Annotated in this window: 53 protein-coding genes (2 of these 53 only partly in view); 36 read left to right on the top strand and 17 right to left on the bottom strand. The window is 32.8% G+C overall.

Annotation, left to right across the window (positions count from 1 at the left end; genetic code table 11):
* The 8 genes from secA to GB234_RS11635 all read right to left on the bottom strand — a co-directional run.
* Nucleotides 1-1,326: the 5' end (the start) of a preprotein translocase subunit SecA gene (secA, locus tag GB234_RS11665; protein WP_151894742.1), read on the bottom strand. Its footprint begins 2,037 nt before the window's first position; only the first 1,326 of its 3,363 coding nucleotides appear in the window; the start codon lies at nucleotides 1,324-1,326; the stop codon falls past the left edge of the window.
* 140 nt (nucleotides 1,327-1,466) lie between these two features.
* Nucleotides 1,467-1,835 (bottom strand): hypothetical protein, encoded by a 369-nt coding sequence (locus GB234_RS11660; protein WP_151894741.1) that lies wholly within the window; start codon nucleotides 1,833-1,835, stop codon nucleotides 1,467-1,469.
* 250 nt (nucleotides 1,836-2,085) lie between these two features.
* Nucleotides 2,086-2,307 carry a DUF2795 domain-containing protein gene (locus GB234_RS11655; RefSeq protein WP_013070580.1) on the bottom strand — a complete coding sequence of 74 codons (222 nt, stop codon included), beginning with the start codon at nucleotides 2,305-2,307 and terminating at the stop codon, nucleotides 2,086-2,088.
* A gap of 229 nt (nucleotides 2,308-2,536) precedes the next feature.
* On the bottom strand, nucleotides 2,537-3,109 hold the full coding sequence (locus tag GB234_RS11650) for a cob(I)yrinic acid a,c-diamide adenosyltransferase (RefSeq protein ID WP_151894740.1): 573 nt from the start codon (nucleotides 3,107-3,109) through the stop codon (nucleotides 2,537-2,539).
* A 100-nt stretch (nucleotides 3,110-3,209) separates the two neighbouring features.
* The gene (locus GB234_RS15085) at nucleotides 3,210-3,380 is read right to left on the bottom strand and encodes a hypothetical protein (RefSeq protein WP_172966881.1); all 171 of its coding nucleotides are present in this window, start codon (nucleotides 3,378-3,380) and stop codon (nucleotides 3,210-3,212) included.
* 163 nt (nucleotides 3,381-3,543) lie between these two features.
* On the bottom strand, nucleotides 3,544-4,230 hold the full coding sequence (locus GB234_RS11645) for an ABC transporter ATP-binding protein (RefSeq protein ID WP_151894739.1): 687 nt from the start codon (nucleotides 4,228-4,230) through the stop codon (nucleotides 3,544-3,546).
* Nucleotides 4,231-4,288: 58 nt separating this feature from the next.
* A complete protein-coding gene (locus GB234_RS11640) occupies nucleotides 4,289-4,993 on the bottom strand; it encodes an O-methyltransferase (protein ID WP_308645067.1) in 705 nt (234 codons plus the stop codon).
* 140 nt (nucleotides 4,994-5,133) lie between these two features.
* Nucleotides 5,134-7,005, bottom strand: coding sequence for an ABC-F family ATP-binding cassette domain-containing protein (locus tag GB234_RS11635; RefSeq protein WP_151894797.1), 1,872 nt, complete (start codon nucleotides 7,003-7,005; stop codon nucleotides 5,134-5,136).
* Nucleotides 7,006-7,110: 105 nt separating this feature from the next.
* Between GB234_RS11635 and GB234_RS11630 the strand changes: the two genes are divergently transcribed.
* From GB234_RS11630 to GB234_RS11500, 27 genes are all read left to right on the top strand, one after another.
* Complete coding sequence (locus GB234_RS11630) at nucleotides 7,111-7,905, top strand: polysaccharide biosynthesis/export family protein (protein WP_151894737.1); 795 nt, start codon at nucleotides 7,111-7,113, stop codon at nucleotides 7,903-7,905.
* Nucleotides 7,905-10,352, top strand: a complete 2,448-nt coding sequence (locus GB234_RS11625) for a GumC family protein (RefSeq protein WP_151894736.1) — start codon at nucleotides 7,905-7,907, stop codon at nucleotides 10,350-10,352. The genes GB234_RS11630 and GB234_RS11625 overlap by 1 nt, the downstream gene beginning before the upstream one ends.
* A 139-nt stretch (nucleotides 10,353-10,491) precedes the next feature.
* A complete protein-coding gene (locus GB234_RS11620; protein WP_151894735.1) occupies nucleotides 10,492-11,778 on the top strand; it encodes a nucleotide sugar dehydrogenase in 1,287 nt (428 codons plus the stop codon).
* Nucleotides 11,778-12,755 carry an SDR family oxidoreductase gene (locus GB234_RS11615; protein WP_151894734.1) on the top strand — a complete coding sequence of 326 codons (978 nt, stop codon included), beginning with the start codon at nucleotides 11,778-11,780 and terminating at the stop codon, nucleotides 12,753-12,755. Before GB234_RS11620 ends, GB234_RS11615 begins: the two co-directional genes overlap by 1 nt.
* Complete coding sequence (locus tag GB234_RS11610) at nucleotides 12,756-13,619, top strand: ABC transporter permease (RefSeq protein WP_151894733.1); 864 nt, start codon at nucleotides 12,756-12,758, stop codon at nucleotides 13,617-13,619. It begins immediately after the preceding gene.
* A 29-nt stretch (nucleotides 13,620-13,648) separates the two neighbouring features.
* A complete protein-coding gene (locus GB234_RS11605) occupies nucleotides 13,649-14,938 on the top strand; it encodes an ABC transporter ATP-binding protein (RefSeq protein WP_151894732.1) in 1,290 nt (429 codons plus the stop codon).
* A gap of 44 nt (nucleotides 14,939-14,982) precedes the next feature.
* On the top strand, nucleotides 14,983-15,717 hold the full coding sequence (locus tag GB234_RS11600) for a sulfotransferase family protein (protein WP_151894731.1): 735 nt from the start codon (nucleotides 14,983-14,985) through the stop codon (nucleotides 15,715-15,717).
* A gap of 74 nt (nucleotides 15,718-15,791) precedes the next feature.
* Nucleotides 15,792-16,787, top strand: coding sequence for a glycosyltransferase (locus GB234_RS11595; protein WP_151894730.1), 996 nt, complete (start codon nucleotides 15,792-15,794; stop codon nucleotides 16,785-16,787).
* Nucleotides 16,788-16,842: 55 nt separating this feature from the next.
* Nucleotides 16,843-17,790 carry a glycosyltransferase family 2 protein gene (locus tag GB234_RS11590; RefSeq protein ID WP_151894729.1) on the top strand — a complete coding sequence of 316 codons (948 nt, stop codon included), beginning with the start codon at nucleotides 16,843-16,845 and terminating at the stop codon, nucleotides 17,788-17,790.
* On the top strand, nucleotides 17,787-19,034 hold the full coding sequence (locus GB234_RS11585; RefSeq protein ID WP_151894728.1) for a glycosyltransferase: 1,248 nt from the start codon (nucleotides 17,787-17,789) through the stop codon (nucleotides 19,032-19,034). The genes GB234_RS11590 and GB234_RS11585 overlap by 4 nt, the downstream gene beginning before the upstream one ends.
* Before the next feature lie 8 nt (nucleotides 19,035-19,042).
* A complete protein-coding gene (locus GB234_RS11580; RefSeq protein ID WP_172966880.1) occupies nucleotides 19,043-19,717 on the top strand; it encodes a methyltransferase domain-containing protein in 675 nt (224 codons plus the stop codon).
* A 19-nt stretch (nucleotides 19,718-19,736) separates the two neighbouring features.
* Complete coding sequence (locus tag GB234_RS11575) at nucleotides 19,737-20,660, top strand: glycosyltransferase family 2 protein (RefSeq protein ID WP_151894726.1); 924 nt, start codon at nucleotides 19,737-19,739, stop codon at nucleotides 20,658-20,660.
* A gap of 9 nt (nucleotides 20,661-20,669) precedes the next feature.
* Nucleotides 20,670-21,806, top strand: coding sequence for a glycosyltransferase (locus tag GB234_RS11570; protein ID WP_151894725.1), 1,137 nt, complete (start codon nucleotides 20,670-20,672; stop codon nucleotides 21,804-21,806).
* Between the two features lie 7 nt (nucleotides 21,807-21,813).
* Nucleotides 21,814-22,818, top strand: coding sequence for a glycosyltransferase family 2 protein (locus GB234_RS11565; protein WP_151894724.1), 1,005 nt, complete (start codon nucleotides 21,814-21,816; stop codon nucleotides 22,816-22,818).
* Nucleotides 22,819-22,848: 30 nt separating this feature from the next.
* Nucleotides 22,849-23,871 carry a glycosyltransferase family A protein gene (locus GB234_RS11560; RefSeq protein ID WP_151894723.1) on the top strand — a complete coding sequence of 341 codons (1,023 nt, stop codon included), beginning with the start codon at nucleotides 22,849-22,851 and terminating at the stop codon, nucleotides 23,869-23,871.
* Between the two features lies 1 nt (nucleotide 23,872).
* The gene (locus GB234_RS11555; protein ID WP_151894722.1) at nucleotides 23,873-25,000 is read left to right on the top strand and encodes a glycosyltransferase family 4 protein; all 1,128 of its coding nucleotides are present in this window, start codon (nucleotides 23,873-23,875) and stop codon (nucleotides 24,998-25,000) included.
* Nucleotides 25,000-25,995: an N-acetylneuraminate synthase family protein gene (locus GB234_RS11550; RefSeq protein ID WP_151894721.1), complete on the top strand. Its 996-nt coding sequence runs from the start codon at nucleotides 25,000-25,002 to the stop codon at nucleotides 25,993-25,995. The genes GB234_RS11555 and GB234_RS11550 overlap by 1 nt, the downstream gene beginning before the upstream one ends.
* Nucleotides 25,996-25,997: 2 nt before the next feature.
* Nucleotides 25,998-27,158: a UDP-N-acetylglucosamine 2-epimerase gene (neuC, locus tag GB234_RS11545; RefSeq protein WP_151894720.1), complete on the top strand. Its 1,161-nt coding sequence runs from the start codon at nucleotides 25,998-26,000 to the stop codon at nucleotides 27,156-27,158.
* Nucleotides 27,158-27,853: an acylneuraminate cytidylyltransferase family protein gene (locus tag GB234_RS11540; RefSeq protein ID WP_151894719.1), complete on the top strand. Its 696-nt coding sequence runs from the start codon at nucleotides 27,158-27,160 to the stop codon at nucleotides 27,851-27,853. The genes neuC and GB234_RS11540 overlap by 1 nt, the downstream gene beginning before the upstream one ends.
* Before the next feature lie 85 nt (nucleotides 27,854-27,938).
* Nucleotides 27,939-29,297: a UDP-glycosyltransferase gene (locus GB234_RS11535; protein WP_151894718.1), complete on the top strand. Its 1,359-nt coding sequence runs from the start codon at nucleotides 27,939-27,941 to the stop codon at nucleotides 29,295-29,297.
* Nucleotides 29,297-30,421 carry a glycosyltransferase family 4 protein gene (locus tag GB234_RS11530; protein WP_151894717.1) on the top strand — a complete coding sequence of 375 codons (1,125 nt, stop codon included), beginning with the start codon at nucleotides 29,297-29,299 and terminating at the stop codon, nucleotides 30,419-30,421. Before GB234_RS11535 ends, GB234_RS11530 begins: the two co-directional genes overlap by 1 nt.
* A complete protein-coding gene (locus tag GB234_RS11525) occupies nucleotides 30,418-30,966 on the top strand; it encodes a serine O-acetyltransferase (RefSeq protein ID WP_151894716.1) in 549 nt (182 codons plus the stop codon). The genes GB234_RS11530 and GB234_RS11525 overlap by 4 nt, the downstream gene beginning before the upstream one ends.
* A complete protein-coding gene (locus GB234_RS11520; protein ID WP_151894715.1) occupies nucleotides 30,966-32,078 on the top strand; it encodes a glycosyltransferase family 4 protein in 1,113 nt (370 codons plus the stop codon). Before GB234_RS11525 ends, GB234_RS11520 begins: the two co-directional genes overlap by 1 nt.
* Complete coding sequence (locus tag GB234_RS11515) at nucleotides 32,075-33,130, top strand: glycosyltransferase (RefSeq protein WP_151894714.1); 1,056 nt, start codon at nucleotides 32,075-32,077, stop codon at nucleotides 33,128-33,130. Before GB234_RS11520 ends, GB234_RS11515 begins: the two co-directional genes overlap by 4 nt.
* A 95-nt stretch (nucleotides 33,131-33,225) precedes the next feature.
* Nucleotides 33,226-34,473, top strand: coding sequence for an O-antigen ligase family protein (locus GB234_RS11510; RefSeq protein ID WP_235906128.1), 1,248 nt, complete (start codon nucleotides 33,226-33,228; stop codon nucleotides 34,471-34,473).
* A complete protein-coding gene (locus tag GB234_RS11505) occupies nucleotides 34,445-35,461 on the top strand; it encodes a glycosyltransferase family 4 protein (RefSeq protein ID WP_151894712.1) in 1,017 nt (338 codons plus the stop codon). The genes GB234_RS11510 and GB234_RS11505 overlap by 29 nt, the downstream gene beginning before the upstream one ends.
* A gap of 30 nt (nucleotides 35,462-35,491) precedes the next feature.
* On the top strand, nucleotides 35,492-36,886 hold the full coding sequence (locus GB234_RS11500) for a sugar transferase (protein ID WP_151894711.1): 1,395 nt from the start codon (nucleotides 35,492-35,494) through the stop codon (nucleotides 36,884-36,886).
* 110 nt (nucleotides 36,887-36,996) lie between these two features.
* On the opposite strand, the gene GB234_RS11495 is transcribed toward GB234_RS11500, so the two are convergent.
* Nucleotides 36,997-38,187 carry a lipoprotein N-acyltransferase Lnb domain-containing protein gene (locus tag GB234_RS11495; protein WP_151894710.1) on the bottom strand — a complete coding sequence of 397 codons (1,191 nt, stop codon included), beginning with the start codon at nucleotides 38,185-38,187 and terminating at the stop codon, nucleotides 36,997-36,999.
* A gap of 25 nt (nucleotides 38,188-38,212) precedes the next feature.
* Nucleotides 38,213-39,286 (bottom strand): putative type IX sorting system protein PorV2, encoded by a 1,074-nt coding sequence (locus GB234_RS11490; RefSeq protein WP_235906127.1) that lies wholly within the window; start codon nucleotides 39,284-39,286, stop codon nucleotides 38,213-38,215.
* A 181-nt stretch (nucleotides 39,287-39,467) separates the two neighbouring features.
* On the opposite strand from GB234_RS11490, the gene GB234_RS11485 reads away from it, so the two are divergent.
* The 5 genes from GB234_RS11485 to GB234_RS11465 all read left to right on the top strand — a co-directional run bounded on the left by GB234_RS11485 (nucleotide 39,468) and on the right by GB234_RS11465 (nucleotide 47,553).
* A complete protein-coding gene (locus GB234_RS11485; protein WP_151894708.1) occupies nucleotides 39,468-40,211 on the top strand; it encodes a CDP-alcohol phosphatidyltransferase family protein in 744 nt (247 codons plus the stop codon).
* A 284-nt stretch (nucleotides 40,212-40,495) separates the two neighbouring features.
* Nucleotides 40,496-43,264, top strand: a complete 2,769-nt coding sequence (locus tag GB234_RS11480) for a TonB-dependent receptor domain-containing protein (RefSeq protein ID WP_151894707.1) — start codon at nucleotides 40,496-40,498, stop codon at nucleotides 43,262-43,264.
* A 2-nt stretch (nucleotides 43,265-43,266) separates the two neighbouring features.
* Nucleotides 43,267-44,538 (top strand): DUF4249 domain-containing protein, encoded by a 1,272-nt coding sequence (locus GB234_RS11475; RefSeq protein WP_151894706.1) that lies wholly within the window; start codon nucleotides 43,267-43,269, stop codon nucleotides 44,536-44,538.
* Nucleotides 44,539-44,556: 18 nt separating this feature from the next.
* Nucleotides 44,557-46,311, top strand: a complete 1,755-nt coding sequence (locus tag GB234_RS11470; RefSeq protein WP_151894705.1) for a hypothetical protein — start codon at nucleotides 44,557-44,559, stop codon at nucleotides 46,309-46,311.
* Nucleotides 46,312-46,500: 189 nt separating this feature from the next.
* Nucleotides 46,501-47,553: an NAD(P)-dependent alcohol dehydrogenase gene (locus tag GB234_RS11465; protein WP_151894704.1), complete on the top strand. Its 1,053-nt coding sequence runs from the start codon at nucleotides 46,501-46,503 to the stop codon at nucleotides 47,551-47,553.
* A 105-nt stretch (nucleotides 47,554-47,658) separates the two neighbouring features.
* Here the strand turns inward: GB234_RS11465 and lptB are convergent, their stop codons facing one another.
* The 4 genes from lptB to GB234_RS11445 all read right to left on the bottom strand — a co-directional run bounded on the left by lptB (nucleotide 47,659) and on the right by GB234_RS11445 (nucleotide 50,817).
* Nucleotides 47,659-48,408 carry an LPS export ABC transporter ATP-binding protein gene (gene lptB / locus GB234_RS11460; protein ID WP_151894796.1) on the bottom strand — a complete coding sequence of 250 codons (750 nt, stop codon included), beginning with the start codon at nucleotides 48,406-48,408 and terminating at the stop codon, nucleotides 47,659-47,661.
* Nucleotides 48,409-48,531: 123 nt separating this feature from the next.
* A complete protein-coding gene (locus GB234_RS11455) occupies nucleotides 48,532-48,882 on the bottom strand; it encodes a carboxymuconolactone decarboxylase family protein (RefSeq protein ID WP_151894703.1) in 351 nt (116 codons plus the stop codon).
* 50 nt (nucleotides 48,883-48,932) lie between these two features.
* Entirely contained in the window at nucleotides 48,933-49,784 is an 852-nt protein-coding gene (gene tatC / locus GB234_RS11450; RefSeq protein ID WP_235906126.1) for a twin-arginine translocase subunit TatC, read from the bottom strand.
* A gap of 67 nt (nucleotides 49,785-49,851) precedes the next feature.
* Complete coding sequence (locus GB234_RS11445) at nucleotides 49,852-50,817, bottom strand: KpsF/GutQ family sugar-phosphate isomerase (protein WP_151894702.1); 966 nt, start codon at nucleotides 50,815-50,817, stop codon at nucleotides 49,852-49,854.
* A 210-nt stretch (nucleotides 50,818-51,027) separates the two neighbouring features.
* On the opposite strand from GB234_RS11445, the gene recQ reads away from it, so the two are divergent.
* Nucleotides 51,028-53,223 (top strand): DNA helicase RecQ, encoded by a 2,196-nt coding sequence (recQ, locus tag GB234_RS11440; RefSeq protein ID WP_151894701.1) that lies wholly within the window; start codon nucleotides 51,028-51,030, stop codon nucleotides 53,221-53,223.
* A gap of 39 nt (nucleotides 53,224-53,262) precedes the next feature.
* Here recQ and lysA read toward each other — a convergent pair whose 3' ends face one another.
* Complete coding sequence (gene lysA / locus GB234_RS11435; RefSeq protein ID WP_151894700.1) at nucleotides 53,263-54,468, bottom strand: diaminopimelate decarboxylase; 1,206 nt, start codon at nucleotides 54,466-54,468, stop codon at nucleotides 53,263-53,265.
* Nucleotides 54,469-54,679: 211 nt separating this feature from the next.
* Between lysA and GB234_RS11430 the strand changes: the two genes are divergently transcribed.
* Nucleotides 54,680-55,612, top strand: a complete 933-nt coding sequence (locus GB234_RS11430; protein WP_151894699.1) for a peptidylprolyl isomerase — start codon at nucleotides 54,680-54,682, stop codon at nucleotides 55,610-55,612.
* 128 nt (nucleotides 55,613-55,740) lie between these two features.
* Here the strand turns inward: GB234_RS11430 and GB234_RS11425 are convergent, their stop codons facing one another.
* The gene (locus tag GB234_RS11425) at nucleotides 55,741-56,295 is read right to left on the bottom strand and encodes a thioredoxin family protein (protein ID WP_151894698.1); all 555 of its coding nucleotides are present in this window, start codon (nucleotides 56,293-56,295) and stop codon (nucleotides 55,741-55,743) included.
* A gap of 130 nt (nucleotides 56,296-56,425) precedes the next feature.
* Here GB234_RS11425 and GB234_RS11420 point away from each other — a divergent pair, with 130 nt between their 5' ends.
* Together GB234_RS11420 and GB234_RS11415 are read left to right on the top strand one after the other, a co-directional pair.
* The gene (locus GB234_RS11420; protein ID WP_151894697.1) at nucleotides 56,426-56,737 is read left to right on the top strand and encodes a phosphoribosylpyrophosphate synthetase; all 312 of its coding nucleotides are present in this window, start codon (nucleotides 56,426-56,428) and stop codon (nucleotides 56,735-56,737) included.
* A complete protein-coding gene (locus GB234_RS11415; protein ID WP_151894696.1) occupies nucleotides 56,727-57,068 on the top strand; it encodes a tRNA-binding protein in 342 nt (113 codons plus the stop codon). The genes GB234_RS11420 and GB234_RS11415 overlap by 11 nt, the downstream gene beginning before the upstream one ends.
* 5 nt (nucleotides 57,069-57,073) lie before the next feature.
* Here GB234_RS11415 and GB234_RS11410 read toward each other — a convergent pair whose 3' ends face one another.
* Nucleotides 57,074-57,671, bottom strand: partial view of an MFS transporter gene (locus tag GB234_RS11410; RefSeq protein ID WP_235906125.1) — the 3' portion only. 569 nt of this gene lie beyond the right edge of the window; only the last 598 of its 1,167 coding nucleotides appear in the window; the start codon falls outside the window, past its right edge; its stop codon occupies nucleotides 57,074-57,076.

Here is a 57,671-nt window from a genome sequence, read left to right as displayed (position 1 = left end):
GTCTTCTCCAGAAAGGTAATCAACACCTTTATCAGATAATTCAATCTGATTGTTTTTTTCTTCAATTACATAATACAGCTCCGCATCTACCTTTGGCATTTCGCGGTTGTTGTCTGCCATGTATGTATTTTCGGTTTTCTGTAGAATTTGCTTTACGCCTTCTTCAGATAAAAATTTAATCAAGGCTTTATTTTTAGGCATACCTCTGTATACTCTAAGCAATTGAAAACCTCCTTCTTTGGTATCTCCTTCTTTGATCAATTTCTTAGCTTCGGCTAAAACACCTGTTAAATATTTTTGCTGAACAGCAACGATATCTGCAATTTTAGGCTTTAATTCATTAAATTCATGACGGTCTCCATTAGGTACTTGTCCAGATATAATCAATGGTGTACGTGCATCATCAATTAATACACTATCTACCTCATCGACAATAGCGTAATGATGTGGACGCTGCACTAAATCTTCTGGTTTATGTGCCATATTATCACGTAAGTAGTCGAATCCAAATTCATTATTTGTTCCGTAAGTTATATCTGCGTTATATGCTTTTCTACGCGCAGGACTGTTAGGTTGATGGTAATCAATACAGTCAACGCTCATACCATGAAACTGGAAAATAGGAGCCATCCATGCACTATCACGTTTTGCTAAATAATCGTTTACAGTTACTAGGTGTACTCCATTACCAGCAAGTGCATTTAAGTATACTGGTAATGTAGCTACTAGTGTTTTACCTTCACCTGTTTGCATCTCTGCTACTTTACCTTCATGTAGTGCAACACCACCTATAAGTTGTACATCATAATGTACCATATCCCAGGTAATTTCTTTTCCTGCAGCATCCCATGAGTTTTTCCAAGTTGCTTCATCACCGTCTAGTGTAACATAATCTTTCTCTCCAGAAAGTTCACGGTCATAAGCAGATGCTGTAACTACTAGATTTTCATTATCCTTAAATCGCTTTGCTGTTTCTTTTACAACGGCAAAAGCTTCAGGAAGAATTTTAAGTAGAGTTTCTTTTTCTACTTCATAACGCTCATCTTTTAACTTATCTATTTGATTATAGATATCCTCTTTCTTATCGATATCCTCTTCAACATCTGCATCTTTTTGTAAACTATCAATTTTATCTTGAATTACTTTTTGATCTTCTTTAATCAAAGCTCTAAAAGCATCACTTTTAGCACGTAATTCATCAAGTGATAATTTTTCAAGTGACGCTTCGTGTTTTTTTACTTCGTTTACTAATGGCTGGATATCGCCAATATCTTTTTTGGACTTGTCTCCTACAAATACCTTTAATACATTATCTAAAAATCCCATTTTTTTTTTTGATTGCGCTCTTGAACAGTGCGATATTATTATATACAGTGCTAAAATTGTTTAGTATTAAAGCACTAATTTATTTGTTTTCTTTTACCACGTTAAGAAGTGTGGTAGGTGTAGTAATGATTAAAGAATAATCATTTTACTTTTTTTTTAGGGCTGATTTCGGTAAGCGATACGTGTTTGTGGTATGACTTTATGGTCTCATCATCAGCAGTACCAGTTACTTTCAAATTATATCCAAGAGCAATTAATTTTTCTTGGTATTGCTTCATTTTTTTAAACTCTTGCTCATATTTTAAAAGTTCAGGTTTTGTAATTTTATTTTCTGATAGTCTGGAACTATCAAAATCAATTTTTTTCCATTCACCTTTTTCATCATCAACTACGTATGTTTGGTGGTATTTGTTGTTTTTTGAATCTGAAAGTAATTCATAGTTTTTTGCCTCCATTGTAGAAATGAAGGTTAATAAAAAGAATAATGTGCAAGTAGATGCGTTTCTCATTATTAATAACTTACTGCTGTCTCAATTGTAAATAAACAGCAATTTTAGTGTGATTTCCCTCTAAGCGGAAAAATTTTTTAATTAGTAATGGCAAGATTTTTCAACTAAAATATAATAGTATAGATATATTTATAAGCCAAAAATTCAATCATATTTTTTTGGTAATAAACAATAAAAGTCCCTGCAAATACAGAGACTTTTATTATTTGATAACTTTATATTGTTGCGAGGTTACTATGAACATCGGTAATTAATATTCGTCTTCGTTCCACAAATAATCATCATCTGTGGGATAGTCCGGCCAGATTTCTTCGATTGAGTCATACGAATCTCCTTCGTCCTCAATTGCTTGTAGATTTTCTACTACTTCTAGCGGTGCGCCAGTTCTAATCGCGTAGTCAATCAACTCATCTTTTGTTGCCGGCCAAGGTGCATCACTTAAATAAGATGCTAATTCTAAAGTCCAGTACATATTATATATGTTTTTAATTTTCTGCAAAAATAATTTTTTAGCTGACATTGTCAAGCAATTCACTCATTATTTCTGCAATATTTACAAGAGCGTTTTTAAGCTTCTAAAAATTAACGGGTTACATCTGTTATTTTTTTGTTAACAATCACTAAATAGTTTCAAATAAACACCTTTTAACTGGGTGTTATATATTTCGGCTATGCTATTTAATTATTTGCTAAGATACTTTTTAATACTTTTCTGGCACCCACTTGACCTCTTCAGCTTGCAAATCTTTGGACAATTTTCGTGCCAATACAAAGAGATAGTCGCTTAGACGGTTGAGGTACATAATTACACGCTGGTCTATCGTTTCTAACTCATTTAAATGGGTAGCAAGACGCTCAGCACGACGACATACACAACGCGCTACGTGACAATGTGACACCGTGGGATGTCCACCAGGCAACACAAAATGGGTCATAGGGGGAAGGTGCTCATTCATTACATCCATTTCTTTTTCTAAAAGCTCAATTTCTTCTTCTGAAATTTTAGAAATATTCAACCTATCCTTTCCATTTTTAAGTGTTTCTTTCTCAGGAGGTGTTGCTAAAATAGCACCCACAGTAAAAAGTTTGTTTTGAATGTGAATTAAAATTTCTTTTGAGCGAGGATCAATCTCTTGATCCCGAATCAAGCCGATAAATGAGTTTAACTCGTCCACCGTCCCGTAACTCTCAATACGAATGTGATGCTTAGGAACTCTTGTTCCGCCAAAGAGTGCCGTTGTTCCTTTATCTCCTGTTTTTGTATATACTTTCATTTCAGTTATCTTCTTTTAAATACGTAGCAAGCTTATTTTTTAATGTTATTGTTTTGTCGAAGAACAAATAAGTTTCCAATGAGTAATGCTATAATTATACTCACCTTTTTTCATTTTCTCTCTTTCTCTCATTATAGCGCTCTTTAAAACTACGCTTTCTGCGGTCACTATTAGTTTGTGTATTTTTTTTATTCCAAAAATAGAGGCCAGCAAGCAAAGCCATACCGCCTAAAATTAAAATTGCTGGGTGAATGCCGTCAAAATATTCCATAACTCGAAGATAGTTAGGTCAGCGAAGAATTGCAAGAACTGAAAGTAGAAAATAGAGAATAGGAAACGGATTGTTGCTTTGAGTAAAGAAACGCGGTTTGCTTTGCTTATTAAAAGAAGAAAGGTAAAAGAATAAAATTATGAACTATATTTTTAACTGCTGACTACCTGTTGCGTATGTCGCTCTCTACAAGTCCATCTCTTAGTCTAATAACTCTGTGAGCATGTGCTGCGATGTCTTCTTCATGAGTTACTAGAATTACGGTGTTTCCTTGTGCGTGGATTTCGTCAAAAAGCGCCATTATTTCAACACTAGTTTTTGAGTCTAGATTTCCTGTAGGCTCATCAGCGAGTATAATAGAAGGTTTGTTTACTAACGCTCTTCCTACAGCTACACGTTGCCGCTGCCCTCCAGAAAGTTGGTTAGGGCGATGGTCCATACGATCTGCAAGTCCAACATCTGTTAATACTTCTTCTGCTCTTTTTGTACGTTCGGCTTTTGAAGCTCCTGCATATACCATAGGTAATGCAACATTGTCTAATGCGGTAGTTCTTGGGAGCAAGTTGAAAGTTTGAAATACAAAGCCTATTTCTTTGTTTCTAATTTCGGCAAGCTCATCTTGTGTCATGTTGCTTACATCTTGACCGTTAAGAAAATATGACCCTGCGGTAGGTGTGTCTAGACACCCTAGTAAATTCATCAACGTAGATTTACCAGAACCAGAAGGTCCCATTAAGGCAACGTATTCACCAGTTTCAATTTCAAGGTCAATACCTTTTAATACTTTGACAATTTCTTGTCCCAATGGAAAATCTCTGCGAATACCGTTAATATTAATTACTAAGCTCATAATTTTTAGTACAATGTTTATTTGCTAACTGTTGTTTGACTCTCCTTGTCAAAGAATGTTACAATCGTAATGTAAAATGTTCTTTATTTTGTTCTTTTCTAAAAAAAACCAACCCCCAATAAAAACTATCAATGCTAACGGTAATTTGTGGATGTGTAATAATTTGCTGCCAAGCTTGTGTCATGGATTTGCTCCAGTAAATATCGTCAAAAATTATAACGCTATCATTATGAACATGTGGAAGTAGCTTCTCAAAATAATCTAGCGTGTGTTCTTTGTTGTGATTTCCATCAACATAAACTAAGTCAAAGTTATTGTTTTTAAACGCTTCGGAAATAAAGAAATCTTCAAACCTCGCGTTGATTAAATCAATATTATTAAAGCTAAATTGTTTAAAATATTTCTCTGCAACCAAAGCTGTAGCAGGACAACCTTCGACTGTTTTGATTAGTGCATTTGGGTTGCCTTTTGATAGTGCTGCTGTTGCTAATCCTAAAGAAGTGCCTAGTTCTAAAATTTTTGAAGATTGGAAGTAGCTGGTTATTTTTAAAAGCAGGCGTTGTCTCTTTTTAGTAATTCCTGCGTTTTTTGCAATGGCATTTATGTTACGGTTATTTGTATTAAATACTCGTGAGCCAGCGCCAAAATCTTTTATCGAAATAGAGGATGTGTCTTTAAGTAACGTTAGTCTATACTTGTTTAAAATTTCCGCGGAAGCGTTATCAACTTTTTTGTAAGCACACTTAGTTAAAAAATTATACACAAACGGGGAGTGGACCCCGTGTTGATTTCTGGATTTTTTAAGGAATTTGAGATATGACTTTATTTGATAATACAAAGATTTTGAATTCAGTTAATTTTAAGTTTGTCGAAGTGCTCAACCAGGCATTAGCAATTTATTGATTAATTTTCTTGTTTCTCCATTAACTCAAAATAACGTTCGGTTTTCTCGTCGATACTATCTATAATTTCTTGAAGTTTTATAGATTGCTTGTCAATTTCGTCTCCGTCCCAATTTTCGGTAGCAAACTTATTTTGTAACTCTTCCCTTTTTTTCTCTTCTCTGGCAATATCTTTTTCAAGACGGCTCAATTCTTTTTGTTCTTGATAACTTAATTTTACTCCGGTAGTTTCTTCTTTCCAATTTTTCTTTTCCGTAGTAGCCTCAGCGGTTGCACCTCTTTGCTCTATAACTTTACTGTCTTCGTATGTTCTATAATCACTATAATTTCCTGGGAAATCTTGAATTTGTCCTGCACCTTTAAATACAAATAGGTGGTCCACGATTTTATCCATAAAATAACGGTCGTGACTTACTACGATAAGGCAACCAGGGAAGTCAAGTAAAAAGCTTTCCAGTACATTAAGGGTAACAATGTCTAGGTCGTTTGTAGGCTCATCAAGTATTAAAAAGTTAGGATTTTGAATTAAAACTGTACACAGGTATAATCGTTTACGTTCACCACCACTTAGTTTTTCAACAAAGTCATATTGTTTTTTGCGGTCAAACATAAAACGCTCCAATAGCTGTTGTGCCGAAATTTGACGCCCTTTTTTTAATGGAATGTAATCTCCAAACTCTCTAATGACTTCAATTACCTTTTGTCCTTCTTTTATTGTGATTCCTTTTTGAGTATAATACCCAAATTTTACGGTTTCACCTATTACTACTTTACCTGCGTCTGGTTGTAGTTTACCAGTCATTATATTTAGAAATGTTGATTTTCCAGTTCCGTTTTTACCAATAATCCCAACACGTTCTCCACGAATAAAATTGTATTCAAATTTGGTAAATAGTTCTTTGTCGTCGTAGGCTTTTGATATTTTATGAATCTCCACGACTTTTGTTCCCATACGCTCCATATTGAGTTCTAGTTCCATTTCGTGGTCGTTTCTACGTTTATGTGCTCTAGCTTTGATATCGCTAAAGTCATCAATGCGAGACTTGCTTTTTGTAGTACGTGCTTTTGGTTGGCGACGCATCCAGTCTAGTTCTTTTTTGTAGAGTTGTTTTGCTTTGCCAGTTTCGGTCGCTTCTGTTTCTATTCTTGCCTCTCTTTTTTCAAGATAGTAACTATAGTTTCCTTTGTAACTATACAGATTTCCTTCGTCTAATTCAACAATTTCATTACATACGCGTTCTAAAAAGTAACGGTCGTGAGTTACCATAAAAAGTGTGAAATTTTCTTTTGCAAAAAGCGCTTCCAGCCACTCAATCATTTCGAGGTCAAGGTGGTTGGTGGGTTCATCCATGACCAATAAATCTGGTTGGGTGAGTAGAGCCTTGGCTAAGGCTAATCTTTTTTTCTGTCCTCCGCTTAGATTCTTGATAAGTTGGTCAAGATTGTCAAGTTTTAGTTTTGAAAGAATTTGCTTATAGCGTGTTTCAAAATCCCATGCATTATGGGCGTCCATGCCGTCAAATGCTTTTTGGTAAGCCTCAGTATCCTCTGGGTTGAGGATTGCTTTTTCATACGTTTCGATAACTTTTAAAATAGGATTGTCGCCTATAAAAATAGTTTCTTCGATGGTACGATCTGGGTCTAGATTGGGTTCTTGTGAGAGGAAAGCTACTTTTAAATCCTTTCTGTAAACGATGCGTCCTTCGTCTGGATTATCATCGCCCGAGAGCATGTTTAAAAGTGAGGTTTTTCCGGTTCCGTTTTTAGCAACAAAACCTATTTTTTGTCCTTGATTAATTCCGAAGGAAATATCCTTAAACAGAATACGTTCTCCATAAGACTTTGCAATATTTTCTACAGATAGGAAGTTCACGGTTTTCTTTTTCTGCAAATTAAATGGTTTTTAACTACTAAAAATAAATAATGTTTTAATATTGTTGCCCCTTGCGTTATATTTGTCGCAAACAATCCCTTTTCTATGAGAGCTACTTATTTATTATTACTGTTTCTTGTAATATTAAGTGCTACTTCGTGTATTTCTACAGAACAATTAACTTACTTACAAGAAAGCGAAAAGGTTACAGACAGTTTGGTCTCCATTCGTAAAGTAAAAGAACCCTATAGATTACAAGTTAATGATTTGCTTAGTATTAGGCTTAAGGCCGTGGACGAAGAAATGATAGGGCTTTTTAATCCAGTCTCTTCTTTAAATCCTAATGCCACTGGAGAACAACGCCTTTACTATGATGGTTTTGTTGTGGATTTACATGGTAATATTCGCATGCCAATGATAGGTGATGTTCCTGTATTAGGGTATACTGTCGAGGAGGTTCAAACAGAACTTACAAGACGTTTATCTGAACAATATTTTAAACCAGAAGCAAATTTGTTTATTACTGTTAAGTTATCTGGAATTCGATATACCATTAATGGCGAGATTACTAATCCAGGCTCTACTATTATATATCGTGATGAGTTAACTATTATGGAAGCGATTGCTAATAATGGCGATATTACCATAACAGGAGACAGGAAAAATGTAGTGATTATACGTCAATACCCATTAGGGCAAAAGGTGCACCATATTGATTTGACGGATATTAATGCGATGAATTCTCCGTATTATTATGTGAAACCCAACGATTTAATTTTAGTAAATCCACTGCCTCAAAAATCTATTGGAGCAGGTACAACAGGACTTCAATCTTTTACTACAATATTATCAGTTTTTACTGCATTGACAACAGTAGTACTATTATTTATTAGATTTTAATGAGTGAAGAATTTGACATACAGAATGAAGCGCACAGTACGTTTGACTTTAAAGGGTTTTTGTTTAAGTTGCTTTCCCATTGGTACCTTTTTGTTATAGTTATAGCTATTGCGTTTGCAGTTGCCCATTATGTTAATGTGCGAAAATTACCTGTTTATTCTATGGGTAATTTGATAACAATAAAAGATGACCAAAATCCATTTTTCACTACCACTACAAGCCTAACATTTAATTGGGGTGGTACTACAGATAAAGTTAATACTGCAGTAATTACACTCAAGTCTCGATCCCATAATGAAAAAGTTGTAGAGCGTTTACAATATTTTTTGAACTATAAAAAAAATGGAGAGTATCAATTAGTGGATGCTTATAAACAAACACCTTTTTTTGTTGATGTAGAGTCAAATAAATGGCAAGCGTTGGGGAGAAAGTTTAAGGTAGTGTTTAAAGATTCGGTAACATTTAATTTGTCGTCTAGTTTTTCTGGTGGCAATGTTACAGTTCAAAATTATGCATCTAAGGAAAAAAAGCAAATTTTTGTTGAAGCACAGAGCTATAGTAGGGATTATAAGATAGGGCAACGTATTGAGGAACCCTTTTTTAACGGATTGTTTATGCCTAATCCAGAAATAGATGTGGTCTCAGGGGTTGAATATTTTTTATATTTTTCAAATTTTGATGCTAGTGTTAAGGGAGTAAATGTGAACATTAGACCAGATTCAAAAGGATCCTCGGTTTTACGAATGTCAATGAATGGACAGAATAAGGCTAAACTTGTAGATTATCTAAATACATCTGTAGCAGTATTGAGTGAGGATATGTTGGAACGCAAAAATTTATTTGCAACAAAAACTATTGCATTCATTGATAGTAGTTTAAGTGCAAAATCATTGGAGCTTAAAGATGTTGAAAAGGAATTAAATGTTTTTAAAAATAGAAATGAAATTTTTGACATTGAAGGAAAAGGTGGGGAAATTACATTAAAGTTAAATGAGCTAGATATACAAAAAGAAAGCTCAGATAGACAACTAAACTATTTTGATATTCTTGAAACATATTTAAGGAATAGAACCGATTATAGAGATGTACCTGCTCCTTCAGTAGCAGGTATTAATGAGTCTAGTATCGTTTCGGGAGTTTCTCAAATTATTGATTTAGCTCAAGATCGAAACAAATTACAATACTCATACAAAGACGGTGCACCCGTTTTTGCAAATATTGACAGGCAAATTAATGCCGTAAAAACTGTTCTACTCGAAAATATAGCCTCCTCAAAGAGTTTAATGCAACAAGAACAGGCAAGATTAAATAAGGAAATAGGACAATTGGAATTCCAAATGCGAAAACTTCCTAAAGAACAGCAAGAGCTTATGAAAATTGAGCGCAGATATAATTTAAGTCAAGGTACATATGATATTTTTCTTGCAAAGCGAAGTGAGGCAGGTCTAGTAAAAGCAGCAAATGTAAGTGATGTCCAGATTATTGATATCGCAAAAGATACAGGAGGTGGTAAGATAGGTCCTAATACACAGCTTAATTATATGATGGCGCTTTTGTTTGGGTTTTTACTTCCATTTATTTATGTTTTTTTACGATCTTTTTTTAATAATAAAATTACTAGTGTAAAGGATATTGAGCGCTTATCAAAAATACCCATTTTAGGAGCGGTTGGTAAAAGTAGATTGGTAAATAATCTTGCAGTCTTAACTAAACCAAAATCTGCCATCGCAGAATCTTTTAGAGCAATTAGGTCAAGTTTACATTTTATTTATAAAAAACAAGGTGTTGAAGGTACAAAAACAGTCCTTGTAACTTCATCAGTAAGTGGTGAAGGAAAAACATTTACATCTATTAATGTATCTTCAGTTTTTGCTTTGAGTGAAAAGAAAACAGTATTAGTAGGACTCGATTTACGAAAGCCTAAGATTTTTGATGATTTTGAAATTACAAATACAATAGGTGTTGTTAATTATTTAATAAATGACGCAAATGTTGATGAAATAACTCAAAGAACTCAAGTACCTAACTTAGATATTATTTTATCAGGCCCAATCCCCCCTAATCCTTCAGAACTTTTGATGGGAGACAGAATGGAAAACCTAATAGAGGAATTAAAGGAGAAATATGATTATATTGTTCTAGATACACCGCCGTTAGGGCTAGTAGCAGATTCTTTAGAATTGTTAAAATTCGCGGATGCTACTATCTACATATTACGTCAAAACTACACCAAAAAAGGAATGTTGGCATTAATTAATGAAAAATATAAAAAAGGAGAAGTAAAAAATTTAAGTTTTGTACTTAACTTCTTTGAAGATAAAACTAAATATGGCTATGGTTATGGCTACGGTTATGGGTATGGTGCCTATGGAAATGGATACCATGAAAAAGAGATGAAAATTTCATTACTAAACCGAATAAAAAAGATCTTTAAAATCAAAAAATAGAAATACATTATTACTTTTTTTGGTTATTATATAGTAGGAAACGTCAATATCCATATTTTAAGACCGTTATTTAATTTTAAAAAAGTAGTTTTGCCGAAAAATAAGATGGCATATTTTATAGCCAAGAATTATCAATATTATGAATAAAAAACCAACGATAGCTATTATAGGTCTAGGATATGTAGGCCTTCCTTTAGCTGTAGCTTTTGCTTCAAAATTTAGAGTAATTGGTCTTGATATTAATAAGACTAGAATAGCAGAGCTTAAATCTGGTACAGATAAAACCTTAGAAATAAGTGATGCCGAACTACAAGCATCCATGAAAGTTTCAGAAGGAAAAGGACTTATTGTTACTGATACTCCATCTGAAATAGATGAAGCTACTGTTTTTATTGTTACAGTTCCTACACCTACAAATAAATATAATCAGCCTGTATTAACACCATTAGTTAAAGCAAGCGAAACCGTGGGTGCAGTACTTAAAAAGAATGATGTTGTTATTTATGAGTCTACAGTATATCCTGGGGTTACCGAAGACGTATGTGTTCCTATTTTAGAAGAGGTTTCAGGTATGAAATTCAATGAAGATTTCTTCGCAGGTTACTCGCCAGAGCGTATCAATCCAGGTGATAAAACTCATACTGTGACTAAAATATTGAAAGTAACATCTGGTTCAACTCCTGAAATAGCAACTTATGTTGATGAATTATATAAAGAAGTAATTACTGCTGGAACACATTTAGCTCCTACCATTAAAGTTGCTGAAGCAGCAAAAGTCATTGAAAATTCGCAACGAGATATCAATATTGCTTTTGTTAATGAACTTTCCAAAATATTTAGATTACTTGATATTAATACTCAAGATGTATTGGAAGCAGCTGGAACAAAATGGAATTTTATTAAATTTTCACCAGGTCTTGTAGGTGGACATTGTATAGGAGTAGACCCTTATTATTTAGCTCAAAAGGCAATTGAAGAAGGTTACAATCCAGAGATAATCCTTGCAGGACGAAGAATGAATGATGGTATGGGAGCTTATGTAGCTTCGGAGGTTATCAAACTCATGATTAAAAAAGACGCTAAGGTTAAAAACGGAAACGTACTTGTTATGGGAGTTACTTTCAAAGAAAATTGCCCAGATATACGAAACAGTAAAGTAATTGATGTTATTGATGAGTTAAAGAAATTTAATTTAAATGTTGATGTTTTTGACCCTTGGGCAAACTCAGCAGAAGTAGATAGAGAATTTTCTCTACCTTTAATAACAAATGAAGAAGATTTAAATTCAGATTATGACGCTATAGTATTAGCAGTCTCTCATAATGAATTTAAAACTTTTGATTTAAAAGAGCACACTGCAGCAAAAAATGTTGTGTTTGACGTTAAATCATTTTTTCCAATAGACAAAACAGACGGTAGACTATAATGTTCAATAATCCATATCATACTCAAGATTTATCAACGCTTAGTTTTTTAGTAACAGGAGGAGCAGGTTTCATAGGTAGTAATATAGTTGCTTATTTATTGAAATATAATGCTAAGAAAGTAAGAGTGTTAGATAACCTCTCCAATGGTCACTATAAGAATATCAAAGAATTTGAAAATCATCCAGATTTTGAATTTATAGAGGGCGATATTCGTGATTTAGAGACGTGCAAAAAAGCTATGGATAATATTGATTATGTAACACATCAAGCAGCTTTAGGATCAGTACCAAGATCTATCAATGACCCAATTACATCAAATGAAGTAAATGTAGGAGGTTTTTTAAATATGCTTGTGGCGCAAAATGATAGTGCAACTGTAAAGAGATTGGTCTATGCTGCTTCAAGCTCTACTTATGGAGATAGTAAAATATTACCTAAAGTAGAGGAGAATATTGGAAAACCAATTTCCCCATATGCAGTGACAAAATTAGTAAATGAAATCTATGCAGATGTATTTCATAAAACCTACAACACGCCTACCATTGGATTAAGGTATTTTAATGTATTTGGTCCCAAACAAAGTCCAGATGGTGCTTACGCAGCTGTAATTCCATTATTTATGCAAGCGCTTGTTGATGATAAAGCTCCTACAATCAATGGTGACGGTGAGCAAACGCGTGATTTTACATATGTAGAGAATGCGGTTCAAGCAAATATTCGTGCTTTTTTTGCACCTAAAGAAGCCGTTAATGAGGTGTTTAATGTAGCTTATGGAGAGCGAATTAGTTTAAATAATCTTTGGGATGAATTAAATACCGTTTCAGATAAAAAACTCACTGCCCATTATGGACCAGATAGAAAAGGGGATGTTAAGGATTCGTTAGCAAACATATCAAAAGGGAGAAATTTGTTAGGTTATAATCCATTATTTTCTGTCGCAGATGGTTTGAAGATTACCTGGGACAATTTTAAATAAATGAGTGTAGAAAAAGACGAGTGGTTATACGAGATTTCGGCTAAGAAAAAATTGATTGACCTCAATTTAAAAGAGCTGTGGCAGTATAGAGATTTGCTTTTTTTATTTGTTAAACGAGATATTGTTACAGTCTATAAACAAACTATTTTAGGTCCACTTTGGTATCTCATTCAACCTCTTTTTACTTCTGTAATATTTACTTTAGTTTTCAATAACCTCGGAAATATTAAAACCGGGGGAATTCCGCCATTTCTTTTTAACCTCGCAGGAATAACAGCATGGAATTATTTCAAGGTATGTTTGACCGAAACTTCGAGTACTTTTACAAAGAATCAAAATATTTTTGGAAAAGTGTATTTCCCCAGAGCAATAATGCCTATCTCGGTAACATTTTCTAATTTATTGAAGTTTGGCATCCAGCTCTTTATTTTTATCATTTTCTATTTTTATTTCATTACATGGGGAGGCTATGATTTAACCCCAAATAGTAAATTAGTATTATTTCCTATATATGTATTAATGATGGCAATGCTTGGGCTTGGAGCTGGAATGCTCATTTCATCTTGGACTACAAAATACAAGGATTTAAATGTAGTTGTTAGTTTTGCAGTCCAACTATTAATGTACATCTCTGCAGTACCTTTTCCTATGAGTGAAATTATTGAAAAAAAGCCTGAATATTCGTGGCTTTTAGAGTTTAATCCACTAGCACAAATTGTTGAAGGTTTTAGGCATATAACAATGGATTCTGGCTATTTTACATGGTGGGGATTTTTATATACACTTGGTGTTTCGTGTATTTTGTTCTTTTTTGGATTAATAGTTTTTAATCGAACTGAGAAAAATTTTATCGATACTGTATAGGTCAATTATTTAATATTTCCGAAGAAAAAATGAGCATTATTTTAACCGCATCAAATATTTCAAAACAATACCGTTTAGGATTGGTTGGTACGGGTACGCTCAATCATGATTTAAAAAGATGGTGGTTTCGCATACGCGGAAAAGAAAATCCATTTTTAAAAGTGGGAGCTGTTAATGATAGAAGTGCCAAGGCGACTGAGAATTATGTGTGGGCACTGAAAAATATTAATTTTGAAGTTGAGAAAGGAGAGGTTTTAGGTATCATAGGAAAAAATGGTGCTGGTAAATCAACGTTGCTTAAAATATTATCTCGGGTGACTACGCCGTCAACGGGAGAGATTAAAACAAAAGGTAGAATTGCTTCGCTATTAGAAGTAGGAACTGGTTTTCATCCCGAATTAACTGGAAGAGAAAATATTTTTTTGAATGGTGCAATTTTAGGAATGACCAAAGCCGAAATTTCATCAAAACTGGAGGAAATAATATCTTTTTCTGGGTGTGAAATGTTTATTGACACTCCTGTTAAAAGGTATAGTAGCGGTATGCGAGTACGACTTGCTTTTGCGGTCGCGGCACATTTAGAGCCAGATATTCTTGTAATTGATGAAGTACTTGCTGTGGGAGATGCAGAATTTCAGAAAAAAGCAATTGGTAAAATGCAGGATATTAGTAAGACTGATGGGCGTACAGTACTTTTTGTGAGTCATAATATGGCTGCGGTTAAAAGTTTGTGTACAAGAGCTTTTGTAATCGAAAACGGTAGTATAGTTTTTAAGGGAAATACAGATGATGCGGTTGACTTTTATTTAATTAATAATAAAAATGAAGCGCATGTTGATTTGAACAACCGTGAGGATAGAAGAGGTGGTAAAGACTTTAGATTTAGTGATATTTCAATAAAAGACAAAAAAGGCGTTGAGCAAACAAATTTACTGTCAGGTGAACACTATACATTTGATGTTAGGTTTTCATTAAAACACGCAAAAGACAATATTGCGATACGGTTAAAGTTTATTGATAATCAAGGTGTTATGCGTTTTTTGTGTAATAATGCTTTTACAGATACTTTATATAGTTTGCATGAAACACATAAGGGTAATGTTTCATGTACCATCCCCAAATTACCGCTGCCAAATGGTGAGTATAGTTTGCAATTAACATGTTTAACTAGTGGAGGTACACTTGATGATATTGAAAATGTATTAATTTTTAATGTGGTGGGTGGTGATTTTTTTGGAACTGGAAAAGAACAAGTCTCTAAACAGGGTGTCCTTGTTGAGAATAGTTTTTTAATGGTAAATCAATTTAAAGAATTGTAAACTCAATTTGTATTTATAATTTTAGACACTTGAATTAAACATAAATGATTTTTGAAAACTTTTTCAATAAAAAGACAGCAAAGCTTGTTTTTATATTTGGAGCCCCACGTGGAGGGACTACATGGCTATGGTCTTTGTTGGAATCAAGTAGTGAGGTGATTCCGTTTATTGATGGTGTAAAAAAAAACATGGACGGTTCTTATCCAACAAGCGAATCTGGTGTTTATATAAAATTTCCGAAGAAGGCTAAAAAGAAGATAAAGTTGTTTTTAAAACAACACCCAAACAAGACTGTCATTGAAAAAACTCCTATGCATACGCTACAGTATGAGGCTATTTTAAATGATTTTCCTAATAGTACACCACTGATAATCTTAAGATATCCACTTGCAATTGTTAATTCAATTTTAAAGTCTGAAATGAAGGCTTTTGCTTCTCATGATGTAGTTTCTGCCGTCGTATTAGTAAAAGAGTATTATGCTAAATTAATAGAACTTTCAGAATTAAAGAAAGCTGTTTTGGTGCGTTATGAAGATCTATTAGCAGATACTGAAATGGAACTTCTAAAAGTTTTTAAGCAATTGAATATAGAAACCTCAGATATAGGGTCTATAATATTACAAAATGACAAAACCTCAAAAATTAATATAAAGGGAGTATTTAGAAGTGGTCAAAAAAATAGTTTTATTTCTGAAATGCCCCACGAAATTGTAAAGCAATTAAAACAAGAATTGAGTACTGAGATTGCTTTTTATACTAAATTTAGTGCTAAAAATTGAAGTTGTGCTTCGCCTAATTTTGTAAAAATTAGTTTTAATGGTTTTTTAGGAGATGACAGATAATTAAAAAGTTTATGCAAATTACAAATGTACTTGTCGCAACTAATCACCTCAATGCACTAGGGGGGTCAGAAACATTTGTATATACTTTAATTGAGGCTTTAATAAAACGAAGTAATATACATGTTGAGTATTTTACGTTGCATAAAGGTATAGTCTCAAAAAACATTGAGGAAGTATTAGGAGTTTCATATATGACAAAACCCAAATATGATGTCATATTTGCAAACCACAATACTACAATTCCATATCTTCACAAAAAAGGGTTTACTATACAAATTTGCCATGGAATTTTCCCAGTTTTAGAACAACCATCACCATTAGCAAATGCTCACATTTCAATTTCCCAAGAAGTACAATCACATTTAGCAAAAAAAGGTTTTAATAGTCTTATTGTTTTAAACGGTATTAATATCAATCGTTTTTATCCAGCAAAACCTATTAATAAAACGCTCACAAATGTACTTAGCTTGTGTAAGACCAAAGAGGCAAATAATGTTATAAAAGAGGCCTGTAAGATCTCTGGTGTTCATTTTGTTGAAGCAAATATGCATAAAAAAAAAACATGGAATGTTGAAGAAGTTATAAATGAAGCCGATATTGTTGTTGGTTTAGGAAGGAGTGCTTATGAAGCAATGTCATGTGGGAGACCAGTTATTGTATTTGACGATCGTACATATTTTGAATCGATGGGAGATGGCTATATACGCAATATTCTAGGTTTGAGTATTCAAAATAATTGTTCGGGTAGGTATTCAAAAACAACTTATACTCCAGCTCTTTTGGCTTCTGAAATGTTAAAGTATAAACAAGAGGATGGAGTGTATTTTAAAAACTTTGCATTGAAAGAGCTTAATATTGATATAATGGTAGATCGTTATATAGAGTATTGGAAATCAATTGAAAGAGCAATGGTTGAACGAAAAAAAAATTATTGGATTATTTTATTAAAAAAACATACTACTCCAAAATTGAGAGCTAATATTAAAAGGCTTTTTGAAAAAAACTAGGATTATAAAATTAGCAAATTCGCCTAGTATATAAGTAACGATTATCTTTACTATAATGAATGCACAGCCATTAGTCTCCATAATAATCCCAACTTATAATAGAGCTTCTTTGATTGCAGAAACATTGGATTCAATACAACAACAAACCTATGAAAATTGGGAATGTATTGTTGTTGATGACGGCTCTACAGATACTACTTCGCAAGTCATGCAACGATATATGCAAAATGATGGTAGAATACAATTTTACTATAGACCAATAACATTAATTAAAGGTGGAAACAGTTGTCGTAACTTTGGGTTTACTAAAATTAAGGGTGAATTTGTACAATGGTTTGATAGTGATGATTTGATGGTTAAAAATGCGCTTGAAGAAAAAATTGCGTTGATAGACAGTAAAATTGATGCAGTATTTAGTGGATTTAAAACTTTTGAAAAAACATCAAAAAATATAAAAGCAACATACAACTGTAAGAAAACTGAAGATATCTTAGAATCCTATTTGTTAGGAGATTTAGTATTTAATATTCCTTCATTGATGTATAGAAGAGAATTTGTAAAAAACATAAAATTTTCTGAAACACTAACTAGGGCGCAAGATTTAGATTTTGTCTATAAGTGTATTTCACAAAAAAAAGCTAATATAACTCAAGTGACTAAGGCACATTGTTTAGTAAGGTTGCATGTAAATACAATCACTTCTCAATTCTCTAATTTAAAAAAAGAGGATTTAACTTCGGAAATTTTAGTGCGGGAAGCTATTTTCTTTGATGCAATGAAACTAGAAAAAAGATTAAGATTATACCCAACCCAACGATACTTTAACTCCTTAAAAAATGCATTAAAAGCCAAACAATTTCAACTGTTTAATAATGTTCTTTTTAAAAATAATCAATTAAGCATGATGTTTAAGCTTAAACTTTATGTAATATCAGTCTTTTATAAACTAACAGGTAAGGGGTTGACTAGATATAATGAAGTAGTAAACGGTCATTTTTTATGAAATTTAATAAAAAGCATATTGCCATACTAACTAGTTATTTTCCCTCAATTTCTGAAACATTTATTGTAAACCATATTACAGGATTAGTAGATGCTGGGTATAATTTGACCATTTTAGCTAGAAAAAAACAGGATATTTTAAAAGCAAGTCAGCCTTATATAATTGAATCCTATAATTTAATTGATAAAACATTACAGTATCTACCAGAGTCTCCTAATTCTCACATAGAGAAATTAAAAGATGTCACACTTATAATATTAAGAAACAAAAGTCTTTGGACAAAAGGTTCTAAATTTCTTCGAGCATCTTCAATGAAAAGAAGTATTTGGCTTAAAAAAATAATGTTAGCTGAGGCATTTAAAAAATTACCTGAATTTGATTTCTATCATGCGCATTTTGGCATAAATGCAATTCATCTTGCTACTATGAAACAATTAGGTGTTTTAAAAGCACCCTATGGTGTCAGTTTTCACGGTTTTGATGCACATGCTGTTGATGATAATACATTTGTCTTATTAAAAGAAAAATATAAAGCGGTTTTTAAAACCGCTGCATTTGTGACAGTAAATACAACATATCTTAAAGAAAAAGTACTAGAATTGGGTTGTCCGCTATCATTAATCCATACAATACCCGTGGGTGTTGATACAAACTTTTTTGAATATAAAAAGCGAATTTTAAAACCAAAATTGTCAATTATTTCAATTGGAAGGTTGATCCCCTTAAAAGGTCATTCTTATGGTATTCAAGTTATAAATCAACTAATCAACAGAGGGTTTGACGTAGAATATACGATCATAGGTAGCGGTCCTGAATATGAAAATTTAAAGAAACTTGTTATAGATTTAGATCTTGAAAACTCAGTACATTTAGTACTAGAAAAAAGTCAAGGAGAAATAAAGAAACTGCTGTATGATAGTGATCTATTTTTAATGACATCTATTACAGATATTGATGGTAGGGCAGAAGCGCAAGGGCTAGTTACTTTAGAAGCTCAAGCAACTGGAATACCAGTAGTTGCTTTTAATTCTGGGGGTGTGGCAGATACACTTATTGATGGAGAGACTGGGTTTTTAGTGAATGAAAAGGATATTCAATCAATGGTAGATAAAGTTGAACTATTTATCAAAGAAACGACAACTCGCAATGCAATGGGAATTAAAGCTAATGACTTTGTTAAAACAAATTTTAACAATATAATATTAGCACAAAAAATGATTACTTTGTACGAGCAATTTAATTAATGCACTCCATGAATATTAAAAAGACAAAAGGCTACAAGGCACTGCGGAATTTAATCAAAGGTAAGCCCCAAAAAAAAGAATTTGTTGGGTCAAAAGAATATTGGGAAAATAGATATGTAACAAATAGAGATTCTGGCTCTGGTAGTTATGGAAGGTTAGCTAGCTTTAAAGCTGAAATATTAAATGCATTTGTAAAGAATAATTCTATTAAAACTATATTGGAATTTGGAAGTGGAGATGGAAACCAGCTCACACTTTCAGAATATCCCCAATACACTGGCGTTGACGTTTCAAAAAAAGCAATTGCTATTTGTGAAGAAAAATTTAAAAATGATAAAACAAAAAGATTTGTACATTCTAGTTTGTTTGACATAGCTCCAATTAAAGCTGAGTTAGTGATGTCCTTAGATGTTTTATATCACTTAGTAGAAGACACAGTTTTTAAAAATTATATGATAGATTTGTTTAATGCTTCCACAAAATACGTGGTCATTTATTCTAGTAACTATGATGACCATTTTGCAGCTCACGTTAAATGTAGAGAGTTTACAAAATGGATTGACACTAATGTTGCAGACCAATGGAAACAAGTAGATTTTATAAAAAACAAATACCCTTTTGATAAAAAAGACCCAAATAATACATCAATGGCAGATTTTTATTTTTATCAAAAAATAATATAATAACCGTTAGATTATTACTTTGAAGGCAACTGCAACCGTTATCGTTACCTACAATGCCATGCAATGGATTGATGCATGTCTTGCTTCGGTTGTTGAGACATTAATAATTGTAATTGATAATAACTCTAAAGACAATACAGTTTCACATATTAAAAGCAAGTATCCTGCTGTTTGTTTATTTCCGCAGGGAAAAAATTTAGGATTTGGTGCAGGAAATAATTTGGGGATAAAATATGCTTTAGAACAAGGAGCAGAACATATTCTATTATTGAATCAAGATGCAAAAATGCATGCTAATTCATTATCTGGATTAGTTTCATTTCAGAAAAAAAATAATCAATATGGCTTGTTGAGCCCTATTCATCTCGACTGGAGCGGAGAATTTCTTGAAGCTTCCTTTAGTCGCTACGTAGCTTACAAACATAATTCAAGTTTCTATTCAGATTTTGTTTTGGGTAAACATTTGAAGGATGTTTATGATGTGCCTATGGTTGCAGCTGCTTGTTGGTTGCTCTCTAAAAAAGCATTATTAAAAGTGGGTGGATTCGACCCTTTATTTTTTCATTTAGGGGAGGATGTCAATCTATGTCAAAGATTATTATTCCACAAAATTAAAATAGGGGTGATACCCAATACTTATGTGAACCATGATACAAAAGAGAGGGTTAATAAAAAGATTGTGCGATACTCTAAAGAATATATTAATCATAATAACTACTGGAGCAAGGCTAAATATGCAGATGTGAATATTAACGAGCCATTAGCCAAAATGGAATATCACAAAAAGCAATTAATAAAAAAAACACTAACGTATTTTTTAACATTAAAATTTAAGTTAGCCAAAGGGGCATATAAGGAATATAAAGATTTTAATATGACTATTCCCAAGGCATTAAAGAGCATTGACAATAATAGAAAAGAAGGCCCACATTATATTAAATAATTACATATTATGAAGATACTCATTGTTGCTATTCCTACAATTCATACCTATCGATGGTGTGCTCAGTTAGAAGGGGAAGGACATGAGTTGTTTTTTTTCAATATACTTCATAGAAAAATCCCAGATTACTTTAAAGGTTTTACAATTATTAATGATTGGGAAAAGAATAAATTAGGAAAGTGGGCGACTTCAAAAAGTTTACCAAGGGTGATACGTTATGCAAATAAAAATTTCAATTTTTCATTTGAAGAAAATTTTCACCTAATACTTAAAAAAATAAATCCAGATATTGTTCATTCATTTAATATGAACATTAGCTATCCTCTTATTCCTTATATGATTAAACACCCTAATATACCGTGGATGTGTAATACTTGGGGGAGTGATATTTATTACTATCAAAACTTTGATATTGCAAAACAAAAAGTTGATGCAATGCTGGGAAGATTGGATTTTCTATTTACTGATGCTAAAAGAGATTTTGAGTTGGCATTGGCTAAAGGATTCAAAGGAAAATATCTAGGCACATTCCCAGGAGGTGGCGGATATAATATTCCAGAAAAAATCATGGCTGTTAAAGAGAGAAATACAATTATAATAAAAGGCTACGAACATAAATTTGGCAGAGCTCTAAATATTTTAAAAGCAATAAAAAAATGTGACGAAGTAACTAAAAAATACAAGCTGTATATTTTTAGTGCACATCAATCTGTTGTTGATTTTGCAGAAACATTAAGAAAAGAAGGTTTTGAAATAGTAATTAATTCAACACAAAAAAAAATTCCTCATCAAGAAATTTTAAATGTTATGAAAAATAGCATAATGTATATTGGAAATAATATATCAGATGGAATACCCAATACCTTACTCGAAGCGATAATCTCTGGAGCATTTCCTATACAGTCAAATCCTGGTGGGGCAACAGCCGAAATATTAATTCATGGAAAAAATGGATTTCTCATTGAAAACCCAGAAGATATAAATGAAATAACTAAACACATAACAACTGCACTCCAAAATAAAGAATTCCTTGAAAACGTCCAGCAATTTAATCATGATATTGTAGCGCCTACGCTGGCATACGAACTTATCAAAGAAAAAGTAGTTGAAAAATATAAATATTTAGAATCAAAAATTTGTAATTAACGTGATTATGAAACCGAACCTTGTTTCTATTATAATTCCCACTTTCAATCGAGCCGATTTGTTGCACGAAACATTGGACAGCTTCATTGCGCAGACTTATGAGAACTGGGAATGTTTACTTGTAGATGATGGCTCAACAGATACCACTGTAGAAGTTATAAAAACATATACCATTAAGGATGATAGATTTAAATTATATAATCGTCCTCAAAATAGACCTAAAGGAGCAAACGCATGCCGTAATTATGGGTTTGAGCAAAGTAGTGGAGCTTTTATCAATTGGTTTGATAGTGATGATATTGCTGCACCACAATTTTTAGAACAAAAAATAAAGCTTTTAGAAGACCATCCAGAAATAGATATGGCGGCATGTTATGGCGAACGTTTTTATGATGATGCTAGAGAAAATACATATATGAAGCCAGTAGATGATAAATCTGATAATGAAATAGAAAATTATATTCTTCATGATTTTTGCTTTTATACTAACTCTCCATTGTGGCGTAAAGATATATTGATAAAAAATGCTGAGATATTTGATGAAGAAATGCACAGGTCTCAAGAAAAGGATTTTCACTTTAGGATGTTAGTAAAAGGTTTTAGTTATAAACGTTATGTAGAAAAACCACTTTTCTTTAAGCGCGGTGATAATGATAGTATTTCAACAAATGCAGAGAAAAGTATTAATGCTAAATTATCTGTTTTTAGATTGCGAGAAAAGCAGTTTGACTTAATAAATGCTAGTAATAACAAGTCAAAAAAGAAGTTGCTTGAGTATTTGTTTTATCGTCAAGCTGTCAACTATTACGATGTTATGATTGCATTAGATTCAAAAGCAGAGAAAAAAGTATTTAGGAAAAAATATTTCCCTCAGTTGATTTCAATGATAAGACAAACACACCTAGAGACCAGTTATAAAAATAAATTATTTCTTGGTGATTTTCTCTTACAAAGTTTAAATAAAGGATATAAATTTTTCTATTTCCCACAATTTGATCATAGAAGTTTTTAACTTGCAACAACCATCATTCACTTAAAATAAATGCGCGTAGGCAGCAATCCCACAAAAGTAGATAAAGAACTTGTGATATCTTCCTATCATAGAGTTGTAGTGCCAGTATATATTCCTAACACAGAGGAAGACTATTTTAAGGAGGCATTACCTATATTAAAATATTCCCTTCAAAGTCTACTTAAAACAATTCATAAAAACACTCGAATTTCAATTATTAATAATGGATGTTGTACTTTAGTTACTGAGTATTTAAAAAAAATAAAATTTGAAAATGAAGCCATTGACCAGTTATTAGAGAGTGATATTAACCTTGGGAAAATTAATGCAATATATAGTGCGGTCAAAAGCAATATAGAGCCATTAATAACAGTCACAGATGCAGATGTTTTATTTTTAAACAATTGGCAAGAAGCTGTTGAGCAAGTATTTGTTGACTTCCCAAAAGCTGGTATGGTTGCTCCAGTGCCAGCACCAGTAGCTTACAAAAGTAGCTATGTAAATAGCACATTTTATTATGGTTTTTTTAATAGACTATTTAAATTTGATACCGTAGTAAACCCAAATGCTCTAAAACAATTTCAAGAGAGTATAGGGACACATTTATTTAAGAATATTCATTTTAAATCATATCTAGTACTACAAAAAAAAAAGAAGAAAGCCGCAATGGGTTGTGGGCACTTTGTAGTTACAATGCGGTCACAAGTATTTGAAAAAGCCCCATCTCGCCCTACTAAATTTAAAATTGGAGGAGAATCATTAAAGAGGTATATTGATGAGCCTAATGATAAAGCAGGATATTTGCGTCTAGCTACGATGGATTGTTATGCAAGACATTTAGGGAATAAAGAAGAGGCATGGATGAAACCCATGTTTGATGCTTTGACTACTTCTGATAACTTCGGAAATGAGGCAGCCATTAATTTTAATAGTAAAGGCATTTCAAAATTTTCTCAATTTATAGGAAAAGTGCTCTATAGAGTAATTATCAGAAATAATAGTTTAAGGCGAATATATTTCAGAAGCAAGGGAATGAAAAACTCTGAATTTTAATATGCAGGACGTAAAAACAATTTTAATCTGCCAGTACCCGCTACCTTATAATAAAATAGCGAGCTGGACTACGATGTACAATCATTACTTGCGTAGTGGACAGCATCCTTTTGATATTATTGTTTGCCCCAAAGGCGATGAGGAAGTAAAAGGAGTGGAATACTTTTATATTTCTGAAGTAGGTACTATCGATAAAATCAAAAATAAATTTGACAATAAAAGCAGATTTAATGGGTATTTTGATGCACTTAATGAGGTAATTGGAAAAGATGAGAAATATATAATACAAGTAGTAGATCACAGTGGGTTTATTATTCCATTAAATGAACATCTTACTGAAAATTACAATCGCAAAAATTTCTACATTCAATATTATTATCAGGGATTTGATATTCTTTATAAAGACGAGCGCGCGCAACCATTTATCAAAGGTATTGATGAAATGTTTTTTTTAACAGCCTTATCTTACGAACACTATAAATCGTATTATGATGCATTTACTATGCGTTGTGCAGTAATGCATAATGCAACAAACTCACAGCAATTTTATCGTTTAAATAGTAGCGCTAAAGATGTGTTGAAAAGTGAACTAGACATTACCTCAAAACTAGTTTTTATTTGGTGCTCACAAGATAGACCTAAAAAGGGATTACATCTTATTCTGGATGTTTGGAGGCGTGTTTTTACTTCTGAAATTGAAATGCAATTACTCATTGTAGGTGTTGAAAAAGAAATAGATTTGCCAGGAGTAAAAGTAATAGGAAGAGTGCCCAATCATATTTTACCACAATTTTATCAAGTATCAGATTTTTATCTTTTTCCTTCCTTGTGGAAAGAAGGATTTGGAATCGTACTTGCAGAAGCACTTAAGTGTGGTTGTTACTGTATTGCCTCAAATCAAGGAGGAATCCCTGAGGTATTAGGTCATGGACAGTATGGTAAAATTATTGAACACCCTAACTTTATTGATGAATGGGTAATTACAATTAATGAAAGTATAAAGGAGTATAGCGACAATGGATATGAAAATCCATTTTACACTGAAGATTTTGAATCTTTATACGATATTAATGTGTGGCAAGAAAAAATGAATACTAAAATTGCTGAAGCAAAATTAAATATAAATTAATGCTAACCATTGCCGAAATAGGCCAAGCACACGATGGCAGTTTAGGAATGTTGCATGCATATATAGATGCTGTAGCAAAAACTGGAGTTGATGCGATTAAATTTCAAACGCATATTGCTGCTGCAGAAAGTAGTAAACACGAACCCTTTAGAGTAAAATTTTCTAAACAAGATAAAACTCGTTTTGACTACTGGAAACGAATGGAATTTTCTCAGGAACAGTGGATAGAAATAGGAGAGCATTGTAAAAAAGTTGGACTCATTTTTATGAGCAGCCCTTTTAGTAATAAAGCTGTTGATGTACTTGAAACTGCTGGCGTGGAACAATACAAAATAGGTAGTGGCGAAGTAAACAACTTTCTTTTATTAAAAAAAGTAATTGAAACGAAAAAGCCCATCATTATTTCTAGCGGAATGAGCTCTTTTGAAGAATTAAATGCTACTATCAAATTTCTAAAATCTCATAACGCAAACTATTCTATTTTACAATGTACCACAAGCTACCCTACGCAGCCTAAACAATATGGTTTAAATGTAATAGCCCAATTAAAAAAACGCTACGGAGTTACGGTTGGTTTTTCAGACCATTCTGCAACAGTTGCGGCTGGAATAGCGGCGGTTGCTTTGGGTGCCGAAATTCTAGAATTTCACGTAATTTTTGATAAGGCACAATTTGGTCCAGATGTTTCTTCATCTTTAACAATGACCCAAACAGCACAGTTAGTGAAAGGAGTGAAAGAAATTTCCGAAGCATTAAAATTTCCAATTGATAAAACAGATAATTCAAATTTTGATGATTTAAAATCAATTTTTGAAAAATCATTGGCGATAAATAAAAAAGTTAACAAAGGGCATACAATTACATTTGAAGATCTTGAAGCAAAAAAACCAAAAGGATATGGAATTGACGCTGCAAATTATGAGCAATTATTAGGAAAACAAGTAACAAGAGATATTGAAAAATGGGAGTTTTTAAATGAAGAAGATTTTAAATAGGCATGACAAACAAAAGAAAAATATGTGCAGTAATCACAGCTCGTCCCTCTTATAGCAGAGTAAAAACTGCATTATTAGCCATAAAAGACCACCCAGATTTAGAGTTGCAGTTAGTAATTGCAGGCTCTGCATTATTAGATCGTTATGGTAATGCCATTAATTTTATTGAAAAAGATGGCTTTACAATTAATGAAAAGGTATTTATGGTACTTGAGGGAGAGAATAAAACCGCTATGGCTAAGACAACGGGCTTGGGGGTAATGGAACTTGCTAATGTGTTTTATAATTTGCAACCAGATGCGGTTTTAACTATTGCAGATAGGTTTGAAACAATTGCCACTTCGATAGCTGCTGCATATCAAAATATACCTCTAATACACCTTCAAGGAGGTGAAGTTACTGGAAATATTGACGAAAAAGTACGTCACGCTAATACTAAACTAGCAGACATACATTTTGTTACAAGTGAAGATGCTCGTGCTCGTGTAATAAAAATGGGTGAAGATGAAGGTTATGTTTTCAATACTGGATGTCCATCTATTGACCTGGCGGCAAGTGTAGGATCAATAAAAAAATTGGATTTTGATCCTTTTAAAAAGTATGGTGGCGTAGGGGGAACATTTTCTATTAATAATGGATATTTAGTGGTAATGCAACATCCCGTTACAACAGAATACGACAAGGCAAAAGAAGATGTATTAAAAACACTAAAAATTATTGATAACTTAAAAATTCCTACTTTTTGGTTTTGGCCTAATGTAGATGCTGGGGCAGACGGAACTTCAAATGGAATACGTAGTTATCGTGAAAAACACAATCCGCAACACGTGAGGTTCTTTAAAAATATGGAGCCTATGGATTTTTTAAAATTATTAAAACAGAGCAAATGTCTTATAGGTAATAGTAGCGTGGGGATTAGAGAATGTTCTTTTTTAGGTGTGCCAGTTGTAAATATAGGTACACGTCAAAATAGAAGATTACGAGGTAAAAATGTTATTGATGTAGATTATATTGAAACCGAAATAAAGAATGCTATCCAATTACAACTTAAAGACCCAAAAGATAAAAAAACCACCATCTATGGTGAAGGAAATAGTGGAAAAAGAATTGCTGAAATATTAAGTACTATAGAACTCCGTTTCCATAAAACCATTACGTATTAATGAAAATTTTAGGTATTATACCAGCACGTGGGGGTAGTAAAGGAATTCCAAATAAAAATCGAAAGTTACTTAATGGTATTCCATTATTGCAATACACAACAACTGCTGCCAAAGAATCTCAATTACTTGATGAGGTAATTTTCACCTCTGAGGATGATATACTAATTTCCTTAGCAAAGTCACAAGGCATATCAGTGCCTTTTAAAAGACCAGCTCATTTGGCTACAGATGCAGCAGGGTCTTTAGAGGTTGTAAAACATGCTATTTCTTTTTATAAAGAGAAAGGTATTTATTTTGATGCCGTTTGTTTATTACAAGTGACCACACCTTTTAGAACAGCAGAAACTATTGATTTAGCAATCAGAAAATTTAAAAAAAATAATTGTGACAGTTTGATTTCAGTACAAAAAGTACCACATCAATTTAATCCCCATTGGGTTTTTGAAGAAAAGAACGGAAATTTAAAAATAGCAACTGGAGAGACTAGAATTATCAAACGTCGTCAAGAGCTACCAGATGCATTTATTAGAGATGGAGCAATTTATATTACTAAGACGAGAACTTTGATGGAGGAAAATTCTTTCTTCGGAAATAGTACTACATATATAGAAACCGATGCTTCGTCATATGTAAATATAGATACAATGGAAGATTGGAAAAAAGCTGAAATGATTATTAAACAATTAAGTAAATAATGTTACGTTGCTTAACTCGATAAGAATTCACTAAATGACTTTGAAATTCAAAACGTATATTTGTACCGCAACCATTTTGTAATCATTGAAAAAAGCTCTCATTTTTTGTCCAGACGGTACAGGTATTAAAAATTACTTGTACAGTAACGTTTTTAAAGAGAAAGATGTAAAATTATCACTCTTTCATAATTTTGACCATGATACTTTAGCACATATTTCCGAAGAAATCAAGCTAGATGAAGACATTCAAATTCCAGCATATAAAGAAAGTTATACCGAAAAATTTTTAAGAGAACTTATCCATTTATGTAGGATAAAACATAATGCAATCACCCAGCAAAATCCCACGATATTAAAATTTTATAAACGTACACACGCTACAAAAAAACTACAACTTTTTTATGGTGCTGTTGAAATTGCTTCAAAAACAATTAACTCCTACGAGCAAATATTAAAGCTAGAAAAGCGTTATCAAAAAGCTATAAGAAAAAACCCACTCTATGTAAAAGTGTACGAAATTTTAAAAGCTAATAAGCCAGACGCACTTTTTTGTACCCATCAACGAGCACTTAAAGCACCAATAATTTTTGCCGCTGCTCAAGATCTGGGTGTTAAAACTTCTACAGTAATTTACTCTTGGGATAACATTCCTAAAGCTCGTTTAGCATTAAAAGCAGACAAATATCTTGTTTGGTCTCCTTTTATGAAAAATGAACTAAAAAATTTTTATCCAGAAATTGAAACCTCTCAAATTGTAATTACAGGGACACCTCAATTCGAATTTTATAAAGAAGAAAAATACATCATTCCAGAACAAGATTTTTATTCTAAAAATAGATTAAACCCTGATAAAAAAATAATTTGTTTTTCTGGAGATGACATAAAAACATCTCCTTACGATCCTCATTACCTTGATGATATTGCAACGGCAATTACAAAGGGGAATAAACAAAATGACTATCAAATTGTTTTTAGAAGATGCCCAGTAGATGTAAGTGGACGCTACGATTGGGTGGTGAAAAAATTCCCAAAACTAATAATTGAAATTCCGCCACTATGGAATTACAACAGTGATAAATGGACTGCAGTTTATCCTACTATTGATGATGTGAGTTTGTTAGTCTCATTAGCATATTATGCAGACGTAGTTATAAATGTAGGCTCTACAATGGCATTTGATTTTGCAATGTTTAAAAAACCTTGTGTTTATATCAATTATGATCATGTAATTGACCCCAATTGGTCTGTAAAAACAATTTACAACTATCAGCATTTTAGGAGTATGCCATCTAAAAAAGCAGTACTTTGGTTTAATAGCAAAGCCGAAATTTTAAACATTTTAGAGAGTGCCATTGCTGAAAATAATACTGAAATTGATGCTTGGTTTAAAATCGTTATAGATAATGCTACAATGGCTTCAGAAAAAATTTTAAAGAATATTTAATGATGCATATTGTTTTCATCTCAAATGAATATCCCACATGGGCACCTGGAGGTAAAGGAACCTTTATACAAACTTTTGCAAGAGAGCTTGTAAAAGTAGGTCATAGAGTAACGGTGCTTGGTATAGGTGATAAGAAAACAGAAGAACAACTAAAAGATGAAGAGGTACTATTAATAAGATTACGAAAGCCTATTAGCCCTAAAGCAACTTATATTGAAAACTCTCTTAGAATCAATAGTAGATTAAATAAAATACATAAAGAGCATGCAATCTCAATTGTGGAAACATCAGAGCTTGATTGTGCCTATTTACCTAAAAATACACCTTTTAAAAAAGTAATTCGTTTGCATGGAGGACACCATTTTTTTGCAGAAGGTGAGCAAAGAGGTTTCAACCCAATTAAAGCAAGGCGTGAAAAAAAATCATTTGCAAATGCAGATGCTTTTATTGCTGTTTCTAAGTATGTGAAAGATCATACGGCAAAATTTTTAAGTTATCATACAAAGCCAATTGCTATTATAAATTATCCTATAGATACAGATATCTTAATTCCCGAAGTTAAAATCAATCCAGATAAAATTGTTTTTGCAGGAACTGTGTGCGAAAAAAAGGGGGTATTTCAACTAATTGAAGCATTTCAATTAGTTAAAGAAAAGCACCCTTCAAAACAATTAGAAATTTTTGGACGTGACTGGTTTTATCCCACTGGAAATTCTTATATCAAAATGCTGACAGAAACTTTTTCAGAAAAGCAATTGAGCGCAGTTACATTTCATGGCGCAATACCTAGAGATAGACTTTACAAGGAATATGCTTCCTCGTTATTTTGTATATTTCCCTCACATATGGAAACACAAGGGCTCGTTACGCTTGAGGCAATGCTAATGGAAAAACCTGTAGTGTTTTCAATCTACGGTCCAGGGCCTGAAACAATAGACCATATGCATACAGGACTTTTAAGTGATGTGCGAAACCCGAAGGACATTGCCGAAAAAATGTTGTGGTGTATTAATAACCAAGCAGCTGCTCAATCAATGGGGAAGAAAGGAAGAAAGGCAGTTCTCAAAAAATTTGATAAGAAAACGATACTTGCTAAAAATATTAAATTTTATCAATCGTTATGAAATTATTTATTTCAGACCTGAAAAAATATAAGCGGTATTCTGGTAAATCTAGTATAGTATTATTACTTACGCAGCAAGGTTTATGGGCACTTTTTGTTTATAGATTGAACAGTAGTATTTACACTTCAAAAATCCCAATGCCTTTGAAGAAAATACTTTTAATCTTTTGTGTAATGAGTCAAAAGTGGATTGAGATTATCACTGGAATTTCCATTCCATACACTACAAAAATAGGACGAGAATTATATATAGGGCATTTTGGGAATATTATTATAAATGCAAATGCAATCATTGGAGATAATTGTAATATTTCGCAGGGAGTTACTATTGGGGTAAGTGGTAGAGGAAGAAAGCGTGGAGTGCCAATAATTAAAAACAATGTTTATATAGGTGCTCAAGCTACAATTGCAGGATCCATAATTGTTAATGATAATTCAGTAATTGGAGCAAATTCTCTTGTTGTAAAGGATGTAGCTCCAAGCACAACTGTAGTTGGAGTGCCTGCAAAGATGATTAGCACAAACGATTCAAGTAATTATATATAATGAAATTACTCGTAGTAACACTTGCGCCTACTCTTAAAACAGACTACGGTTTTAAATCTTACGCACCATATGTTAAAGAAATGAACATATGGATGGAAGATGTAAGTGAGGTGACAATTGTATCTCCTACAAAATATAAACCAGTTTTATTAACCGATGCTTTTAAGCGAAATGATATTACCGTAAAAAGTATTCCTTTTTTAAAATTTAGTAGTCCTTGGTTTGCCTTAAAATCCGTTGTTTTTATACCTTTTATTTTATTTCGTCTTATACTAGAAATGAAAAAGGCAGATCATATTCATCTTAGATGCCCAGGCAATATTGGTCTCTTAGGTTGTCTTACACAAGTTTTTTTTCCATCAATTAAAAAAACAGCAAAATATGCAGGAAATTGGGATCCAAAAGCAGAACAACCGCTAAGTTATCGATTTCAAAAATGGTTGTTGTCAAATACATTCTGGACAAAAAACATGCAAGTTTTAGTATATGGTGACTGGTTTAATCAATCAAAAAATATAAAATCCTTTTTCACGGCTTCCTATAGAACTTCGGAAATTTGTCAATTTGAAAGTAATAGGTTCCATGCCCCATTTAGTTTTTTATTTGTTGGTAGTTTAGTAAATGGCAAAAGGCCAATCTATGCAATTAAACTCATTGAAAAATTAATTAAAAACGGTTTTTTTTGTTCACTGAAATTTTACGGAGATGGCATAAAACGAGAAGAGTTAGAAACTTATGTAGTTAATAATAATCTACAAGAAAGTATACTTTTTATGGGAAATCAAAATGCAGATTCGCTTAAATTAGCGTATCAAAATAGTGATTTCTCAATCCTTCCTTCAAAATCTGAAGGCTGGCCAAAAGTATTAGCCGAAGCTATGTTTTGGGGAGCAATTCCAATAGCAACACCTGTTTCATGTGTCCCTTGGATGTTAAATTTTGGTGAGCGGGGAGTTTTATTAAATTTGGATTTAGAAAAAGATAAAATGACAATTTCTAAATTACTTTCAAATAGAGAGAAACTACTTTTGATGTCTAAAAAAGGGATAGAGTGGTCACAACAATATACATTAGATACTTTTGAAACTGAAATAAAAAAGCTTTTAAAATGAGAGTGCTACAATTAATAGATAACCTTGATGCTGGAGGAGCAGAACGTGTAGCTGTTACTTTTGCAAATACATTACACAGCAAGATTGATTTTAGTGCTATAGCAGTAACTCGTAAAGAAGGTATTTTAAATAATACTCTTGATAAAAATGTGCCTTATTTATTTATTAAAAAGAAAGGAACATTTGATTTGAAAGCACTTAGTCGTTTGAAGAAATACGTAAAGGAAAATAATGTTGATATTGTTCATGCACATACAACTTCTTATTTCTTTGCAACCTTATTAAAATTAAGAGTGCCAAGATTAAAACTCATTTGGCACGAACATCAAGGTAATAGAGTACACACTTCAAGAATAAATAATAAAGTGCTTTATGGATGCTCAAAATTATTTTCGGGAATATTGACAGTTAATGAGCCTTTAAAAAAATGGTGTTTAACATATCTGTCTAACTCTAAAGTTGAATATATTCCTAATTTTGTTTCAGTCGCTAATATTTCCGAAGAAGAAAAACGAAGAGAACAAAGTATAGTTTGTGTAGCTAACTTAAAAGAGCCTAAAAACCATATTAATTTATTGAGAGCATTTAAAATTGTGAATGCCCAATTCCCTTATTGGAATTTAAAATTGATTGGAAAAGATTTCAATGATACATATTCTCAAAATTTGAAGGATTTTGTAAAACTAAATAAGCTAACGGACAACGTAACCTTCAAAGGGGTTGTTGCTAATGTAAATTTAGAACTTAAAACTGCACTTATTGGAGTGTTATCATCAAGTGACGAGGGGCTTCCTATGGCGTTATTAGAATATGGTGCCTTTGGACTTGCCGTAGTATGTACTAATGTGGGGCAATGTCCTAAAGTTATAGGTACATTTGGAAAAATTGTTGAAAATGATAATTGTAATCAATTAGCGCAAGCTTTAATTGAATATATAAACGATTTAGAGATGTGCAAATATGACTCAAAATTATTTAGAGAGCATATATTGGCAAATTACGGACTTAAAACAGTTGTGCCACAACTACTTACTTTTTATAAAAGCATTTAGATATCAAACGAATTAAGAAAATAACCTACATTCAATTATTAGCCTTACACATTGCTATAGGGTTGATTGTGTTTTTTGTTAGGGAATCTGCAAAGGTGTTTCTTTTAGCAGCTATCCTCTATTTTTTATATCGTATATTTTTAAATTCAAACCGGAAAAATGAAGCACTTTTAGGTGCTGCTTATGTGATGGGATTTGAAGTGTTTTCTCGTATGACGGGTGGTGCATTTTCTTATGAGTTTATAAAATATGCAGTAATAGCTTTTTTAGGTTTAGGAATGTTCTACACAGGATTTAAACTTAAATCTTGGCCTTACGTAATTTTTATACTGTGCTTAATTCCAGGTGTTTTTGTAGCATCAGTAACACTTAGTTATGGTGCTAAAGTGGGTAACGCAATAGGCTTTAATCTTAGTGGTCCAGCGTGTTTAGCGATTAGTGCATTGTACTGTTACGAAAATAGAATAACAACAAAGCGTTTTCAGGAAGTATTATTAGCTGTATTGTTTCCAATTATTTCTATGACAACATATCTTTATGTTTTTACTCCAGATCTAAGAGATGCGATAAATGGAACAGCATCAAATTTTGCAGCTTCTGGTGGTTTTGGTCCCAATCAGGTAGCCACCTTGTTAGGATTAGCAATGTTTATTTTATACTCAAGATTATTAATTATAAAGAGTAATGTCTTAAATGTTATAGATATTGTATTGTTAGCTGCTGTTAGTTATAGAGCTATTGCTACATTTTCACGTGGAGGGGTTATTACAGCTATAATTTGTGCAATTTTATTTACTTATTTTTATTTTAGAAAAGCGCCTAGCGTAGAAAAATCAAAATTAATACCTAGGGTAGGGATTGTTTTAGGAGTGTTTGTTGCAGTCTGGGTTGTTGTATCAATTTCTACATCAGGCCTTATTGATAAGCGTTACTCAAATCAAAACGCTGCAGGAGTTTTAAAGGATGATATTACTACGGGAAGGTCAGAATTGATAACCACAGAACTTGAAGCATTTGTAGAAAATCCAATTATTGGTATAGGAGTGGGGAAAGTAAAAGAATATCGCTATTTAAACACAGGGGAGCTTTCTGCAACGCATAACGAGGTAAGTAGAATGCTATCAGAACACGGTATTTTTGGAATCGTTGGATTACTTATATTAATGTTTACACCCATATTTCTTTGGTTGAGAAATAGGTCAAATTACTATCTTATTCCTTTTTTGTTTTTTTGGTTTGCTACAATAAACCATACCTCAATGCGTATTGCCGCTCCGGGATTTATCTATGGACTCTGTTTAATAACATTACTACATGAAAAAAAGAATACTTTACGTAGGTAATAAAAGCGGTGTTGGTAATGCAACAATAACAACTATAGATACTTTGAGTGAACAACTCAAAATTGAGGGATTTAAACTAATAACAACGTCATCAAAGAAAAATAAAGCATGGCGATTACTTGATATGCTCAATACTGTCTATAAATACCGAAATGAGACAGATATTGTATTAATAGACACATACAGTACACTCAACTTTAAATATGCTGTAGCAGTAGCATCATTATGCCGAAAGTTTAATATACCATATATCCCTATTTTACATGGTGGTAACCTACCAGAGCGTCTAAAAAAAAGCCCGAAAGCTTCAACAAAATTATTTCAGAAATCAAAAGTTAACGTTGCTCCGTCTTCATACTTATTAGAAGCGTTTAAAGCAGAAGGATATCACAATACAATGTATATTCCTAACACCATTAAAATTGAAAACTATCCGTTCTTACAGAGAGAAATTGTAACGGCAAAGTTATTATGGGTACGTTCTTTTTCAAAAATTTATAATCCTCAATTGGCAATAGACGTTTTGAAGCAGCTTGTTTATGAAGGTGTGCAAGCAAGCTTAACTATGGTTGGGCCAGAGAAGGATGGTAGTCAAGATCATTGTATAAAATATGCAGAACAATATAATTTGAAGGTTAATTTTACTGGAAAATTAACCAAAAATCAGTGGATTGAAGAATCTAAAAAACATGATATTTTTATCAATACGACAAATTTTGACAATATGCCAGTGAGTGTTATTGAGGCTATGGCATTAGGACTTCCAGTAGTTTCAACAAATGTGGGAGGATTACCGCATCTTATAAAAAACAACGAAACAGGTATCTTAATAAAACCCAACAGCATAACAGATTTTGTAATAGCGATTAAAAATTTAATGAGTGAAAATGATAAAGCAGTTAGACTATCAATAAATGCGAGAAACTACAGCGAGCTATTTGATTGGCAACAAGTAAAGGAAAAATGGGTCTCTATACTAAAAGATTAATCGTTATTTTTGAGCCTCCAAAACTACCCAATGTCTAAAAAATCGAATATCCATTTTGATATCTCCGAGCGTAAAGTTTTGTTGCGCATTCTAGACATTGTGAGCGTTCTAGCTATTTTATATTTTATAGGTCAAGCATTTAATTTTGATTATTTTAAAATCAATTCTATACACTGGGTTTGGTCAATTGTTCTCGCATTTTACCTGTCAATTTTTGCGACAATATTTGAATTATATAATCTTCAAAAAGCAAGTAAGTTTGAAGTTGTTGTACAAAACGTGGTTTTAACCTCGTCATTAACGGTATTATTTTACCTTTTAACACCATTTTTCACACCAGAACTTCCTGAAAACAGATTGCAAATAGTCTATTTCTATGTAGCAATAAATCTTGCATTACTCATTTGGCGTTATGCATATATTGTACTAATTTCTGCTCCCAGATTTCATAAAAGAGTATTATTAATAGCGAATGAAAATGATGTGAACGTCATAATAGATTCTCTGCAAAAGAGTGACCCTAATTATAGGGTAGTTGGTTTTGTTAGCACTAAAAACGATATCGAAAATCCATTTCTTAGTCCTCACGTAAGAAAAATAGAACAAAATGATACAGCAGATTCAATCTCTGATATGTTCATTTCTGAAATCGTCATAGCAACACCTCAAGCAGAGGGAATGACAGTTTCTTTATATAATAAGCTCATATTGTTACTAGAAAGCGGGGTACCTATTAAAGAGTATACACAGGTATATGAAGAGATTACTCACAGGGTTCCAGTACAACATGTAGATAAAGATTTTTACCGTTATTTTCCATTTAGCCGAAGTAACCAAAACAAACTATATTTATTTTTCCATCGTGTATTGGACATCTTTTTTTCAATTCTAGGAGTTGCCTTTGGATTACTTATTTCTCCAATCATTATCTTCGGAAATTTGCTGGGCAATAAAGGACCTATGTTTTACACACAAACCCGAATAGGGAAGAATGGTAAACATTTTAAAATCTACAAACTCAGAAGCATGGTAACCGATGCTGAAAAACACGGAGCACAATTTGCGCAAGAGGGAGACAGTAGAGTTACAAAATTTGGTCGTTTTCTAAGAAAATCTCGTTTTGATGAAATCCCTCAATTTATTAATGTCATAAAAGGTGAGATGAGTGTCATTGGACCTCGCCCAGAACGTCCCATATTTGTAGAAAACCTTTCTGAAACGATACCTTTTTACGAAGTAAGACATATTGTAAAACCTGGTGTTACAGGTTGGGCACAGGTAAATGCTAAATATGGAATGACACAGGAGGATGCACTTGAAAAACTTCAATATGACTTATATTACATTAAACACCGTAGTATGTTTTTAGACATTAGTATTGTGGTAAAAACATTAAGTACAATTATTTTCTTCCGTGGGCAGTGATACTATAATTGGGGATTACTATTTTGTTTCTTAATAGCAATAATTATAATTTTTTGATAAGGTAAAATAGAATTAAGAGATTAAATTCATGTCATATTTCCGAAGAACTTCTAGGCCTCAACTTCTTTTTTAATTCCTAAATATTTGAGTAAATAGATATAGCGTACCATCATTGCAATAAGTAAAGGTAATAATCCAATTGCAAAAACCTCGACACCTGTTACCCAATGAACTCCCATTAGAATAAGCATTAAAATTAAGAAAAATACATAGCGGCGCAACCATTTTTTAGGGGTTTTGCTTCCTATAAGAGTGAAAAATAAAAGGTTGAGTGGCACTGCCCAAAGCAAATTATAATTGTTTGCAGTCGCAGTGTGGTCTGTGCCAAACCAAAGTGGAATAAGTAAAAACCCTACAAGCCCAGTCACAAAAAACAGCACACTGTCTAACCAACGAGTTCGATTGCTTTTATTAAAATCTCTGTAAGTAATGTAACAAATAAAGATTGCAATCAGTGAAAAAATAAACAACGGACTCGTAAAAAAGAAATTAGTGTTTTCTTTAGGTACAGCATTGTAAATAGTAATTGATTTTTTTACTAAAGGCTTTTCAACGCCACTTTCAGTAATGCTTGCTTCGCTAATTGCCTTATGAACAAATGCTGGTAAAAATTGATGTTCCCATGGCGTTGCTTGTCTATCAATTACAGCTCCTAGCGCAACATCAATACCCAAGCTTCCCCAGGTATTAGTGTTGAGGCGTTCTTGAATTAATGTTCTAAAAGTTTTAGTCTCTAAAACATAACTGTCACTAAACTTTAATTTACTCCCTAATACTTCAACTAATACATCTCGCATTTTAGTGGCACAATTATCATAAAAGAAATCGTATTTATAATTTCTATTCATTGGTAAATAGTTGTTTTCTAAATACTCAAAAAGTGTAATGGCCTCTTCAGTCGTTAAATCAAGAACTTGTTCTTTGATAGTGCGTTCTTGATTTTCATAATGTTCTATAAAAGGAGTATAAGGAGCTCTTCCTAAAGCGTATGGCAGTTTTCCTCTAGCAAATTTTATATAAAAGTTAGGGGTGTCAAAATCAAACCTTCCATAGTCATAAACTACATCAATATTATTTATAGCATCTGTAAATCTAAATGCATTATGCCCAAAGGAGTCATTCAAATTATCACCAGGTCCAAGTGTAATAACACTAAACTGGGGGCTATTATCAATCAAACCAGATTGCGAATATGCAAAAGAAAAAAAAAGTATAAATAAAAGAAAAAGTAGCTTTTTCATGAAGTAATAACGTTGCAAGTTTAGATTATCTAAAGATACTCAAATCAACTTTTAGTGAAAAAACATTAGAATATAATGCTGCACTTTGGTCACCTATATCTGTCAAAGCATAATCTACTTGAATGCCTTTGTAATTGAAACCTACGCCAAAGTTGGGCTGGAATCCTACAGAATCTTCACCATCTAGTTGCTCAATATTTTGAAAATTACCAACACCACCGCGTAAGTAAATCATATCGATGTAACCAAACTGTAGCCCCAGAGAAGGAGTAACACTTACAGATGAGCTAGAAATAATATCATTAGTTTGTGCAAATCTTACATTCATATCCACTTCTGCAAGAAGAGAATAATCATAATGATGTACAAATTTACGAGACATCCCTATTTGAAGTTTTGGGATAGTAATTTCAGTAGTTTCTGGTAAATCTTGATTTTGTCCTTCAACAGCACCTTGTATTTCAGCAAACTGTTCTTCATCAATAGACCATGCATTATAGGTCGTTGTAATATCTCTCGCCATTAATCCAAAATTCCAATTACCACGTTTAAATTGTAATCCAGCATCTAGACCAAATCCCCAAGAAGATGCAAAATCTCCAATAATGCGGCGTACTACCTTGGCATTGACACCAATGTTTAAGCCATCTAACGGTAATCTTTTTGCATACGAAAAAGTAAATGCATAATCAGCCGTTGAGAAAAGACTAATACGATCATAATTTATTTGACCTTGGTCATCTATTAATTGAGTGGTGTTCAAAATATCATCTACACCAAATCGTATAACAGATAAGGCAACCGCACTCTGGTCATCAAGTGGCATTGCAAAAGCCGCATAATCATAGTTAGCAATATTTGCAAAATATGAAGCGTGCATCAAAGAAAGTTCTTTATCTTCAAGATTAACAAGTCCTGCAGGATTCCAATATCCAGAATTTACATCACCCGTTGAAGCAACGACAGAATTTGCCATACCAAACGCTGCTGCATCAACCCCAATATTTAAAAATTCGTTAGAATATTTTCGTACGGTTTGAGCAGATGCTACCAGAGAAAAAATGGAGATAGAAAGGAATAAAAATAAGGTCTTCTTCAAGCTTGTAATTTTTGGCAAATATCTTACTATTTTACAAGATATTAAACTGTTATTTTGCATACATATTGTACGCTGCAGTAGTTAGACGAAAATACTTTGCTATTTTTACAAAAGCCATCTGTTAAAATTTGCAAAGTGTAATTTTTTAATAATTTTTTGTAATTTCTGAAATTTTAAAGACATGAAACAAATACCTAACATTATAACTTCACTCAATCTTTTATGTGGGTGTGTCGCGATGATTTTTGCAGTGTCTGGGGATTTAGTTTCAGCAGCATTTTTTGCATTTGCAGGAATTTTCTTTGATTTTTTTGATGGGCTTGCCGCGCGAGCACTCAATGCGCATAGTGATGTAGGATTACAGCTAGACTCATTGGCAGATATGGTTACAAGTGGTGTAGTACCAGGGATTGTAATGGTACAATTACTAAGTCAAGCAATCACAGGACACACATTAGACATCATTAATGTTTTTGCAGAAGACGGCTGGAACACCTCAATCATAAGTTACATTCCATTTATTGGGTTACTAATCACGGTGGGTTCTGCATATCGTTTAGCAAAATTTAATGTTGACACAAGGCAAACTTCCAGTTTTATAGGATTACCTACTCCTGCAAATACATTGCTAATTTTAAGTTTACCACTTGTTCTTGCATTTCAAAATTCTATTCAAATTGAAGAAATCATACTTAATAAATGGTTATTAATAATTTTAACCCTTGTAAGTTGCATTCTATTAAATGCAGAATTGCCACTCTTTGCCTTAAAATTTAAAACATGGGGAGTAAAGAAAAACAGCATTCGGTATGTGTTTTTAATAGTTTGTTTCGCTTTGATTTTATTGCTTAAGTTTATTGCAATTCCAATTATCATCGCCTTGTATATCCTTATTTCAATCTTTTGGAAACCTTCGGAAATATAACAACAATTTAAAATTTCCGAAGAAAAATTACCATTACTTTCTTTACATATCAAGTGACCACCTTGTCAATACGCAACTTAGGTTGAAAAAATGATAACATTGTTTAAAGTTATTGATAATCAATATTTTAGCCTCTTTTTTTAAATAATATAGTATAATTCAATTAATAAATAAATACCTGTAATTTATAAAAGACGATGGTCTTTGTTTTGAAAACATTTGTCTTTACCGCTATCTTTAATAAAAACTATTCTTAATTCTTACAGAATAATTAAAGTGGTATTATGGTCAAAAAAATACTTTCTCTCGCTTTTTGTATGATTAGTTACGTTTCTGTAGCACAACAAAATGATGCTTTAATTACGGTTGCGTTCGATAATATTTCTATCGAAGATGCAATTTTAGTTTTAGAAGACAAATCTCCTTATAGATTTTATTATCAAAATGATTGGTTAAAAGAAATTCGGGTTACTGGAAATTTTCAAAATACCAGCATAACCCAAATATGTGAAATTATATTTCAAGACACACCTTTAAATTTTTATGTAACAAAAGATTTGAAAGTGATGCTAACACAATACAATCAAATATACAATACGCTCCCAAATGGCTTTTTTCAATCTAAAAATGAAATTGAAAAAAAAGACGAAGAAATTGTAGAAGCGCCTAAAGCAGTTTTCTATAAAGAGTCAAAATTTGTGCAATCAAACAAATTAAAGACTGTTAGAATAGGGAAGCAGCGCAAGGATAATGTGGCAAATGAATACCAATTATCTGGTATAATAATGAATGCTACAAATAATACACCTGCGGCAAATGTGAGTGTTATTGTTGATGGTGGAAAAAAGGGAGCCGTTTCTAATAGTGATGGTTCATTTTCTTTACGGCTACTTGCTGGAGTACATATATTAAAAACAAAATCGTTGTCTTTTCAAGAGGTTGAGCAACGTGTAGTGCTTTTTGATAATGGGGCTTTTTCAATAAAGTTACAAGAAAAGTTTGAGGGGCTGGATGAAGTGCTTTTAGAAGGAAATGCAAATATTGCTGTAAAAGAAGTTACTGGGGGAGTGACTAAAGTTGATGTTGAGGATTCTAAAAATATACCGTTAGTTTTAGGAGAACGTGATATTTTTAAGGTGGCTGCAACAATGCCGGGAATCTCATCAGCAGGTGAAGGAGCTAATGGATATAATGTGAGAGGTGGAAAAACAGACCAGAATTTAATACTATTAGACGATGGTGTAGTTTATAATCCAGCTCATTTTTTTGGCATTTTTTCAGCAATAAACCCTTTTTCTACAAGTGAAGTGTCTATTTACAAAGGACATGTTCCAGCAAATTATGGAGGAAGGTTGTCATCAGTATTTGATATTAAATCAAAAGATGCCATTGTCAATAACTTTTCTGGCGAAGCTTCTTTAGGGCTCGTTACAAGTAATATTTTGTTAGAAGTCCCAGTAATTGAAGACAAAGCTGGGGTTTTAATAGGAGGGCGAGCAACATATTCAGATTATATTTTGCGTAATCTTGAAGAGGAAGAACTCAAGAAAAGCACGGCGTCTTTTTATGATGGTATTTTAAAATACAACCATACATTTAGTGAGAAAGATAAAATTAAAGCCACGGGATATTACAGCAAAGACAAGTTTAATGTTACAACAGATTCGCTCATTGGTTATAGCAATCGCATGGCTTCATTGCGCTGGGACCATACATTTAATGATAGGAATGATGGGGCTTTAATAATAACAAATAGCCAATATCAATTTAACTTAGATTTTGAAGGACAGACTAATTTAAATTTTGAATCTGGATATACTATCAATGAAACCGAAATAAAACTTGATTTAAGTAATCGTAGTTTTGAAAACCACAGATTTATATATGGACTAGCTACTAAATTTTATGGGGTTGAACCAGGTTTTAAAAATCCTTTAGGGGATAATTCGCAGATAATTCCAGTTACGATTGCCGATGAGCAAGCAAATGAATCGGCGTTGTATATTTCAGATAATTATAAGATTACAGAGAAGTTGAGTGTTGAGGCTGGACTTCGGTTTTCGTTCTTTACTTTTTTAGGACCCAGCAATCAAAATATTTATCAAGATGGTTTTCCAAAAAATGGAAGTAGTTTGATTGAATCGAAATCCTTTGAGAGTGGTGAAGCCATTGAGTCGTATGCATATCCCGAGGTACGATTATCGTCTCGCTATTTACTTTTTCCAGATTTTTCAGTAAAAGCAAGTTTTAATAATGCTGTGCAATATATTCATCGATTATCCACAAACACAACGGCATCGCCCGTAGATACTTGGAAGTTGTCTGATATAAACATTAAACCACAACGCGGAAATCAATATTCGCTTGGCTTTTTTAAGAATTTTGATTCAAATATTTACGAATTGAGTATTGAAGGATATTATAAAAAATCGCAAGATATTTTGGATTACAAAACAGGTGCAACGTTACTTTTTAATGAAAACTTAGAGCAAGAAGTGTTGCAGGGTGAAGGGAAATCCTATGGTGTTGAATTTTTGATAAAAAAGACAAAAGGAAAATTTAATGGTTGGTTGGGATATACATATTCAAGGTCTTTAATGAAATTTGAAAGCGAATTTCCGCAGGAAAGAATCAATAATGGAGATTATTTTCCCTCAAATTATGACAAACCACATGATTTTAGTTTTGTTGGGAATTACAAATTGACCCGTCGCGTGAGTTTTTCCAGCAACTTTGTATATCAAACGGGAAGACCTGTGACTGTACCGGTAGGAAATTATGTAATAGACAATACAGAGCTAGTTGTATTTAGTGATAGAAATGAATTTAGAATTCCAGATTATTACAGGCTTGACATAGGCGTGAATGTAGAGGGAAATCATAAGCTCAAAAAATTAGCTCATAGTTTTTGGACGTTCTCTATTTATAATGTACTAGGGAGGAACAATCCATATTCTGTATTTTTTGTAGCTGACGATGGCGATATTAAAGCCTATCAAACATCCATATTTACGATACCCGTTCCCACGATCAGTTATAATTTAAAATTTTAATTATGAGACACTTTAAGATGAACATAGGATTTTCATATAGAGCATTAGTACTTTGTTATTTAGTACTATTTAATTCTTGTCTAGAAGAAATTGATTTTGAAACTGATAATTTTGAGAGTTTACTTGTAGTGGATGCTACTATCACTAATGAATTAAAGACGCAAGAAATTACGTTGAGTAGAACTTTTGAATTTGGAGAAGACAATGACAACATAGAAAGCGGTGCTCAAGTAAAAGTAGTAGGAGATGGTGTTGAATACATATTTCAGCACACAGAAACAGGAAAATATCAGTCTATTCAACCATTTAATGCGCAACCCAATGTTGTTTATCACTTAGAAATTACTACAGCAGATGGTGAGCGCTATAGCTCCTCAGAAATGAAATTGACTACAGCCACGCAAATTGATAATCTATATGCTGAAAGAATAACAAATGATGATGGCGTTGATGGAGTTGCGATTAAGGTTGATAGTTTTGATCCTACAAATACAGCAAATTTTTATAGGTATACATTTGAGGAAACCTACAAAATTGTTGCTCCTATGTGGCGTCAAGAAGATTTATATTTAGACACGTACATCTTGGATAGCATACCCGTTTGCGTAGTTAAGATTAGGCAGCGTCCAGAAGAACAAAAGGCTTGTTATAAAACAGAGTTTTCAAATAAAATTAAAATTACTTTAACCTCTGGACTGAACGAGGATCTGGTAGAAGGTTATTTGGTTAATTTTTTACCAAGTGATGACTTTAAAATTTCACATCGCTATAGCGCTTTGGTAAAGCAATTTGTAATTTCAGAAGAGGCGTTTAATTATTTAGAGACCATTCAATCATTTACAAGTCAAGGAAGTTTATTCTCACAAGTACAAACAGGTTTTGTTATGGGTAATATTTCATCAACTGTAAATCCAAATAAAAAAGTAATTGGCATTTTTGATGTCTCTTCTGTGACAACTCAAAGACTCTTTTTTAATTTTATAGACTTTTATCCTAATACCAATCTCCCACCCTTTATTACCTCTTGTGATTTAAGGGCACCAGATGTTGCTCAGTTGTTTCAAGACGGTGATGAAGAAATTTTTATTTGCAGTTCTCAATTGAATTTTATTACTAATCGTATTAGAGTCTATCTCGAAGAATATACAGGAGACCCTCCATTTTATGTAGGACCTGCTGACCCACCTTTAGGCCCGTGGTTAATGGTGCCTAGAGCCTGTGGCGATTGCACAGCATTAGGCGAACCCGAACCACCTAGCTTTTGGGTTGAATAAAATTTAAATAAAATAAAGATGAAAAATAAAATACTTTATATCTTCTTTTTGTTGGCTACTTTTTTTAGCAGTAACTCTCAAAACACACCTACGAATACTACAGCGCAAGAAGAAATCTTTGTGCATATAAACTCTAGTTTATTGTTTAGTGGCGAGTATTTATATTATAAATTATACTGTTTAAATGCTCAAACGCATCAAAAAACCAAGCTGAGTAACATCGTTTATGTTGATTTTGTTGATTCAAACGGAAAAACTGTTTTTAATCATAAAATTGTTTTAGAAGATGGATTGGGAAATAGTGATTTTTTTGTCCCATCCACAATTGCTTCGGGCAGTTACAAGCTCGTGGCATATACACAATGGATGCAAAATAACCCAGTGGATAAATTTTTTGAAACTTCTTTGAAAATTATCAATCCTTATATAGCCGAAATAAACAACACCCAAGAAATTGAGTCCATTGCATTTCCGAAGTCAGCCTCCCAACAAGATAAAAATTTAAAATTACCAGAAGATTTAAACATTCAAATAATCTTAGATAAAAAGCAACTTTCCATACGAGAAAAAATCAACATCATTATACAAAACAACATGGGACCATTGGGAAATGGAGATTATTCCATGTCAGTAAGAAAATTGGATGATATTGAAGGATTTCCAAGAAAAACCGCAACCCAAGCAATGTCAAAAAAAGAGGGAGTCAATATAATTTTCATGGGTAACTCTAATCAAAAAGCAGAAACTGACGGTTATTTATTGAAAGGAGAAGTAATAAAAAGGATATCTAAACTACCAGCGCAATCAGTGGATGTAGCAGTATCAATTCCTGGAGAAAACTTTTTATTTACTGTTGTTACTACAAATGCTGCTGGTGAATTTAGTTTTGAAATAGACCCAAATTTTCAAGGAGAGCAAGCCATTATTCAAATACTTGAAGATAAAAAAGAGGATTATGAAATTAACTTGCAAGACGAAAAATATCTAGATTATTCAAAACTAGATTTTCCTAAATTTTCAATTGATAAATCTTTCAAAGATAAGATTGTGGAGCGCAGTATTTATAACCAAATTGAAAATGGATACTACAATTTAAAACCAGACACCATTGAAGAAAAACAATCTGCGCTTTCATTTGTTCGTTATGAAAAGGGCATCACTTATGAACTTGATGATTATACGAGGTTCAACACAATGAAGGAGGTATTAACTGAAATCGTTAAACTGGCTTGGACAACAACAGAAAATAATAAGCGAGTAGTAAAAGTGCTTGAAAGAGAGATGAGTGCGCCCACTAAGTTTTTACCATTGCTTTTTGTTGATGGTGTGTTTATGGAAGATCACGAAGAGTTTTTAAACATAAATGCGTTGCAAGTAAAGGATATTAAAATTATACGTAAAGGTTACTATTTTGGTGAAAATGAATACCAAGGTGTTGTCGTAGTGAATACTAAAAAGGGAAATTTTATTCCCAGTGAGTTCTCGACATCGCTAATCCAAAAAACCTTATTCTTGCCTCAGCCATCAAAACGTTATTTTTCACAAACCTATAATAAAGGCGCTGCTGAGGTTAACAAACGAATTCCAGATTATAGATTACAATTGATGTGGAATCCAATGATAAATTTGACGATGCGAGAAACGCACGCAATACTATATAGTTCAGATATTCCTGGAATTTATGAAATTGTTGTAGAAGGTTATACAAATCACGGTGTTCCCATCTCATTAAGGGAAACTTTTGAAGTAATTGATTCTATTAATAAGGAGTAAGTTTAAAGTTTAAATGATAAAGTAGCAGAACTTCGGAAATATTATAACCATTTAAAATTTAAGAAATAAAATGGCTTCTCTTTTTCACACTCTTATAACACTTGATGTTAAACTAAATATAAACCACAATTAATATTTCGGCTTTGCCCTAATAGCGTTGTATCTTTAATTGAATCCAAAAAAAAAATAATGAGCGAAGTAAAAGCATACGGGGCAAAAAAAGAGTCGGCTAATTTAGAGTCAATGAAGATTGAAAGAAGAGATTTTACAAATGATGATGTAGAGATTGAAATTTTATATTGTGGTGTTTGTCACAGTGATATTCATCAAGTGCAAAATGATTGGGGCGGAAGTAAATATCCAGTAGTTCCTGGACATGAAATTATTGGAAAAGTAACTGCAATAGGAAAAGACGTAAGTAATTTTAATGAAGGAGATTTAGTAGGCGTAGGGTGTATGGTTGATTCTTGTCAAACATGCGAATCGTGTAAAAACGATTTAGAGCAATTTTGTGAAAATGGTGCTACGATGACTTATAATGGAGAGGATAAGCACTTGGGAGGACATACTTTTGGTGGTTATTCAGAAAAAGTTGTAGTGAATAAAGAATTTGTTTTAAGTGTGCCAGAAAATATTGATGCCGCAGCTGCAGCACCACTATTATGTGCTGGTATTACTACATGGTCACCATTAAAAACATGGGGCGTAAAAGAAGGAGATAAGGTAGGTGTTATAGGTTTAGGAGGTTTAGGACATATGGGTATTAAATTTGCCCACGCACTAAAAGCCGAAACTGTTATGATTACAACCTCTAAGTCTAAAACTGAAGACGCTAAATCACTTGGCGCAGATTCAGTTTTAATTTCAAAAGACGAAGATGCTATGAAAGAGCATAAAGGTACCTTCGACTTTTTATTAAATACCATTCCGGTAGGTCATGATGTAAATCCTTATTTAGAGCTACTTAAAGTTGATGCTACAATGGTATTAGTTGGAGCAATTGAGCCTTTAAAAGATGTTCATGGTGGTAATTTAATTTTGGGAAGAAAGAGAATGGCAGGTTCACTAATTGGCGGAATTAAAGAAACCCAAGAAATGCTTGATTTTTGTGGAGAGCATAATATTACATGTGATGTTGAAATGATAGATATGCAGGATATCAATACCGCATTTGATAGAATAAAAGATAGCGATGTAAAATATAGATTTGTTATTGATATGAAATCTTTAAAAGAGTCGTAAGGCTTTATAAATATTAGAAAAATAAAAAACCGCTATTTTAATTAATAGCGGTTTTTATAATTTAAATAACTAGTGTGTCTAGCTAAGCACAGTCAAGTCCAATTTTTATTCACTTTTAAAGTCAAGCTTCTTTTTACGTAACTCAAAATTCTGTCCTAAATAAACCTTACGCACCATCTCATCATTTGCAAGTTCTTCAGGTTCGCCATGTTTTAAAATACTACCTTCAAACATTAAATAGGTGCGGTCTGTAATGGCTAAGGTTTCTTGTACGTTATGATCAGTAATAAGAATACCTATGTTTTTATCTTTTAATTGTGCCACAATTCGTTGAATATCTTCAACGGCAACAGGGTCAACTCCTGCAAAAGGTTCATCAAGTAAAATAAAATGTGGATCTGTTGCTAATGCGCGGGCAATTTCGGTACGGCGGCGTTCACCACCACTCAATAAATCGCCACGACTTTTACGAATGTGACCTAAACCAAACTCTTCAATAAGCGACTCCATTTTCATGAGTTGTTCTTTTTTTGAAAGTTTAGTCAATTGTAATACACTTAATATATTATCCTCAATGCTCAGTTTTCTAAAGACCGATGCTTCTTGCGCTAAATATCCAATTCCGTTTTGAGCTCTTTTATACATAGGGAAGTTTGTAATATCTGTCCCTTCGAGATAAATGTTTCCTCCGTTGGGTTTTATCAAACCTACAATCATGTAGAAAGAAGTAGTTTTTCCAGCACCGTTGGGTCCAAGAAGTCCCACAATTTCACCTTGATTAACTTCAACCGAAATTCCTTTCACCACCTTGCGGCCTTTGTATTGTTTCATTAAATTTTCGGCACGTAGTTTCATATTCATTGCCCGCGTAGGTGGGTAACTTTTACATCTAGCTCACGCTAAATAGGTTTATTTAATTACAAATATTTCTATTGTCTCAACGTTAAAAATACATTTAATATTTCCGAAGAGAAAATTTTAAGATTTGTTTTGTTCTAAAGCTTCCCAATATTCATAAGCACGGCGCAAATGTGGAATTACAATAGTACCGCCTATAAGCAATGAAACACTCATAGCTTCAACAACTTCTGCTTTATTCATGCCTAGTTTATAGCATTCTTCTAAGTGATATTTTACACAATCATCACATCTTAAAACCAGTGAGTTCCCCAATCCAAGAACTTCTTTAGTTTGTTTTGAAAGGGCACCTTCTGCAAATGCATTTGTGTCTAGATTAAATATGCGCTTGACAATCTTATTATTGTCAGCCATCATTTTATCGTTCATTTTTGCGCGATACGCATTAAATTCTTCTACAGGATTACTCATAATAGCTTCTGAAATTTTAAGGGGATTACAACTATTTTGTTTGATGATAATTAGCGTTGCGCTTTTTCGAGTTTACGTTGTTTGCGTAATACTCCTTTTGAAATAAAAATGCTTATTTCGTATAATATAAGTACTGGTACTGCTACGATAACTTGGCTTGCAATGTCTGGCGGGGTAATAATTGCTGAAAGTATTAATACCAAAACAAGTGCGTATTTACGATATGTTTTAAGAAACTGCGGGGTGACAATTCCTATTTTTGTCAAGAAATAAATTATAATTGGGAGCTCAAAAATGAGACCACTAGCTATCACAGATGCTCTAACCAATCCTGTGTAACTTGATAAATCAAAATCATTGAATACTTGCTCACTTACTTGATAACTACCTAAAAAGTTGATAGAAAGCGGTGTTACTACATAATAACCAAAAAGGACTCCAGTGAAAAACAAAAATGATGCGATAAAAATAAAACCGCGACTGTTTCTGCGTTCATTTTTTTGTAACCCTGGACTGATAAATCGCCAGAATTCCCATAAAATATAAGGGAAAGCGGCTACAAATCCAAGAGTGATTGAGGTCCAAATGTGAGCAGAAAATTGCCCGGCCATTGTTCTACTTTGAATTCTAAAAGCTTCATCTTTAAAACAAAAGCTTTCTTCGAGACCCATAAAGTTTGAAATTTTACAAAGTAATTTGTATGTAGGGAAATCTGGATTTTTAGGCCCAAATAATAACGTGTCAAAAATAAAACTCTTCATTAAGAATGCAACACAAGCAACTAGTACAACAGCTATTGTTGCACGTATTAAATGCCACCTTAATTCTTCAAGATGGTCTAAGAAGGACATTTCCTTTTCAGTGTTTTGTTGTGGTTTGCCTATTTGTTTATTTCTGTTCATTATATGTAAACCTAGATATTATAGAATGTCATAAAAAACTGACATCCATTAATAGTCACTTACTTTTTTAAATAATTCCCTCTTTAGTCAAATTATGAATGTGAACTACACCTGTATATTTCCCATTTTTCTGGGCTAATACTTGTGTGATACCATTTGTATCCATCACTTCCATAGCTTGAACTGCCATTGCATCATTGTCAATTGTTTTGGGGTTTTTGCTCATGATATCTTTTGCAGTAAGCCCAACAAAACTATCAGTAGTTGCGAGCATTCTTCTCAAATCGCCATCAGTTATTATTCCAACAATTTTATCATTCTCAATTACTGCTGTTACTCCAAGCATTTTTTTGCTAATTTCAAGAATAACATTTTTTATATCTGTATCTGGCGAAACTTGAGGTTTTTCATTTAGTTCGGTAAGATTGCTTACTCTTAAGTAAAGTTGTTTTCCAAGCGATCCACCTGGGTGGAATTTAGCAAAATCTTTACTTGAAAAGCCACGTAAATCTAGCAAGCTCATTGCTAAAGCATCACCAATTACTAATTGTGCGGTGGTACTTGATGTTGGCGCTAAATTATTAGGACAAGCTTCTTTTTCAACATATGCATTTAAAATATAATCTGCTTGTGTCCCTAAAAAGCTTTTTGTGTTCGATGTAATTGCAATTAATTTATTTCCAGCCGCTTTAATGAGTGGAACAAGTACTTTAATTTCTGGAGTGTTACCGCTTTTTGAAATACAAATAACGCTATCATTTTCTTGAACAGTCCCAAGGTCCCCGTGAATTGCGTCTGCTGCATGCATGAAGATTGCAGGTGTTCCTGTAGAATTTAAAGTAGCAACAATTTTTGTGGCTATATTCGCACTTTTTCCTATTCCAGTGACAATAACGCGGCCATTACTATTAAAAATATAGTTTACCGCACCAGCAAATGCAGCATCAACTAATGGAATTAAATTTCTAATTGCTTGGCTTTCAGTTTCAATGGTTTTTTTTGCTACTGAAATAATTCGGTCTTCGTTGTTCAATTTTTAAGCTTTACAAAGTTTGTTACTCTTCGATTAATTACTATATTTAATAATCGAAAAAACAACCTTTTAGTTACATATTGATTTTAGTACAAAAATAGTGTTGTGCTTTGAGCGTTACAAAATTACAATTGTAATTCTGTTGCCGCAATTATTAAAGAGTAAATAATTTGAGCTAGTAAATGTTAGTTCAGTAAAAACAAACATATCGTGAGCGATACAGAATTATACGCATCACTAAAACATTTTTTTGGATTCACCAAGTTCAAGGGGTTACAAGAGCAAGTCGTAAAAAGCATACTCGATAAACAAAACACCTTTGTTATAATGCCTACGGGCGGAGGGAAATCCTTATGCTATCAACTCCCCGCTCTGATGCAAGAGGGTACTGCTATAGTAGTATCACCGTTGATTGCACTTATGAAAAATCAAGTGGACGCACTGCGAGCACTTTCTGATCAAGAAGGTATCGCACACGTTTTAAACTCCTCTCTTAACAAAACCGAAGTCAAGCAAGTAAAGAGTGATATCTCCAATGGTATCACAAAGCTTCTTTATGTTGCTCCAGAATCCCTAACAAAAGAAGAATATGTAGATTTTTTACAAGCCCAAACTATATCGTTTGTCGCCATTGATGAAGCTCATTGCATTAGTGAGTGGGGACATGATTTTAGGCCAGAGTATCGAAATCTTCGTGCTATTATACAACGTATAGGAGATAATATACCTATAATTGGTCTTACTGCAACGGCTACCCCTAAAGTTCAAGAAGATATTTTGAAAAATCTAGGGATGAGTGATGCAAATACATTTAAAGCTTCTTTCAATAGACCTAATCTTTATTACGAGATTAGACCTAAAACAAAAAATGTTGATACAGACATCACACGTTTTGTAAAAGGGCACGAAGGTAAGAGTGGGATTATTTACTGTTTGAGTAGAAAACGTGTAGAAGAACTAGCTCAAATCTTACAAGTAAACGGTCTCAATGCAGTACCATATCATGCAGGTTTAGATGCAAAAACAAGAGTAAAACATCAAGATATGTTTTTGATGGAAGATGCAGATATAGTTGTTGCAACAATTGCTTTTGGGATGGGAATAGATAAGCCAGATGTACGTTTTGTAATTCACAATGATATTCCTAAAAGTATTGAAAGTTATTACCAAGAAACAGGTCGGGCAGGACGTGATGGAGGAGAAGGACACTGTTTAGCTTATTACAGTTATAAGGATATTGAAAAGCTTGAGAAATTTATGAGTGGAAAGCCTGTCGCAGAGCAGGAAATAGGTCATGCACTTTTACAAGAAGTTGTAGGATTTGCCGAAACTTCCATGTCTCGCAGAAAATTTATTCTTCATTATTTTGGTGAAGAATTTGATAATGAAACTGGAGAAGGTGGTGATATGGATGACAATATGCGTTATCCAAAGAAAAAGGAAGAAGCAAAAGAACAAGCAAAAATGCTACTAGATGTAGTTAATCAAACTAACGAACAATATAAAAGTAAAGAAGTAGTAAACGTGCTAATAGGTAAAGCAAATGCGATGATTAAGTCGCATCGTACAGATCAAATTTCGGTTTTTGGCTGCGGAAAAGATAAAGATGATTCCTACTGGATGGCATTATTGAGACAATTACTTGTTGCAGGATTTCTTAAAAAAGATATTGAAACCTATGGCGTCATTAAATTGACAGATGAAGGAAAAGCATTTTTACAAAATCCCGAATCTTTTATGATGACCGAAGATCACTCTTTTAAAGAAGCAAATGATGACTCGATTATTATATCTCAAAAAGGAGGTGGTGCAGTAGCAGATGAAAATTTATTCAAACTTTTGAAAGCTGAACTGAAAAAAACAGCAGATAAATTATCGCTTCCACCGTTTGTTATATTTCAAGAACCTTCACTTGAGGATATGGCTCTTAAATATCCTATTACCATTGAAGAACTTTCCAATGTACACGGAGTAGGAGATGGAAAAGCTAAAAAGTATGGAAAGCCTTTTGTTAAGCTTATTAATCAATATGTTGCGGACAATGATATAGAAAGACCAGATGATTTTGTGGTGAAATCGACGGGTAGTAATAGTGCAAATAAGCTGTACATTATTCAAAATGTGGATCGTAAATTACCTTTGACAGATATAGCAGATTCAAAAGGTTTAGAAATGCCAGAACTTATTAAAGAGATGGAAGCTATTGTTTTTAGTGGAACAAAACTTAATATTAGTTATTGGATAGATGAGATATTAGATGATGAACAACAAGAAGAAATTCATGAATATTTTTTAGAGGCAGAGAGTGATAAAATTGAAGACGCCCTAGAAGAATTTGACGGGGATTATGATCATGAAGAGCTCAGGTTGTACCGTCTTAAATTTATCAGCGAAGTAGGAAATTAATAAAAAAGAGCAATGAAATTAAAATCATTGCTCTTTTTTTTAAATATCTATTTCAATTTGATTTTGTATTAAATCTTCAAACGTTTCTCGTTTCCGTATTAAAGAATAATTTCCTTTATGGAATAATACTTCGGCAGGACGATACCTTGAATTATAGTTACTTGACATACTATAACAATACGCTCCCGCATTATGCATAGCAAGAATATCATGTTCCCTAATTTCAGAAATCCTTCTATTAGTAGCAAATGTGTCTGTCTCACAAATGTAACCTACTACAGAATAAAAACGTTCTCTACCTTCCGGATTAGATATATTCTTAATTACGTGTTGTGATCCATAAAGCATAGGTCGTATTAAATGATTAAAACCGCTATCAACATGAGCAAAAACAGTTGAGGTAGTTTGTTTAATTACATTTACTTTTGCTAAAAACTGCCCAGCTTCACTTACTAAAAACTTTCCAGGTTCAAACGCAAGTGTAAGATTTTTGTTATGTTCTTTACAAAAAGTAATAAAACGTTCGCTTAATTTTTCACCTAATTCTTCAATATTAGTTTCTACATCACCCTCTTTGTACGGAACTTTAAAACCGCTTCCAAAGTCAATAAACTCTAATGTATCAAAATGAGTAGCTGCTTCAAATAATATTTCAGAAGCATATAAAAACACATCTATATCTAGAATATCACTACCAGTGTGCATGTGAATACCGTTTATGTTCATTTTTGTATTCGCTACTATACGTTCAATATGAGGCATTTGGTGAATCGAAATTCCAAATTTACTATCAATGTGTCCTACAGAAATATTAGTATTACCTCCAGCCATAACATGTGGGTTAATACGTATGCAAACAGGATGATTAGGGTATCTTGAACCAAAAAGTTCTAAAATCGATAAGTTGTCAATATTAATTTGTATACCTAACTTTTTAGCAACTTCAAGTTCTTCCATTGAAACTCCATTAGGAGTATAAATAATTGATAAAGGATCAAATCCAGCTGCTAATCCTAAACGAACTTCTTGAATAGAAACAGTATCTAGACCAGCACCTAATTTTTTCATTAATTTTAATACTGAAATATTAGACAAAGCTTTAACAGCGTAATAAAACTTTACCTGTTTGACCTTTTTAAATGCAGCTGTTAAACGTTTGTACTGTGACTCAATTTTTGAGGCGTCATAAACATAAAGTGGGCTCCCGTAAGAAGCGACTGCTTGTAAAAGGTCTTTTTCTTTCATTTTCGTTAAAAATTTAACTAGCAAATCTAAACGGTTATTTTGAATGCATGATACTATTAATCTTAATTTTTTCTGAAATTATAGTACTTTACGATAACTTAAGGTTACTTTAAGATGTATTTTTAAGATAGTTCAATAACAATTTTTTACCTTTGCACTCTCAAAAGTCAAGGCGCAAAAGCATTGACGTAATACTTTAAAAAACAGAACAATGCAAGACGGTATTTACGCAAAAATCACTACTGAAAAAGGCGAAATTTTAGGCCAATTAACATATAAAAGAACTCCTGGGACGGTAGCAAATTTTGTTGCACTCGCAGAAGGAAATTTAGAAAATAAAGCAAAACCACAAGGGACCAAATATTATGATGGACTTACATTTCACCGTGTAATTCCAGGTTTTATGGTACAAGGTGGAGATCCTGCAGGTACTGGTGCAGGTGGACCAGGTTATAAATTTGATGATGAATTTCATCCAGAATTGAAACATGATAAGCCAGGTGTTTTTTCAATGGCAAATGCAGGACCTGGAACAAACGGAAGTCAATTTTTTATTACTCATGTAGCAACAGACTGGCTAGACAATAAGCATACTGTTTTTGGTAATGTTATTGAAGGACAAGATGTAGTAGATACTATTGCACAGGGTGATACAATGAATATAGAAATTTTAAGAGTAGGAGCAGATGCTGAAGCTTTTAATGCTGTTGAAACCTTTAGAAAATTTACTGGAGCCAAACTAGAAAGAGAGGCAGCAGGAAAAAAGGCGCAAGAAGAAGCCATGAAAGATTTAACTGCTGGATTTGATAAAACAGATAGTGGTCTTCATTATAAAATTATTCAAAAAGGTGATGGAGCAAAGCCAAGTGCAGGTCAAACTGTTGCAGTACATTATAAGGGTATGTTGCCAGATGGAAAAGAATTTGATTCCTCATATAAAAGAGGAAATCCAATCGAATTCCCTATTGGAATGGGGCATGTAATTGCTGGATGGGATGAAGGTATTATGCTTTTAAATACAGGTGATAAAGCTCGTTTTGTAATTCCTAGTGACTTAGGGTACGGAGCTCAAGGAGCTGGTGGTGTTATACCTCCAAATGCAACTTTAGTATTTGATGTAGAATTAATGGAAGTTAAAGGTTAATATTTTCTTTTAAGAAGTAACTAGCAAAACGCCTTCAATTTTTGAAGGCGTTTTTATTTCTATAAAGTTAGTTTAGCTTTCTATTAATGAAATAAATTTAATATCATAAAACCTCATTTCCGAAGAAATTACTTCCATTTAATATTACAGCCCACACTTGGTTTTTGGTCTTTTCTCTGTGGACTATTATTTAATATTGCATCCATAGCTTCTCTCAAATCTCTTCCGTTTACTGGAATTCCATTTCCAGGACGAGAATTGTCCAATTGTCCTCGATACACTAATTTTAAATCCTCATCAAAAAGATAAAAATCTGGCGTACATGCTGCTTTATATTCTTTAGCAACTTCCTGTGTTTCATCATAGAGGTATGGAAATGGATACCCTTCTTCACGAGCAGTTTTCCACATTTTTTCAGGATTATCTTGAGGATATTTTTCTGCATCATTACTACTTATCGCTACAAAACCAAATCCTGTTACCCTATAGTCATTGCATAAACGAACAAGTTCTTCATTTACATGCTTAACAAAAGGACAATGATTACAAATAAACATTATAACAGTACCTTTTTTTCCACGAATACCCTGTAGCGTCACAGGATTCATTGTAACAGTATCAAGTAATGCAAAATTTGGAGCTAGCGTATTTAATGGTAACATTGTAGAAGGAGTGAGAGACATAATTTTAATTAAAATAAGTTGACATTTATAGGTTAAAGTTACACTTTTCGAGCTGTTTTTAAATGCTAAACATTTTATAAATTCTTTTGCATTACACCATTGACTCGTATCTTTAATCAAAACAACTACTATGGAAAATGGATATGATACATTAACTGCTGCAATAGCAGATTTACAAAATGATGGTTACACTACAGATTTCAACCTTGTAGAGGAGGGAATAGAATCAAAAGGATTAAAAAAACAATGGAAGGCAGGAGAGCTTGAAGTTGTAAAATACTATCGTTTTGAAGGTATGACAAACCCTGGAGACAGCTCAATCTTATATGTTATTGAAACAAAAAGCAATGAAAAAGGATTACTTGTTGACAATTATAGTGCAAATGGAGTTGCAATATCGCCAGAGATGTTAGAGAAATTGAAAATAACACATGAAAAATAGTGAGATTTCTTGGAGTGATTTTGAAAAAATAGATTTACGCGTAGGAACTATTATTACTATAAATGATTTCCCAGAAGCTCGTAATCCTGCATATCAATTACATATTGACTTCGGAAAAGAGCTAGGCATTAAAAAGTCCTCTGCGCAAATAACCTCTTTGTATACTAAAGAGGATTTATTGGGCAGCCAAATTGTTGCTGTTATAAATTTTCCGAAGAAACAAATAGGTAAGTTTATGAGTGAGTGTTTAGTTCTTGGAGCGGTAAATGGAAAGGATGTTACATTATTAAACCCCAATTTCAAAGTTGAAAATGGGCTCAAAATTTATTAAATTTTTTAGTTATTTCTCAAGCTAAAGAGTCCAAAAATTGGCCCTAGTATTAAAATGAGAAAAAGGTATTGAGGTTGTACAATTTCAGAAAGAAAAGCCAGTAATTGGATGCTTATTATTGAGATTGAAAAACCTATACAATTAACAATTGTAAGGGCTGATCCCTTTAAATTTGGTATGGCATTTTGTGCAACCATTGTCGAAAAAACGGGTGAATCTGCAATTACCACAAATCCCCAAAGTAATAAAAATGGTATAAAAATATAAGCGGGAAGATGAAACAATATAGGAGAAAGACCACAACAAATTCCTGACACTAGTAGCGTAATAAACGCTACTTTTTTTGTTCCTATCTGTTTTGAAATATATCCTGTTAAAACACAACCCAGACTACCTATTGAAATCACTAAAAATGACCAGCGATATATATGGAGTTCATTCGTTTGCGTTTCATTGAATGCCGAAATGATAAACGGTACAAAAGCCCAAAATGCATATAACTCCCACATATGTCCAAAATAACCAAAAGCTGCTTTATTAAATTTTAAATCTTTAAAAACTGAAAAAAATGCTGTCAATTTTAAACGTTGTCCAGTTTGACGA

Origin of the sequence: Patiriisocius marinistellae (assembly GCF_009014635.1) — a bacterium.
In the GTDB taxonomy this organism is placed as follows: Bacteria; Bacteroidota; Bacteroidia; order Flavobacteriales; family Flavobacteriaceae; genus Patiriisocius; species Patiriisocius marinistellae.
The sequence above is the reverse complement of the archived record's forward strand: the minus strand, read 5'-3'. Positions and strand labels throughout refer to the sequence as shown.

Bases quoted from the DNA above. Each gene is read 5' to 3' on its own strand.
- GB234_RS11660 (WP_151894741.1), bottom strand. From the start codon at position 1,835: ATGAGAAACGCATCTACTTGCACATTATTCTTTTTATTAACCTTCATT.
- GB234_RS11655 (WP_013070580.1), bottom strand. From the start codon at position 2,307: ATGTACTGGACTTTAGAATTAGCATCTTATTTAAGTGATGCACCTTGG.
- GB234_RS11650 (WP_151894740.1), bottom strand. From the start codon at position 3,109: ATGAAAGTATATACAAAAACAGGAGATAAAGGAACAACGGCACTCTTT.
- GB234_RS15085 (WP_172966881.1), bottom strand. From the start codon at position 3,380: ATGGAATATTTTGACGGCATTCACCCAGCAATTTTAATTTTAGGCGGT.
- GB234_RS11645 (WP_151894739.1), bottom strand. From the start codon at position 4,230: ATGAGCTTAGTAATTAATATTAACGGTATTCGCAGAGATTTTCCATTG.
- GB234_RS11630 (WP_151894737.1), top strand. From the start codon at position 7,111: ATGAGAGCTACTTATTTATTATTACTGTTTCTTGTAATATTAAGTGCT.
- GB234_RS11625 (WP_151894736.1), top strand. From the start codon at position 7,905: ATGAGTGAAGAATTTGACATACAGAATGAAGCGCACAGTACGTTTGAC.
- GB234_RS11620 (WP_151894735.1), top strand. From the start codon at position 10,492: ATGAATAAAAAACCAACGATAGCTATTATAGGTCTAGGATATGTAGGC.
- GB234_RS11615 (WP_151894734.1), top strand. From the start codon at position 11,778: ATGTTCAATAATCCATATCATACTCAAGATTTATCAACGCTTAGTTTT.
- GB234_RS11610 (WP_151894733.1), top strand. From the start codon at position 12,756: ATGAGTGTAGAAAAAGACGAGTGGTTATACGAGATTTCGGCTAAGAAA.
- GB234_RS11605 (WP_151894732.1), top strand. From the start codon at position 13,649: ATGAGCATTATTTTAACCGCATCAAATATTTCAAAACAATACCGTTTA.
- GB234_RS11600 (WP_151894731.1), top strand. From the start codon at position 14,983: ATGATTTTTGAAAACTTTTTCAATAAAAAGACAGCAAAGCTTGTTTTT.
- GB234_RS11595 (WP_151894730.1), top strand. From the start codon at position 15,792: ATGCAAATTACAAATGTACTTGTCGCAACTAATCACCTCAATGCACTA.
- GB234_RS11590 (WP_151894729.1), top strand. From the start codon at position 16,843: ATGAATGCACAGCCATTAGTCTCCATAATAATCCCAACTTATAATAGA.
- GB234_RS11585 (WP_151894728.1), top strand. From the start codon at position 17,787: ATGAAATTTAATAAAAAGCATATTGCCATACTAACTAGTTATTTTCCC.
- GB234_RS11580 (WP_172966880.1), top strand. From the start codon at position 19,043: ATGAATATTAAAAAGACAAAAGGCTACAAGGCACTGCGGAATTTAATC.
- GB234_RS11570 (WP_151894725.1), top strand. From the start codon at position 20,670: ATGAAGATACTCATTGTTGCTATTCCTACAATTCATACCTATCGATGG.
- GB234_RS11565 (WP_151894724.1), top strand. From the start codon at position 21,814: ATGAAACCGAACCTTGTTTCTATTATAATTCCCACTTTCAATCGAGCC.
- GB234_RS11560 (WP_151894723.1), top strand. From the start codon at position 22,849: ATGCGCGTAGGCAGCAATCCCACAAAAGTAGATAAAGAACTTGTGATA.
- GB234_RS11555 (WP_151894722.1), top strand. From the start codon at position 23,873: ATGCAGGACGTAAAAACAATTTTAATCTGCCAGTACCCGCTACCTTAT.
- GB234_RS11550 (WP_151894721.1), top strand. From the start codon at position 25,000: ATGCTAACCATTGCCGAAATAGGCCAAGCACACGATGGCAGTTTAGGA.
- neuC (WP_151894720.1), top strand. From the start codon at position 25,998: ATGACAAACAAAAGAAAAATATGTGCAGTAATCACAGCTCGTCCCTCT.
- GB234_RS11540 (WP_151894719.1), top strand. From the start codon at position 27,158: ATGAAAATTTTAGGTATTATACCAGCACGTGGGGGTAGTAAAGGAATT.
- GB234_RS11530 (WP_151894717.1), top strand. From the start codon at position 29,297: ATGATGCATATTGTTTTCATCTCAAATGAATATCCCACATGGGCACCT.
- GB234_RS11525 (WP_151894716.1), top strand. From the start codon at position 30,418: ATGAAATTATTTATTTCAGACCTGAAAAAATATAAGCGGTATTCTGGT.
- GB234_RS11520 (WP_151894715.1), top strand. From the start codon at position 30,966: ATGAAATTACTCGTAGTAACACTTGCGCCTACTCTTAAAACAGACTAC.
- GB234_RS11515 (WP_151894714.1), top strand. From the start codon at position 32,075: ATGAGAGTGCTACAATTAATAGATAACCTTGATGCTGGAGGAGCAGAA.
- GB234_RS11505 (WP_151894712.1), top strand. From the start codon at position 34,445: ATGAAAAAAAGAATACTTTACGTAGGTAATAAAAGCGGTGTTGGTAAT.
- GB234_RS11500 (WP_151894711.1), top strand. From the start codon at position 35,492: ATGTCTAAAAAATCGAATATCCATTTTGATATCTCCGAGCGTAAAGTT.
- GB234_RS11495 (WP_151894710.1), bottom strand. From the start codon at position 38,187: ATGAAAAAGCTACTTTTTCTTTTATTTATACTTTTTTTTTCTTTTGCA.
- GB234_RS11485 (WP_151894708.1), top strand. From the start codon at position 39,468: ATGAAACAAATACCTAACATTATAACTTCACTCAATCTTTTATGTGGG.
- GB234_RS11480 (WP_151894707.1), top strand. From the start codon at position 40,496: ATGGTCAAAAAAATACTTTCTCTCGCTTTTTGTATGATTAGTTACGTT.
- GB234_RS11475 (WP_151894706.1), top strand. From the start codon at position 43,267: ATGAGACACTTTAAGATGAACATAGGATTTTCATATAGAGCATTAGTA.
- GB234_RS11470 (WP_151894705.1), top strand. From the start codon at position 44,557: ATGAAAAATAAAATACTTTATATCTTCTTTTTGTTGGCTACTTTTTTT.
- GB234_RS11465 (WP_151894704.1), top strand. From the start codon at position 46,501: ATGAGCGAAGTAAAAGCATACGGGGCAAAAAAAGAGTCGGCTAATTTA.
- lptB (WP_151894796.1), bottom strand. From the start codon at position 48,408: ATGAAACTACGTGCCGAAAATTTAATGAAACAATACAAAGGCCGCAAG.
- GB234_RS11455 (WP_151894703.1), bottom strand. From the start codon at position 48,882: ATGAGTAATCCTGTAGAAGAATTTAATGCGTATCGCGCAAAAATGAAC.
- tatC (WP_235906126.1), bottom strand. From the start codon at position 49,784: ATGAACAGAAATAAACAAATAGGCAAACCACAACAAAACACTGAAAAG.
- lysA (WP_151894700.1), bottom strand. From the start codon at position 54,468: ATGAAAGAAAAAGACCTTTTACAAGCAGTCGCTTCTTACGGGAGCCCA.
- GB234_RS11430 (WP_151894699.1), top strand. From the start codon at position 54,680: ATGCAAGACGGTATTTACGCAAAAATCACTACTGAAAAAGGCGAAATT.
- GB234_RS11425 (WP_151894698.1), bottom strand. From the start codon at position 56,295: ATGTCTCTCACTCCTTCTACAATGTTACCATTAAATACGCTAGCTCCA.
- GB234_RS11420 (WP_151894697.1), top strand. From the start codon at position 56,426: ATGGAAAATGGATATGATACATTAACTGCTGCAATAGCAGATTTACAA.
- GB234_RS11415 (WP_151894696.1), top strand. From the start codon at position 56,727: ATGAAAAATAGTGAGATTTCTTGGAGTGATTTTGAAAAAATAGATTTA.